Here is a 57,671-nt window from a genome sequence, read left to right as displayed (position 1 = left end):
ATCAAGCATTAAGCCGATACGTGACGGTAATGATTTTAAAAACCATATATGCGCAACTGGACTTGCCAGTTCTATATGACCCATACGGTCACGACGCACTTTAGTGAGTGTTACTTCAACGCCACACTTTTCACAGATCACACCACGGTGTTTAAGGCGTTTATATTTACCACATAAACACTCATAATCTTTCACTGGGCCGAAAATACGGGCACAGAATAAGCCATCGCGCTCAGGCTTGAAAGTACGGTAGTTAATAGTCTCAGGTTTCTTTACTTCACCGTATGACCATGAACGAACCATGTCTGGTGAAGCAAGACCAATGCGAATTGCATCGAATTCTTCGGTCTTATTTTGTTGCTTCAGAAACTTAAGTAAGTCTTTCACCTTAGCTCTCCTGTCGGAGTTAATCTTGAGGACGGATGTTCTCGTCCCTACATTCTATTCAGCCATAACAGATGCTGCAGCGTTCACTGCAGCATCTAATTGGCTTAATTTTCTTCCAACTCGATGTTGATACCCAGTGAGCGGATTTCTTTCAACAATACGTTGAACGATTCTGGCATGCCTGGTTCCATTTTATGGTTACCATCAACGATGTTTTTATACATCTTAGTACGACCGTTCACGTCATCCGATTTCACTGTTAGCATTTCTTGTAGAGTGTAAGCAGCACCGTAAGCTTCAAGTGCCCATACTTCCATCTCACCAAAACGCTGGCCACCGAACTGTGCTTTACCACCCAGCGGCTGCTGAGTAACAAGGCTGTAAGAACCAGTAGAACGCGCGTGCATCTTATCGTCAACCAAGTGGTTAAGTTTAAGCATGTACATGTAACCTACAGTTACTTGACGTTCAAACTGATCGCCAGTACGGCCATCATAAAGTGTAACCTGACCACTTCTAGGGTAGCCGCCTAGCTCTAGCATATCTTTGATTTCGTCTTCTTTCGCGCCATCAAATGCAGGAGTAGCAATCGGTAAACCACCTTTCAAGTTTTCAGCTAAACGACGAATTTCGTCATCAGAGAAACTAGCGATATCCACAACCTGACGAGATTCACCGATCTCATAAGCTTGTTTGATGAATTCACGTAGCTCATGAAGCTCGCGTTGCTCTTTCATCATTTCTTCTAAGCGCTCACCAATACCGCGTGCAGCTAGACCCATATGTGTTTCAAGGATCTGACCGATGTTCATTCGCGATGGTACACCTAGTGGATTTAGTACGATATCTACCGTACGACCTTTGTCATCGTATGGCATATCTTCTACTGGTACGATAGTCGAGATAACACCTTTGTTACCGTGACGACCCGCCATTTTATCACCCGGTTGGATACGACGTTTAACAGCTAAGTATACTTTAACAATTTTAAGTACACCTGGTGCTAAGTCGTCACCTTGGGTAATTTTACGACGTTTGTTTTCAAACTTCTTATCGTATTCAGCTTTAAGCTCATCGTACTGTGCAGCTAGTTGCTCAAGTTCAGCTTGCTTGTCTTCTTCAGCAAGACTTTGAGTTAGTAACTTTTCAGCATTCAGTGACGTTAAGTTGTCTTCATCGAAGCCAGCTGCCACAAGTAACTTGCGAGCACGCTCTAAAACACCAGCTTCTAGAATACGGAACTCTTCGTTGAAGTCTTTCTTCGCTTCGCGAAGCTGCATGTCTTCAACTTCTAACGCACGTTTATCTTTTTCAACACCATCACGGGTGAAAACTTGTACGTCAATTACAGTACCAGTTACAGAGTTTGGTACACGTAAAGAGCTGTCTTTAACGTCAGACGCTTTTTCACCGAAGATAGCACGTAGTAGCTTTTCTTCTGGTGTTAATTGCGTCTCGCCTTTCGGAGTCACTTTACCTACTAGGATATCGCCGCCTTTAACTTCAGCACCAATATATACAACACCTGATTCATCAAGCTTGCCTAGTGCAGATTCACCCACGTTCGGGATATCTGCTGTGATCTCTTCTGAGCCTAATTTAGTATCACGGGCGATACACTGTAGTTCTTGAATGTGGATAGTCGTTAGACGATCTTCTTCAACTACGCGCTCTGATAGTAAGATTGAATCCTCGAAGTTGTAACCGTTCCATGGCATGAATGCCACACGAAGGTTTTGACCAAGGGCTAAGTCACCTAAGTCAGTCGAAGGACCATCTGCTAACACATCGCCACGAGTAACCGGTTCACCAACCATACAAGTCGGCTTTTGGTTAATACATGTATTTTGGTTAGAACGTGTGTACTTGGTTAAGTTGTAGATGTCGATACCCGCTTCACCAGGGATGCGCTCTTCTTCATGTACATTAACAACGATGCGACTTGCGTCGGCATACATTACTTCACCACCACGTTTAGCAACAATCGTTACACCAGAATCTTTTGCTAGTGTTAACTCAATACCTGTACCTACTAACGGTTTGTCCGCTTTCAATGTTGGTACTGCTTGACGTTGCATGTTTGAACCCATCAATGCACGGTTAGCATCATCGTGTTCTAGGAACGGGATAAGTGCTGCCGCTACAGAGATCACCTGTTGTGGTGATACATCCATATATTGCTGGTCCATGCGACCCATAAAGGTTGATTCACCTTTGTGACGACATGGAATAAGTTCATCTACAAACTCATTGGTTTCAGTTAAGTTTGAGTTCGCCTGTGCGATAACAAACTGACCTTCTTCAATGGCTGATAGGTAATCAACTTCATCAGTTACTACACCGTCTACCACTTTGCGGTAAGGTGTTTCTAAGAAACCGTAGTCATTGGTACGTGCATACGTAGACAATGAGTTAATTAGACCGATGTTTGGACCCTCAGGAGTCTCGATTGGACATACGCGACCGTAGTGAGTTACGTGAACGTCACGTACTTCAAAGCCAGCGCGTTCACGAGTTAGACCGCCCGGACCTAATGCAGAAATACGACGCTTATGCGTTACTTCTGATAGCGGGTTATTTTGGTCCATAAACTGTGATAACTGAGACGAGCCGAAGAACTCTTTAACCGCTGCCGAAATAGGCTTAGCGTTAATAAGATCTTGTGGCATTACCGCATCAAGGTCACCTAAGCTTAAACGCTCACGTACAGCACGTTCTACACGTACTAAACCTACACGGAATTGATTCTCAGCCATTTCGCCAACACTACGTATACGACGGTTGCCTAAGTGGTCTATATCATCAACATCGCCAACACCGTTACGAATAGCAATCAATACTTTCATAACCGCTACGATGTCTTCTTTGCTTAATGTGCCAGGGCCTGTGTCTGAATCGTAACCAACACGGCTATTGAACTTCATACGACCTACTGTTGATAAGTCATAGCGTTCTTCTGAGAAGAATAAGTTCTCAAATAAGGCTTCAGCCGCGTCTTTCGTCGGTGGCTCGCCTGGGCGCATCATGCGATAAATTTCTACTAGTGCTTCTAAACGGTTGCTTGACGAGTCAATATTCAACGTATTTGACATGTAAGCGCCGCTGTCCACTTCATTGATGTATAGTGTATCAATGGTCGTGTGACCGGCTTTAACCAATTCAGCCATCATTTCAAGCGTTAGCTCGTCATTTGCAGTAGCAATGATTTCACCTGTTGACTCATCAACATAGTTCTTCGCTAATACACGGCCAATGATGTACTCATGTGGTACTTCTAATTGCTTAATGCCTTTTTTCTCGATGCTCTTGATGTGGCGAGCCGTAACACGACGACCGCTTTCAACAAGGACTTCACCGTCTTCGCTCTTGATATCAAAAGCGGCAGTTTCACCACGTAAACGTGAAGGCACAAGTTCCATAAGAACTTTACCGTCAGCGATTTCAAACGCAGTAGTATCGAAGAAGATATCTAGGATTTCTTCACTCGTGTACTCAAGTGCACGTAAGATGATAGACGCCGGTAATTTACGACGACGGTCAATACGTACATATAAGTTATCTTTTGCATCAAATTCGAAGTCTAACCATGAACCACGGTAAGGAATTACACGTGCGTTATAAAGCACTTTACCTGACGAGTGAGTTTTACCGCGGTCGTTATCAAAGAATACACCAGGGCTACGGTGTAGCTGAGAAACGATAACACGCTCTGTACCATTGATTACAAAAGTACCGGTATCGGTCATGAGCGGAATTTCGCCCATGTAAACTTCTTGCTCTTTAATGTCTTTAACTGTGCCTGGAGCTTCTTTGTCCATTACTACAAGACGCAGTTTCACGCGAAGTGGAGCAGAATAAGTCACACCGCGAATTTGACATTCTTTTACATCGAATACTGGCTCACCAATACGATAACTTACGTATTGAAGCTCAGAATTTCCCGAGTAGCTTTTAATTGGGAACACAGAACGGAAGGCAGCTTCCAAACCATGATCGCCATCAGCGTCCGGGACTAAGAATTTTTTAAACGATTCTAACTGCGTCGACAGTAAGAAAGGTATATCCAAAACTTGTGGACGTTTACCAAAATCCTTACGGATACGTTTCTTTTCAGAATAAGAGTAAGCCATGGGGTTCCTCAGCTTGCTGATCTTTGACCCGACCTGTTCTTGTAAGAACAGACTTAACTGGCATCTATGCCAAGATGTACAACATTTAACTGTTGTTCCAACTTAATCCCACCTCAACACTAGCAAACTATAAAGCGTTGAAATTAAAGAATAAATCAGATTTTATTTGCGCTATAAGAATAGTCGCTCTATAGCGCAAAAAGGCCGGTGATTAAATAATCACCAGCCCTTGCCTGATTTCTCAGGCAGCGAACCTAGCAAAAGCTAGATTACTTAACCTCAACTTCAGCACCAGCTTCAGTAAGTTCTTTAGCAAGAGCTTCAGCTTCTTCCTTAGAAATACCTTCTTTAACTGGAGTTGGAGCAGCTTCAACAAGTGCTTTAGCTTCTTTTAAGCCAAGACCAGTTGCGCCACGAACAGCTTTGATTGCCGCAACTTTATTAGCGCCAGCGCCAGTAAGGATTACGTCAAATTCTGTTTTCTCTTCAGCAGCTTCAGCAGCAGGACCTGCTACCACAGCAGCTGCAGCAGTTACGCCGAATTTTTCTTCCATTGCTTCAACTAGAGCAACAACGTCCATTACTGACATTTCAGCAATTGCGTCAAGGATTTGGTCTTTAGTTACAGACATTACAAATTTCCTAATAATTAACGGACTCTAAGGTCCAAATAAATTTACACCGAAAGGGATTAAACAGCTTAAAATTAAGCAGCTTGCTCTTCTTTCTGTACACGTACTGCTTCAATTGTTTTACACAATTTACCAGCAGACGCTTCTTTCATAGCGCTCATTAAGCGTGCAACAGCTTCGTCGTATGTAGGTAGAGTTGCAAGCATAGCTGCATCTACTACATTACCTTCAAAAGCGGCCGTTTTAAGCTCAAATTTCTCATTCTTTTTCGCGAAGTCTGAAAAGATACGCGCAGCAGCACCTGGGTGCTCTGATGAGAAAGCGATTAAGCTTGGACCAACAAATGAATCAGATAGGCATTCAAAGTCTGTTCCTTCAAGAGCACGTTTAGCTAGAGTGTTACGGACAACTTTCATCCAAACACCATTTGCACGAGCTTCTTTACGAAGGGCAGTGATTGCACCAACTGTTACACCACGAGAATCTGCAACTACTGCAGATAGAGCACCAGTGGCTGCTTCGTTGACTTCAGCAACAATTGCCTTTTTGCCTTGAAGATTTAAAGCCATGGGTGTTACTCCTGGTTTAATGGGTTACCGTACATCGGCTTCCCTGTTTTACTCTTCCCCACCAATAAAGGTGGAGATGCTTTTTACGGCGAGAGCCAGAAGATTAGGAAAAATCTATCTGGGGATTCACACCGTCTACGTAGGTAGTATTAAGGCCGAAGCCGCCTACGGTCTTGGACGGAAGCCCAATTTATCGCGTTGCCCGAAGGCGCTTCGAAATTATGGACTTCAACCCGAATTCTTTACTTTGCGATTAACTAAATTAATCAGCAAAATGGCGCAAAATTATAGTACAAATTTCACGCCATGTAAACACTCAATTAAGCAACAACTGTGCTTAAAGTGCTTTGGTCAACAGAAACACCTGCGCCCATTGTTGTAGAGATAGTTACTTTCTTCAAGTAAACACCTTTAGCTTGAGAAGGTTTAGCCTTCTTAAGCGCAACAATTAGAGCTTCAAGGTTTTGTTGTAACTGCTCAGCAGTGAAATCAACCTTACCAATCGTAGTATGGATGATACCATTTTTGTCATTGCGGTAACGCACTTGACCTGCTTTCGCATTTTTAACTGCTTCTGCAACGTTAGGTGTTACAGTACCAGTTTTAGGGTTTGGCATTAGACCACGTGGGCCTAAGATTTGACCTAGTTGACCAACAACACGCATAGCGTCTGGTGATGCAACAACAACGTCAAAATTCATCTCGCCTTTCTTGACTAGTTCAGCAAGATCTTCCATGCCTACTAATTCAGCACCGGCTTCTTTTGCAGCTTCTGCATTAGCGCCTTGAGTGAATACAGCAACACGAACGTCACGACCAGTACCGTTAGGTAGTACAGTCGCACCACGAACGTTTTGATCAGATTTACGAGCATCGATACCAAGGTTAACAGCAACGTCAACACTTTCTACGAATTTAGCTGTCGCTAATTCTTTTAAAAGAGCAACTGCTTCGTTAATTTCGTAATCTTTAGTTACTTCCACTTTTTCGCGGATAGTACGCATACGTTTAGTTAATTTAGCCATTATCTTAGTCCTCTACGTTCAAGCCCATCGCACGCGCAGAACCTGCGATAGTGCGAACCGCAGCTTCTAAATCAGAAGCTGTAAGGTCTGGTTTCTTTGTCTCAACGATTTCTTCAAGTTGAGCACGAGTTACTGTGCCTACTTTTTCAGTGTTAGGACGGCCTGAACCAGATTTGATACCTGCAGCTTTCTTAAGTAAGTAAGCAGCCGGTGGCGTTTTCATGTCGAACGTAAATGAACGGTCGCCGTAAACAGAGATCACTACAGGAACTGGAGCGCCTTTTTCGATAGATTCTGTACGTGCGTTGAACGCTTTACAGAATTCCATGATGTTTACACCGTGTTGACCTAGTGCTGGACCTACTGGAGGACTAGGGTTAGCCATACCAGCAGCAACTTGTAGCTTGATTAGAGCTTCAACTTTCTTAGCCATTATAAATACCTCATTAGGTGGGTCTTAGCCTTGTGCGCGCGAGGACGCGTACTCTAGCGGCTTCCCAGTTTAAAAATTGGTTTCTCACTTTCTGCAAACAGTTAAACAACCGTTTTCCCTGAATACAAAAAGGCCGCTGATTATAAGTTAATCAGCGGCCTTTTTCAAGCTTCGTGCCAAAAATTTAAAAGTTTTTAACGCGACGCTTTTAAATCAATTACTTATCTTGTTCAACTTGACCAAATTCAAGTTCAACTGGCGTAGAACGACCAAAAATAAGTACCGACACTTTAACGCGGCTCTTTTCGTAGTCAACTTCTTCAACCACACCACTAAAGTCTGCAAATGGACCATCAGTAACACGAACCACTTCACCCGGCTCAAACAATGTTGCTGGTTTAGGCGCTTCAGCGTTTTCTTGTAGGCGATTAAGAATGCGATCAGCTTCTTTAGAACTAATTGGTGCAGGACGGTCTGATGTACCACCAATAAAGCCCATAACACGTTCAGTGCTATTTACTAAGTGCCAGCTTGCATCGTTCATATCCATTTGTACTAGTACGTAACCTGGGAAGAATTTACGCTCAGACTTACGCTTTTGACCAGCACGCATCTCAACTACTTCTTCAGTAGGAACTAATACTTCACCAAAGCTATCTTCTAGGCCTTTGATTTTAATGTGCTCTAATAATGTTTGAGCAACACGCTTCTCATAACCTGAGAAAGCTTGTACTACGTACCAACGTAGTTTCTTTTCGTTATTCTCATCCGACATGGGATCAGATCTCCAATCCAGTTAAAAAGCCTACAGCGCGGAATAAAATGCCATCTAATCCCCAAAGGATAAGTGCCATAATCACTGTTGCAACCATTACGATTAATGTCGTGTGCGTTGTTTCTTGACGCGTTGGCCAAATTACTTTGCGTACTTCAATACGCGCTTCTTTAGCAAAAGCAAGGAAGGTACGTCCCTTAAAAGTTTGCGAAGCAATAGCTAAACCCGCCGCTATTGCAACCACAACGCCAATAGCACGTAGTAATACAGACTGATCTGCAAACATATGATTACCAACGACTGCGCCTGCAAGTAGCGCAATTGCTACTAACCACTTTACTGACTCCATCCCACTTGATGGTGTTTCTATATTCGTGCTCATAATATTATTACCTTAACTACAGACACAACAACCCTGCACGTCGACAGGGTTAATCCATTAAAATCTAAACTTAAAAACAAGCTTTCTCAAACCGATTTTTAGTTCTAGACTTTATTCACTTTGTAAAAATTGGCAGGGGCGGAGAGATTCGAACTCCCAACCGTCGGTTTTGGAGACCGCTGTTCTACCAATTGGAACTACGCCCCTGCAAAGTGGATGCCTATTATACTTACGCAATTCATTAACACAAGAGTAAAGATAGTCATCTGATAAAATCTTCACTGTTAATAAGTTTATAGACCTGATAATCAAATTAATCCTGTGGCTTTCATCCGTTTAGAAACATTTAATACGTATTAGTCAAATCTCTTTTTTAATGATCTACTCGTAATAACTCACCGCGATAAAAATCACACAGTAACCATATTTGTTCAAATTGATGGGTATTTGGAAAACATACTTTTTTGACTGCCGCTTCAAAGTCGCTCTTATGCCAAATAGTACTAGCGTTACGAATTAACAACCACGTACGCTTTGAATAATAACGCTTAGTCGCTTTTTGCTTTAATAAGCGCTCCAACGCTGATTGCAACCGGTGTTCGCTTGGTTGTTGCGCCATGTCGGCTAAATCACGCTGCATTTGTATCGACAGTGGCCGGCCTAACACGGCCATGGCTTCCGTTTCACTGGCGTATAAATGCGCCACCTCTATATCGAGTTGCTGATTTTCTTGATAACAGCTTACATCGGGTCTATTCGGTTCATTGTGCCAAATATGGCGCATGTGAATTCCCGTTTGTTGTTCATAACATCGCAAAAACAATTTGGCCGCATCGTGCTCTAACTGTTGTTTTTCGGCATCACTGCTGCGCTTCATTCAACACCTTATAAACGTCATTTAACAGCGATGAAGCGCCAAACCTAAATGTTTCTGGTGCTAAATAATCATGCCCCATAATCTCGGTTGCTAGTTGCAAATAAGCATTTGCATCTACTGCGGTCTTGACTCCACCAGCAGCCTTAAAACCAACTCGCTTTGATGATTTTTTGATGGCTTTAAGCATTATTTCAGTCGCTTCAAGCGTGGCATTCACCGCTACTTTTCCTGTACTGGTTTTTACAAAATCAGCTCCGCCTTGGATGGCAAGTTCGGTTGCTTGAGTAATAAATGCTGCCGTTTTTAGCTCGCCAGTTTCAATGATCACTTTGAGCTTAGCACGGCTGCCACATACCTTTTTACTCTCACTCACGTATTCCAGCACGGTATCTGCTTCACCTTTTAAAAGCGCTTTATAAGGAATGACTAAGTCAATTTCATCGGCCCCCCGCTCTATGGCTATCAGGGTTTCATTGAGTACTTCATTGAGTGGCGCATCACCAGAGGGAAAGTTAGTTACGGTGGCCACTTTTACATGGCTCAATAAGCGATTAGCAAGTGCTATTTTAGCGTCATCAACAAATTCACTAAACACACAAAGCGCAGCAGGCGTGCCTAGCTTAGGGTTTATACTGTTTACTAATGCGTTAATACTGGCTTGACTATCATCAGTGTTTAAACTGGTTAAGTCCATTAAGCTAACGGCTAGCGTGGCGTTTTGAGTATTGTTTGTCATTTTATGCCTATGAAATTGTGTGACCTTAACCTATATAAGAGCATCATAGCTTAAACTTGCTATAGCTCATAACCAAACACTATAAGCGCGTTTTTTATACTAAATGTCACTCTACCCCTTACTAAATACGATTTAGACCTAAAAAACATGATTGATATAACTTTTAAGAATATCAACTAAGATTTAATTATTTTTTACTTATCAATAGCCACTATATTCTGCTTCTCAGTTAAACACTTTATTATTTTTAGGGGCGTTATTCAGTGCAATATTTACCTATCTTTACCAAACTCGACAACAAACCCGTATTGGTTGTTGGCGGTGGAGAGGTTGCCTTGCGAAAATGCCGTGCGTTTTTAAAAGCACGCGCCGATGTAACGCTAGTTGCTCCTTGGTTTTGCGAAGAATTAAAAGAACATGCGCATAATGATGAAGTAACATTAATAGATGCCTATTTTGAAGAGTCGCATCTTGATGGCAAAATTTTGATTATTGCCGCCACCGACAACGATGAAGTAAACAACACCGTATTTGAACTCGCCAATGCGCGTAATGTGTTTGTAAACGTGGTGGATGATCAACCTAAATGTACCTTTATTTTCCCCTCTATTGTTGATCGCAACCCAATTACCATTGCGATTTCAAGTGCAGGTACCGCGCCGGTTTTAGCAAGGCGCTTACGTGAAAAGCTCGAAACACTTATTCCGCAGCATATCGGCCCACTCGCTAACTTGGTCGGTGGCTTTCGCCATAAAGTAAAGCAACGCTTTAAACATTTTGCTGATCGTCGCCAATTTTGGGAAGGCGTGTTTGATTCATCAGTAGTAAGCAAAGTTCAAACCGGTGATACCCATGGCGCTGAACAACAACTAGAGAAAATGCTAGATGCCAAAGTAGAGCCAGAAGGTGAAGTATACGTAGTGGGTGCAGGCCCTGGGGATCCAGAGTTACTCACCCTAAAAGCATTGCAGCTAATGCAACAAGCCGACGTGGTGGTATATGATTATTTAGTTTCCGACGAAATTATGGAATTAGTACGCCGCGATGCCGATTTAATTTGTGTGGGTAAGCGCTTAGGCGATCATAGCGTAGCCCAAGAAGACACTAACCAGATGCTAGTTGATTTAGCGCAACAAGGTAAAAAAGTATGTCGTATTAAAGGCGGTGACCCATTTATTTATGGTCGTGGTGGCGAAGAAGTACAAGTACTGGCAGCCAATAACGTAAATTACCAAATAGTGCCAGGTATAACGGCGGCCGCAGGCTGTAGTGCCTATGCAGGTATTCCTTTAACGCATCGCGAGCATGCTCAAGCTATTCAATTTGTTACTGGTCACTGTAAAAAGGAAGGCCAAGAGCTTAATTGGCAGTCGCTTGCACAAAAAAACCAAACACTGGCTATTTATATGGGGGTGATTAAATCGCCGCATATTCAAGCCGAGCTATTAAAACATGGGCGAGAAGCAACAACACCAGTGGCAATTATTGAAAACGGCACACGTAAAAATCAACGCGTAGTTACCGGACAGCTAGACCAATTAGCGCAGCTCATTGAGCAGCATCAAATAATTTCGCCCGCGTTACTCATTATAGGTGAAGTGGCCTCACTACATGACCAATTACACTGGTTTGGTGAAAAAGCGCAGATCAGTAGCTTTGCTCAACCACTGACAGACGTAGCGTAATTTAACAGATTCTAATTTAATCATTTTAGTAGGACGACCAACAATGGCTTTAACTCACCTTCAGCAACTTGAAGCTGAAAGTATCAAAATCATGCGCGAAGTCGCCGCTGAGTTTGAGAACCCAGTTATGCTTTACTCAATCGGTAAAGACTCATCGGTGCTTTTGCATCTAGCTCGTAAAGCATTTTATCCTGCGAAGATTCCGTTTCCGTTATTACACGTAGACACCAACTGGAAGTTTCGTGAAATGATTGAGTTTCGAGACCGTTTAGCTAAAGAGTACGGCTTTGATTTAATCGTACACAAAAACCCTGAAGGTATCGAAATGGGTATAGGCCCGTTTACACATGGCTCGGGTAAACATACCGATATCATGAAAACTCAAGGGCTAAAGCAAGCGCTTAATAAATACGGTTTTGATGCCGCATTTGGTGGCGCACGTCGTGATGAAGAGAAATCACGGGCTAAAGAGCGTGTTTACTCATTTCGTGATAAACACCATCGCTGGGATCCTAAAAACCAACGTCCTGAGCTTTGGAATACCTATAACAGCCAAGTGAACCCAGGAGAAAGCATTCGTGTATTCCCACTGTCTAACTGGACTGAACTAGATATTTGGCAATACATATATCAAGAAAACATCGAAATGGTGCCACTTTACCTTGCTAAAGAGCGCCCTGTAGTAGAGCGCGATGGTACTTTAATTATGGTTGATGACGAGCGCATGCCACTTAATGAAGGTGAAGTACCGCAAATGAAGTCGGTTCGCTTTAGAACATTAGGCTGTTACCCACTAACCGGTGCGGTTGAATCAACGGCAAGCAGCCTAACAGAAATTATTGAAGAAATGTTGCTATCGTCGTCATCTGAACGTGAAGGTCGGGTGATTGATCATGATTCAGCAGGCTCTATGGAGAAGAAAAAACGTGAGGGGTATTTCTAATGTCTAACCTAAATAACGATACATTTAATGAAGTAAAAGAAATTGGTATAGACGCTTACCTAGCACGTCAACAAGATAAAAGCTTATTGCGTATGCTGACTTGTGGCAGTGTGGATGACGGTAAATCAACCTTAATTGGCCGCCTACTGCATGATAGTCACCAAATTTATGAAGATCAGCTAGCCGCGCTTCATAAAGATAACGAAAAAGTGGGTAACGCCGGTGAAGATCTTGATTTAGCACTGTTAGTAGATGGCCTACAAGCTGAGCGTGAGCAAGGTATAACAATTGACGTAGCGTACCGCTACTTTTCAACCGCTAAACGTAAGTTTATTATAGCCGACACCCCTGGGCATGAGCAGTACACCCGTAACATGGTAACGGGTGCATCAACCAGTGATGTTGCCATTATTTTAGTGGATGCACGTTATGGCGTGCAGGTACAAACTAAGCGCCATAGCTTTATTTGTGACTCATTAGGCATTAAACAGTTTGTGGTTGCGGTTAACAAAATGGATATTGTTGATTTTGATGAAACCGTTTATGAAAAAATTAAAGCCGATTATTTAAAATTTGCCGAGCAACTTAACGTATCAAATATTAAGTTTGTGCCTATGTCGGCGCTTAAAGGCGATAACGTAGTAACTCGCTCTGCGCACACTCCTTATTACACTGACAAGCCGTTGCTTGAGCTGTTAGAAGATTCACCAGCCGCTGAAATCGACACCGGTTTTGAAGCGCGCCTTCCGGTGCAGTATGTAGCTCGCCCTAATTTAAACTTCCGTGGTTTTCAAGGCACGCTTACATCGGGTAAATTACGTGTAGGTGATGAAGTAAAGGTACTGCCTTCAGGTAAAACATCTAGCATTAAAGAGATTGTGACTTTTGATGGCAACCTCGACACCGCCGAAGCTGGCCAAGCAATTACGGTTACTCTCAATACTGAAATAGATATTAGCCGAGGAGACGTTATTGTGCCTGCAAATTCGCAAGCTCAAGTAACCAACCAATTACAGGCTAAAATTGTGTGGATGCACGAGTCGCCATTGGTGCTTGGTAAAAGCTACAACCTTAAACTTGGCAGCAAAAACACCTCGGCCACGGTCACAAAAATTGATCACACTATTGATATAAACACGCTAGAGCATGGCAGTGCAGATTCATTGCAGTTAAACGAAATTGCGATTGTGACACTGGAGCTGACCGAGACTATTTTAGCCGACCAGTACCATCATAATCATGAAACCGGTTCGTTTATTCTTATTGATCGCTTATCAAACTTAACGGTTGCAGCAGGAATGATAGAACAGGTACTGCAAAGTGAAGAAAACGCAGGACAATACAGCGACTTTGAAGTTGAATTTAACGCCCTCGTACGCAAGCACTTCCCGCATTGGCAAGCGCTTGATATTTCAAAGCTATAACGTTAATGAACGCCTGTTAGGAACATTTAAAGCATGGTAGAACAGCTCATTTTAACAGGCATTATGTTGCTTTTAGTCGGGTGCCTTTTTGGCACCCGTATTAATCCTGCATGGTTATTTGTAAGTGCCATAGGCACAAGCTATCTAACTGGGTTAATAGATTTAGAAAACATGCTGGTTAATTACACTAACTCATCATTAATTACTTTAGTGTTATTAATTGTAGTGTCGATAGCGATAGAAAAAACCACGCTTATTCAGCGTTTAGCCAAATCGTTATCCAATGGTAGTTTAGTTAAGTCAGTAACTAAATTAGGGCTGTCTACCGCCTTTTTATCGTCGTTTACTAATAATACCGCGGTAGTTGCCTCATTAATTACCGCCATAAAGGATAACCCAAACCACTCTCCCTCAAAGCTATTGTTACCCCTGTCGTACACCGCGATTTTAGGGGGTACTATTACGCTTATTGGCACCTCTACTAACTTAATCGTAAATGGCTTTGCAGTAGATGCGGGCATGGCGCCACTGGGCTTTTTTGATTTTACCTTGGTGGGTTTGGGCGCACTTAGTGTGGGCTTAATTACTATTTTGGTGATGCTAAAATGCCTGCCCGACAATGGTAAAAATAGCCAAGAGGTGGTGCCTTTTTATCTAGAAGGGAAAGTGCAAACTGGTTCTAAACTAATAAATCGTACTGTAGAAGAAAATGGTTTACGCGATTTAAAAGACTTGTTTCTGGCTGAAATTATTCGTGATGGCAACCGTATTTGCGCCGTGACCCCCCAACATATTATTCAACAAGACGACATACTGCTGTTTGTAGGCGATATAAAGTCGGTACCTTTGCTCACTCGCTTTGACGGCTTAAAAGTGGTGCACGACAAACACGAAAAAGACATAGAGCACCTCGTTGAAGTTGTCGTTAGTCAGTCGTCTAAATTAATTGGCAAAACGGTAAAAGAAGCCCGCTTTAGAGAGCAATTTCATGCGGCCGTTATTGCTATTCGCCGTGGGCATGACCGTTTACAAGGCGGGCTTGGGCAAGTGCGATTACAAGCGGGTGATTCACTCATTCTCGCCCCTGGTAAAAGCTTTTATGACTTAACTAACTTAAAGCGCGAGTTTGTGTATATTTCAGGGCTTGATTTACAAACCCACCTCAGTGCAAAGCAATCAAATATTGTATTGTTAAGCTTTGCGGGTGTACTGGGATTAAGTATTTTAGGTGCAGTACCGCTGGTTAAAGGCTTGTTAGTGTTACTTATTGGCCTAATGCTGTGTGGTACTATCAAACTAAGCGAAATAAAGCGCCGCTTTCCTATTGAGTTACTTGCTGTCGTGGGCAGTGCTATAGGTTTAGCTAAGCTGATGATAGGCACCGGCCTTGCCGGGCAAATATCAGACGCCATGTTTGTAGTGCTGGGCGACTTTGGCCCTTATGGCGCGTTTATCGCTATCTTTTTAATGACCGTATTATTTACCGAATTAATCACTAATAATGCTGCTGCAGCGCTATCGTTTCCGGTTGCCTACTCACTAGCCATTGGCTTTAACGTAGAACCTTTGCCGTTTATTATGGCAGTTGCATTTGGCGCTTCAGCCAGCTTTATTTCTCCTTTTGGTTATCAAACTAATCTAATGGTTTATAGCGCGGGTAACTACCGACTAAAAGACTATGTAATGATGGGGCTACCGCTTTCTATTATTTATTCAATTACCGTACTGACTTTGATCCCGCTGGTATTTCCGTTTTAATGCCCGCGTTTATAGCATAAAGAGACATAGCAAATGGATAACAATATTGTTTGGCATAATTACGCCACCACTAAAGTACAGCGCAGCGAACAAAAAAAGCATAAGAGCGCTATTATATGGTTTACTGGTTTTTCTGGCTCAGGTAAAAGTACCGTTGCGAATGCACTAGAAGCAGCACTCAATCAGCAAGGTGCGCACACGTACCTACTTGATGGCGACAATGTACGCCATGGTTTATGTAAAGATTTAGGCTTTAGTGATGCCGATCGCGTTGAAAATATCCGCCGCGTAGGCGAAACCGCCAAGCTAATGGTTGACGCTGGTTTGTTAGTCCTTACTGCGTTTATATCTCCTTTTAAAGCTGAGCGCGACATGGTTCGTGAGTTAGTTGATGAGGGTGAATTTATCGAGGTATTCATCGACACCCCTCTTGAGGTGTGCGAAAGCCGCGATCCAAAAGGCTTATATAAAAAGGCACGCGCCGGTGAAATTAAACACTTTACTGGGATTGATTCAACTTACCAGCCGCCGGTTAATCCTGAAATAATTTTAGATACCAGTAAAAACACCCTAGACCAATCGGTAGCTCAACTGATAACGTATCTAAAACATCAGCATATACTATAGGCCCATCTAATGAACCAAACTGAACTGCTAGAAGAAACCCTTATTCTCGCCCGCAAAGCGGGAAGCGCGATTATGGGTATTTACAACAAAGACTTTAACGTTGAATACAAAGCTGATGAAAGCCCCGTAACCGACGCCGACTTAGCAGCTCATAAAATCATTAGTGCAGGGCTCAAAAAGCTCACTCCCGATATTCCTGTATTGAGTGAAGAAAGTGCCGACATTGGTTGGGACGTACGCCAAACATGGAACAGCTATTGGCTGGTTGACCCAATTGATGGCACCAAAGAATTTATTAAAAAGAACGGTGAATTTACCGTTAATATTGCCCTAATCGAAAATGGCAAACCAGTTTTAGCTGTGGTTGATGCCCCTACGCTAGGTGTATCATACATAGCCGCCGAAGCCATTGGTGCTTTTAAAGACAAAGGCGATGAGCGCATCGAGCTTAAAGTTACCACCAAGCCTAACAAAGGCCTTATTCGTGTTGTAGGTAGCCGCTCGCACCCCTCTCCTGATTTAGCTGAATTTGTAAAAAGCTTTGATGAGGTTGAAATGGTGTCAAAAGGCAGCTCACTGAAACTGTGTTTAGTCGCCGAAGGCAGTGCCGACATATACCCGCGCTTAGGCCCAACTTGTGAATGGGATACCGGAGCAGGCCACGCCATCGCCGAAATAGCCGGTGCAAAAGTCACTCAACTTGATGGCAGCCCGCTTTTGTACAACACCAAAGATGAGTATTTGAATCCATTTTTTGTGGTATCAGCACTCGAGGAATAAAGGTAGTTGAGCGTAAGTTGGGTTGAGCGAAACGAAACCCAACAAATACCTGCGGGCTACGGGTTACGGGCTTAGAGTCGCGAGCAGCTAAAAGTATAATCAACATAGTAATCAATACCCATTGTTTATAGTGATTTATGTTGATAAGGTCTGAGAAACAACAAAACAAGGATGTGAATATGCGTCATAACTATACAGCAATACTCTTCGTTTTAATTACTCTATCTGGCTGTTCATCTAAACAGCCTTCAAGAATTATAAACGATGTTACTACAATTAATATCCCTGAACTTAATAAGATCTCGAGAGCCGAAATTGGTGATACTTTGCTCGAAAAAAGTATTGCTTATACTTACGAAGGCTTAGAGCTATTCACTACTATAAGTGACGGTGGCTCTTCTCGTGAATATGTGATGACGCCTCATAAACTCCCATTTATTAAAATCGATAACAAGGGGCAAAAATATTATCAAGCATCAGCCAATAACTATTATGTAAACGATATAACTTTTGGCCGGAGAATACCATTATATAGTGAATATTTAATATTAAAGCCAGATGGCTCTTTAGACTTAACAGGTTACTACGATCTTAGTACAGCAGATCCAGTTGCAACACCAGATCCAAAGTTTAAAGTTGGTAAGCTTGTTAACATCTCACAACCAAGTTTCAAACAAGAGCTGATCTATAATGGTAAATCTAAAGATACAGTAAAATTTATGTATCGTGAGTTTTCTAAAGACTTTGCTCGCCCTAGCTTTTCTCAAGAAGTTAATTATGACCTGACTGAGAGTAATGTGATTGGCTTTAAAGGGGCACGCATCGAAATATTAAACGCGACTAATACGAAAATTGAATATAAAGCTCTTAAATCTTTCCCAAATAAATAACCTACAAATCATACAATGCGGTAATTTTTGAAGTTACCGCATTGGCTTAGGGCATAACAAGGCGTTACTTTCAAACAAGCTATACTGTGCTTCATGTATATAATTATTTAACTTCTCCTTATTTTCACCGTTTCTTAGAGCCTTCATAACATCTTGATCTTTTAACTCATTAGAAGGTACTTTTTCTAACAATATTCGCCTTAAATAATCAACATCAGAATGTGTGCAACCAACGGATTGTTCGTGATCTTTACTTGGGTCGAGCTTTAATTTTCCTTCGCTATCTTTTTTAACATCAAGCATGACTTGCAGATAACTATAAATAAACTCAGATTTTATAATGTTACTTTGCGAACTTCCTGAGTCCTCTTTACTTAGCTGAGCTATTTCACGTAATACATTGTCTAAATCATCTTCGTTACTTTTGATTTTAGATTCTAGATAAGAATCAGCTTTACGGTATTGTTCAAAGTAAGTGGGGCTAGTTTCTCGAAGTGCAATAACCATAAGTAAAGAATAGAAATTAACCTCTCCCATTAATTTTTCAGATTGCCACACTTGATTAACTCGTCGTAGTATTTTCTTAAGCTGGCGAAGTGAATCTATAATTACATTAATTTGATCTAATTTATTAGTTTCATGAGTGGGGCAATATCTATAGAGAATAATTTTACTATACTTGTTTTTGGCCTCATCAATACTAGCTCTAGTAAAGCTAGCTAGCGTTTTTCTAAAATCTATTTTTGCAATATCTTCCCTATAATCTGTCGCTTTTGAGATCACTTCAAAATCCTCTGGTTTGTCATTACCCATTGCGACGATAAAGTTGATATTACTTAAATCTTTATTCCTTAACCTATCCAGTAATGCAGCTATATCATTTAGGCGCTTTTCGTTTTCATCACCCGCAACAGGACGGTCAACGTCTTGTAGGGTGATCAATAATTTGTGGTTGGTAACTTCAAGAACATCATTAAGTTTTTGAAAGCTTTGCTCAATATCAACGGGGCCTGCAAGTAGTGTGGATGCAAATTGAAATAGACCGCCGCCTGATTTTAGGGCTTCGGTATAATGTTTTGGTAATGCACGAAAGGCGCACATATCTAAGTGCTGGCTGATATCATCGATAATATGGCTAAGTATAACATGAGCAACACTGCCGCTTGCTGCGCCCCAGGTTGATATATCGCTGTGTATCCAAGTAATCTTGTTTTGTTGTGCTACTTTTAGCTTCTCTTTACCTGATAATTCAGCTTCTACCTTTTTAGATTTTTTGAGCTCATTTACTATTGCTGAGACAATGCTACTTTTACCACATCCAAATGGACCACACAGTGCAATATGCTGCGCCATATATTTTTCATATTTATCACCACCATTGCGCAGTCGCTCAGTAATACGATTAGCGTAAACCTGCAAATCAGGCTCTAATTTCTCTGTTTGTTTAATAATGGAATCGTCTTGAAACCATTTTCGAAACTCTTTTAAGCTCTCAAGCGTTAATTCAGGTTCTTCTTTTGATTCGACTATCAACTCTGCGCTAGATACTTTTAGCTGCTCACATAGCAAATATACCGACATGGCCAAATAAGCAACGGCTATACAAAAGAACACCCAGAATGCTTGCTCTGTTTCAACTAAGCATATTGCAGAAAATAAATAAAATGCTGATACCGCGCACAGTGCAACTGAAAATATCGGTTTTTCTGTATACAGTTTAGTTTGATAGATAATAGTCGCTGCAGCAGCTAAAAAACTCAGTGACAGAAACTTAAAACTTACAAATGCATGAGCAGTTAATTGAGCTAAAATTTCATTGGAATAAGTCACATACACATAACTAACAATGAAAAATAATCCAAACAATACACTCATTGTCACGGGCGGATATCGCCAGTTAAATCCAATACTGCGTTTAGCGTGAGAAATGTAGAACTTATCCAGCAACAGTTTTATGCCAATACCGGCTAAAAATGCGAAACTATAATGTAGTACAGGGTTGGTATATAAAATACTACTCAAATTGATGTAGGCTGTTTGTACAAAAGCGACTTTGCTTAAAAATATAACGAGAGTGGTAGCCGTTATTGCACACAATAAAAGTGATAGCCAACGCTGGAATGGAATAAGAAGAGACTGCGACAATTTAATATCCTTATCAATAAAGTAACCTCATTAGTGTACAGTAAACACCCAAAAGCCAACACTCTATAGGAGGAAATAATAAACACGGTGCTGAAACGAGTAAAAAGCATTTATGAGTATGTCCCGCCTTTCACACCAACCGTGATGATTAATCACTCATTTCGCGGCATATTCCTACACTAATTGCGCAGCTTTTAAACGCTGTTTCGTATTCGTGACAGTCAGTAACTAATACGCTACAACAAATTTATATCCAAGACATAAAAACACATGAAATGAGTGCCTAAAAACTATATTCTTCGGCGCAATTATTATTATAAATAATGGATACACACACATGACAACATCTCAAGGTGCAACGCTTTCAAATGCATCATCACAAGACACACACACGTCAAAATCAAAATGGAACCTGCATGATACGCAGTGGACACTGAGCCTTTTTGGTACCGCAGTGGGTGCTGGTATTTTATTTTTACCAATTAATATTGGTATTGGTGGTTTTTGGCCGCTAATTATTTTGGCGTGTTTAGCCTTTCCTATGACCTTTTTAGCGCACCGTGGTTTGGCGCGTTTTGTATTATCATCAAAAAATAAAGAGGCTGATTTTACCGATGTGGTAGAAGAACACTTTGGCGTAAACGCGGGCCGACTGATCTCCTTGTTATACTTTTTATCAATTTTTCCTATTTTGCTCATTTACGGTGTGGGTTTAACCAATACGGTAGACAGCTTTATGGTCAATCAATTAGGAATGGAGTCGCCGTCACGCGTTGTGCTTTCAGGTGTACTTGTTGCTGTTATGATTGGCTTAATGATGGGCGGTGAACGCTTAATGCTACGCGCCTTTGCTATTTTAGTGTACCCGCTAGTAGGTATTTTATTCTTTTTATCTCTGTATTTAATCCCAAGCTGGCAAATGCCCGATACAACTATGCCTGGGCTAGGTAGCTTTAGTAAAACACTTTGGTTATCGATTCCTATTATTGTGTTTTCATTTAGCCATGCAGCGGCTATTTCAAGCTTTGTTAATAAACAACGCAGCCACTATGGTGACCTAGCAACCTCTAAGTCAGAGGCGATTTTAAAGCGCACTAGCTTATTATTGATTACCTTTGTTTTGTTATTTGTTTTCTCATGCGTGTTATCGCTTACCGGTGAACAAATGGCTGAAGCAAAAGCGGCAAACGTCTCTGTTTTATCTTACTTGGCTAATATTACAGAAAACTCATTCATTGCAACGCTGGGACCTTTGGTTGCCTTTATTGCGATTATGTCGTCGTTTTTAGGTCACTTTTTAGGGGCACGCGAAAGCTTTACTGGGTTAGTGACTAAACACTCAAGCATGAGGCCTAAAGTGGCTGACAAAGTGGGTGCGGTACTGATGTTTTTCGCTATTTGGTTCTGCGCGGTTAAAAACCCAAGCATACTAGATATGATGGATCAGTTATCGGGCCCAATCATTGCGATGATTTTATTCATTATGCCAATGATTGCAGTTTACAAAGTGCCTAGCTTACAAAAGTACCGTAATCGTTTAAGTACCTTATTTGTACTGGCTGTCGGTTCATTAGCAGTGTGTGCGTTACTGTACAGCATGCTTAGCTAAGTAAGTATTTATTACAAAAGCCCAGCTCATTTACTTGAGCTTTCTCAGACATACAAAAATGGCGCTCAATGAGCGCCATTTTTATTTAATGCAATTGGTATTATTCTGTATCTGGCAGGTTACGGCCATAGAATATTTCTTGCATTTCACGTGTTAGTTTTGAGCGAATCTCTTCTTCTTCGTCATCTGACAAATCATCAGTAGATAAACCAAATAAATACGTATTTAAGTCGGTTTCTTTTAACATCATTTTGGTATGGAACAGGTTTTCTTGATACACGTTCACGTCCATCATTTGGTACGCTTCTTTGGTATCTTCTGTCATGAAGTTTTGAATCGAGTTAATTGCATGGTCAATGTAGTGTTTAACACCGTTTACGTCGCGGGTAAAACCACGTACGCGGTAGTCAATTGTAACCACATCTGACTCAAGGCTATGAATTAAGAAGTTTAACGCTTTAAGTGGCGAAATAATGCCACAGGTAGATACTTCAATATCAGCACGGAATGTACAAATACCATCATCAGGGTGCGCTTCTGGGTAGGTATGTACACAAATGTGGCTTTTATCTAGGTGCGCAACAACTGAATCTGGTAATGGGCCTGGCGCTTCGTCAGCATCGTAATTTTGCTGCTCTTCTACCGGCTCTTCTGAAACTAAAATAGTGACACTGGCACCTTGTGGCTCATAATCTTGACGTGCAACATTTAAAATATTGGCACCAATAATATCAACCACATCACCTAAAATGTCGGTTAGTCTATCTGCACTATACTGCTCATCGATATATTCTATATATTCTTTACGTTGTTGCTCTGTTTTTGCATAGCAAATATCGTAAATACTAAAGCTTAGGCTTTTAGTTAAATTATTAAAGCCATGAAGTTTAAGTTTATCGAAGGGTTTGTTCATATAAACCAACCTATAAATTAGTGAAATCTGCACCTGCAGAATGAAAAGTTCGCGGATTTTATACGAATTTTACTCACGGAAAAAGCGTTATTTTTCCTGATCTTCAACAACTTCATGGCTGTGGGTAATTTCTACTGTTTTATCAAGCATTAATGCAACTGAACAATACTTTTCGGCAGAAAGCGAAACCGCTCTTTCTAGGTGCTTTTCAGACACATTATTACCGGTTACAACAAAGTGTAAATTAATTTTGGTGAACACGCGCGGGGCTGTTTCTGCTCGTTCAGCGGTTAACTGCACATCTACTGATGAGAACTCTTGCTTAGTTTTTTTTAAAATACTCACCACATCAACCGATGAACAACCACCAACCGACATCAATACCATTTCCATTGGGCTAGGTGCTGCTCCGTCACTGCCCGCATCAAACACGACATTATGATTGCTATTAGAGCGACCGATGTAAGTATTACCTTCAACCCATTTTACATTTGCTTGCATTGTTTTATCTCAATAATTTATATTCATTACACGCAGACACTCGCACGCATTTAAAATTAAATAGCGAATAAAGCGTGGTTTTAAAGGGGGAAATATTAACTAATAGCGTTATCAAATAAGTTTTTGACTAGCCCTGCAAACTCATCAATAAAAGCATGCTGTTCAACTGTGGCGGTGTGAGAAGTCACACTGCTGAGTACTTCTTGTAAGTCGTAAACAATGCCATCAACTTCGCGTACAATTTGACTACGCTGCTCTGTAGATAGATCGGGGTGTTGTTGACAAATGCGTATGACATTTTCGGCAATTACATCTTCGATTAACTCAATAACCGTTGGTGCACCTGGCTTTATTTCACCTGGTTTTTCAAACAACGCTAAGTTCTGAGTTAGGTACATTATTAAGTCATCGTACCCTTGCCTGTTTAAAACCATTGTCTACTTACCTTGAAAATACTGGTTGCTTAATTTAAGCAGAAAGCACTGATAATTGCTAGCTTTGTGAGATTGCAGTACTAAAAAAGCAGCCGAAGCTGCTTTTTTAGTGATTTATTACTAGTTTAAAAATCGATTAATCGATTTTTAAACCTGGGCTTAATGTTGCTGGCATGGTTACTTTTTCAAGCTCCACAGACGCAACAGGGTATGCACAGTAGTCAGCGGCATAATAAGCGCTTGCTCTGTGGTTACCTGAGGCACCAATACCGCCAAACGGCGCTGCACTTGATGCACCGGTAATTGGACGGTTCCAGTTAACAATACCTGCACGGATACGACGTAAGAAATGATCGTAATCGGCTTGGTTATCACTGAGTAGGCCTGCTGATAAACCAAAGCTCGTGTCGTTTGCTTTATCAATTGCTTGGTCAAAGTCATCAAAACGGAATACTTTTAGAAGCGGACCAAAATGCTCTTCATCTGGGAAGTCATTGATATTTGTACACTCAATGATACCCGGTGTAACAAAACCAGTGTTTGCTGTGTGCTTAAGTTCAACTAGCACTTCGCCACCCATGGCCTTTAATTCATCTTGTGCTTTAACCATTCCAGCGGCAGCGGCCGTTGAAATCATAGAGCCCATAAATGGTTGGTCAGCATCGTCATAGTTACCAACTTTGATTGCTTTAGTCGCTGTAATTAGGCGAGCTAAAATTTCATCGCCTTTAGCACCTGTTGGTAAAAACAATTTACGCGCACAGGTACAACGTTGGCCGCTTGAGATAAACGCAGACTGCACAATATCGTGCACAACAGCAAGCGTATCTTCTGCATCTTTAACGATCAGCGGATTATTACCACCCATTTCAAGCGCTAAAATCTTACCTGGTTGACCTGCGAACTGCTCATGTAAAATATGACCCGTACGTGAAGACCCAGTAAAGAATAAACCATCAATGCCTTTGTGTGATGCCAATGCTTTACCTGTTTCAACTTCACCTTGTACAAGGTTAATAACCCCTGCTGGTAAACCGGCTTTTTCCCATAGTTTAAGGGTTAGCTCAGCCACCATAGGTGTTAGTTCAGACGGTTTAAATACCACGGTATTACCAGCTAAAAGTGCAGGTACAATGTGGCCATTTGGTAAATGCCCAGGGAAGTTATAAGGACCAAATACAGCAACAACACCGTGTGGCTTATGGCGGATCATCGCACGGCCTTGCGGCATCGCGTTTTCAACGTCGCCGGTACGCTCTAAAAATGCTTTTTCAGCAATGGCAATTTTTCCGACCATGGCACCCGCTTCAGTACGCGTTTCCCAAAGTGGCTTACCTGTTTCTTGAGCTATTGCCACAGCCAACTCTTCGCTATGCTCTTTTAACGTTGCAGCAAAGGTTTTTACAATTTCTAAGCGCTGCGCAAAGCTTTTATCAGCCCAGCTATAAAATGCTTCACGCGCAGAGGCTACCGCGCTATCTACTTGCTCAGCGCTTGCAGCTGATGCCTGCCAAATAACATCGTTATTTGCAGGGTTAACTGAGTTAAATTCTGTGCCTTGGCCTGGTGACCATTGACCATTAATAAATTGTGCAGGATGAGTCATATACTTTCTCCTAAATTAAACTGGGGTAGCAGTAACAAAATCGCCCGATTTCAAATGTAATGCATCAGCAAGTTGCTGTGTTAATACCAGGCTGTTTGAGCGCTCGTCAAATACCATTGGCGCTACTGTTGCTCTAAAGTCTTCAAGTTTGTCATTGGCTAACAACACCATGGTATCGCCTGTCATTTCGCCAATTTCAACGCTAAAGTTTTGTGCATTGCGAATTGTCGCAATGTTATCTACTTTTGCTTCAACGGTTGGACCCGCATCAAAAATGTCAACGTAACCATTAAAAGTAAAACCTTCACTTTTTAATAGTTGAATTGCAGGGCGCGTATTGTCATGCACTTGACCTATAACCGCTTGCGCGTCTTTACTCAATAAGTTGACGTAAATTGGGTATTTAGGCATAAGCTCAGCAATAAATACTTTTTGCCCTATTCCCGTCAGATAATCTGCGGTTGGAAAATCCATTGAGAAAAAGTGCTCTTCAAGCCACTGCCAAAACGGGCTACTACCGTTTTCGTCAGATACACCGCGCATTTCTGCAATAACGGTTTGTGCAAAGCGTTGTTGATGCTGTTTTATAAACATAAAACGCGCTTTTGAAAGCAGCTTACCGTTATAATTTTTACGATAGCCGTCTTTTAAAAACAGTGTGCACAGCTCTGTCGCCCCAGTGTAGTCATTACAAAGGGTGAGAATATCTACCGCTTTATACACATCTAGCGTGCGCGAAGAGTGAATCACTTTACTCAAATGATAATGATAAAATGCGTCATCTAAGCCAACTGCGGCTTCAATACCTGAAGTACCGACTACTTCACCAGTTTCAGTATCTTCAAGAACAAATAAGTAACCCTCATCACCTGGTTGTGATGTTGTTTTTGTAAATGAGTTAACTGAATGCGCTATCTTCTTTTGTAATAACTCTTCATTATTAGGCAAAGAAGTAAAGCCATGTCCCGACTCGTCGGCGATGGTTACTAAAGCTGCATAATCACTTTTTTGGATTGGGCGAAGGATCATCATGAATCCGCTTACTCCCTTATATATAACGGTAAATAGGAACTGCAGGGCAAACTACGTTTGCCCCTAAAGCAGTTGAATTAGCAATTACGCATTTACAACGTGGGCTACTGCTTTTTCAAAGCGTGCCATACCTTCGCGAATATCCGCTTCAGGTATGACTAAAGATGGAGTGAAACGAACCACATCAGCACCAGCAACCAATGACATTAAGCCATGCTCAGTACCGGCAACTAAAAACTCTTTTGCACGGCCTTTGTATTGCTCGTTTACCACAGCACCAATTAATAAACCTTGGCCACGAATTTCACTAAATACGTTGTACTTATCGTTAATGGCATTTAATAGCTCAGTAAATAACGCCGACTTTGCTTTAACGCCCGCTAAAACTTCTGGGTTATTTACAGTATCAAATGCGGCTTCTGCAACTGCACACGCTAATGGGTTACCGCCGTAAGTAGAACCATGAGTACCTACTTTGAGGTGCTGTGCAATTTCAGTGGTTGTTAGCATAGCGCCAATTGGGAAACCGCCACCGAGAGCTTTTGCTGAAGTTAAAATATCAGGCACTACGTTTAAACCTTGGTATGCATATAGCTCACCTGTACGGCCAACACCTGATTGCACTTCATCAAAAATTAGCAATGCATTGTGCTTAGTACATAAATCACGAACGCCTTGAGCAAATTCGTCAGTTGGCGAAATGATACCGCCTTCGCCTTGAATTGGCTCCATCATTACCGCACAGGTGTTATCGCTAATCAACGCTTCAAATGCGGCAAGGTCATTGTAGTCACAATGAACAATGTCGCCTGGCTTAGGACCAAAACCGTCAGAGTAAGCCGCTTGACCGCCTACAGTAACCGTGAAGAAGGTACGACCATGGAAACCTTTATTAAAGGCGATAATTTGCGACTTTTCCGCGCCAAATTTATCAAGCGCAAAACGACGCGCTAATTTAAGTGCCGCTTCGTTTGCTTCTGCGCCTGAGTTTGCAAAGTAAACTTTTTCTGCAAAAGTCGCATCAACCATTTTCTTAGCTAAGCGAAGCGCTGGCTCATTGGTCATTACATTAGATAAATGCCAAATTTTTTCGCCCTGCTCTTTTAATGCACCTACTAATGCAGGATGGCAATGGCCAAGACAGTTAACGGCAATACCACCAGCAAAGTCGATAAACTCTCGTCCTTGTTGATCCCATACACGAGAGCCTTCGCCTCGAACTGGAATTACGCTTGAAGGTGCGTAGTTAGGAACCATTACGTGATCAAATAATTCGCGATTGACTGTCATTTTATTTCCTCTTAATTGTGTGCATCACAAAGCAGTAGAATAGGGATGTGATTATTGTTAATAACCAAATAGGTGGGCAAAATTAATACGATTATATTTGCCTGAAACTACGTTGTGGTTCAATTTTCAGGCGCTCATTATTTCAGAAATTTGGAGTTATGTCTCTTCAAAAACTTTCATGTACCCCTTTAAAATAAAGGGCTTAAGATATTATTTCATAGATAGTGAATAACTATTTGGCAGCTAAAAATAACGCATGCTTACCTTAGTAAGCGCCTCTACAACGAAAAAGGCATGGCGCTTATAAACCAACAGCACATGAAGAAGTAGAATTAAAGTGAATGAATAGTCGCAAAAAAATTAACAGATTTAATCGATTTGGAGTGCCAAATTAGTAAAATTACCCGTTTGTAAGGTATCTAACTCTTTTTTAGTGAACTGATAATAGCTAAACCAGCTTTGTAATTCATCGTCTTCAATAAGCTGGTGCTCTTTTAAATTTAAGTATTGAGAGTAACAACGCGCTTTTAAAATTACTTGCGCTAATGGCAATAAACTATCGCCCTTTGCTACTCCATTCACTAACTGCTGCATAACACTGTCAAGCGGCAAATATTTAAATGACATGTTCTCAATCACCTTAGCGCTAACAAGCAGTGATTTTTCATTCAGCAGTGTTGTTAAAAATAACGGATCTGGTTTTAGCTCTAATAGCGCGGTGTGTAAGTTTTTATCACCTTCTTCACGAGCACGCAGTACTTTGCGCTGCCATACCTGATCAAACACTTTTAGGTATAAGCGCACTAAAGCAATTTGCCCTACATTAAGTAACATGCCCAATGTAAACGCATGCATTGGGTTTACCCCGTTAAGCTGGGCAAGCGTTTGCGCTGCAATTGCACACGACATGGTGTTGTCTTTTAACCTGCGCTTTAATAACGTGAAGGGTTCTGTGCTATGTGGCATCCAATGGCGCACTGCAAAAGTAGGCACTACAAGTTGCAGGTTATCTAAGCCCAAATAACGTAATGCCAACGCTGGGGTATCTACTTTGACTGAGGTGCCTTTACTGCGTTGCTTACGATAAAAAGGTAAATTAACTAAGGTAACCAGCTCTCGTCCAAGCCAGTTTAAATCGTTAACTAGCGGCTCTAAACGGCCAACCGAGGCGGCGCGAGTAGCCAGTATATCGAGTATGGCGCACACGTTACCTTCTATGCCAATGGTGTCTTTAATCACAAAATCGATGTCTTCAAGACGTTTAGCAATCACGGTTTCAATAACCGTATGTAATTTTTGACTGGTTTTTGCCTGTAACTTTTGATGTGAAGTACTTTTTTGTTGACGCTTTTGCTGAGCGGCCACTTCAACTTCTAATAAGGTACGATTTTTAACCGGTTTACCATCATTGAGATCTAAGGTATGAATAAAGCCTATTTGCTGGTTGGCAAAACTATGACCCAGTAGCAAATCATGCGCTCGTTGATGTAGCACGTTAACAATACGCTGTTGCTGCAATGTGTCAGTCATAAGCTCTATCTTAGGGGAAAAAGTAAATAGCTTGCAGGTATAAGCCTAGAAGCGTGTTAAAAAGTTATCAAGTAAAGCTAAGCCTTGCTCTGTCAAAATTGCTTCAGGATGAAATTGCACGCCTTCGAGCGCGAGCTCGTTATGTAATAATCCCATAATTTCATCACGCTGCCCAGTGTTGCTTTGAGTCCACGCTGTGACTTCTAGTTCTTTAGGCAATGAGTGTGCTTCAACAATTAAAGAATGGTAGCGGCACACTGTCAGCGGGTTAGGTAAACCTTTAAACATACCTTGATGCTGATGATAAATAGGCGATGTTTTTCCATGCATAACCTGTTTAGCTCGCACTACTTTACCACCTAGCACTTGAGCAATGGTTTGGTGCCCCAAACAAATACCTAATATAGGATAAACTCCTTTAAACTGCTCTACCACAGATAACGACACTCCCGCTTCAGTCGGGTTTTTAGGCCCTGGAGAAATCACAATATGATCTGGGTTTAACTGTTTGATCTCACTCAGCGTTATTTGGTCGTTACGTTTTACCAACACGTCTTGATCTAAGCGCTGAAAATACTGTACCAAGTTATAGGTGAACGAGTCGTAGTTATCGATCATTAAAAGCATGCAATAAAGTACTCAAAGTAATTAGGGCCTGTCGCAGGCATATTCTAACTGAAGCCTTTGCAGGTGTCAGCGTTTTGCAGCCCAACAAACATAAATAGACACACTAACAACCAATAACGGTTGATTTATTTTAGATCAGCCCAAGCTCTGTTGTATGGGGTCACCCCAAGTCACTGATCATTTTTATATAACGTGACGTGCATTATGCAACAGCCATTTAAGGAGTAACCTATGTTAGGCGAAGACCATTCATTAACCAAAGATTTTCCTGATTACACGCAAACTATTGCAAAACTTAATGCAAACGATGAAAACTTTGCAACCAAAGCAAAGCAATATAATGAAATCGATAAAGAAATTCGAGTACTTGAGCTACAAGACTCACCCATAGATGACGAAGCCATGCAGCAGTTAAAACACGACCGAATGGTATTAAAAGATTGGCTACATCAACAATTAACGGATGCTAATTAATTGTTGTTATTTGGCGCCTATTAAATTGTAGGCGCCAGAATTGAGTGTTCACCTCTCTCCCCTACCTTTCGCTCATCTATAATTTTAACCATTATGGTGCAAAAGCATTGCTATTCGTTTAGCTTAAAGACAAGCTGTCTTTATCTAAATTAAACAACACTATTTTTTATGTCTAAATACATACTCTCGATTGACCAAGGAACGACAAGCTCTCGAGCTATTTTATACACTAAAGATGCCGAGGTTTTTGACACGGCTCAACAAACCTTCCCTCAGCATTTTGTAAAAAATGGTTGGGTTGAACACGATCCTGTAGATATTTGGCAAACTGTATTAACCAGCGTCAAAAACCTCTTAGCGCAGCAACAAGTCACTGCCGCCGACATAATTGCCATCGGCATTGCTAATCAGCGAGAAACCACTTTAGTGTGGAATAAAAAAACTGGGCAACCTATTTATAACGCGATTGTATGGCAAGACCGACGCACCAGTGAATATTGCGATAGTTTACGCCATGCTGGGCATACAAAAATGGTGAATGATAAAACCGGTTTAGTACTCGACCCTTATTTTTCTGCAACCAAAGTTCGTTGGATTTTAGATAACGTCAAAGGCGCTAAAGAGCAAGCACAAGCAGGTGAACTAGCATTTGGCACGGTAGATACCTACTTATTGTGGCAATTAACCGACGGTAAAGTGCACAAAACCGATGCCACTAATGCCTCACGAACTTTACTGTTTAACATTCATCAGCAATGCTGGGATGAAGAATTACTGGCTTTATTTGATATTCCACTGGCTATGTTACCTGAGGTGATGGACTCAGCGGCTGATTTTGGGTTAACAAACAGCGAGTTGTTCGGTAGTGAAATTCCTATTTGTGGTATTGCTGGCGATCAGCAAGCGGCTTTAATTGGTCAAGCCTGTTTTGAAGAAGGTATGGCAAAAAGCACCTACGGCACGGGCTGCTTTTTAATGCTTAACACTGGCGATAAAGCACTAAAATCAAGTAATCGTTTATTAACCACTCTTGCATATCGGCTCAACGGCAAACCAACCTATGCGATTGAAGGCAGCATTTTTATGGCTGGTGCCACCATGCAGTGGATAGTAGAAGGCTTAAAGTTATTAGAAAACGCGGGAGAAAGTGAAGCCCTCGTCAAAGATGTTACCTTGGATCATGGGGTATTCTTGGTTCCCTCGTTTACAGGCTTAGGTGCGCCCTATTGGGATGCAAATGCCCGAGGCGCAATTTTGGGCCTAACCCGAGACTCAGGCATTAGTACTATTGTGGCAGCTGCCTTGCAGTCGGTGGGTTATCAAACCAAAGATCTACAAAAAGCCATGGAAGGTGACGGACTCCGCCCTAGTATTCTAAGAGTTGATGGCGGCATGGCAAACAATAATTGGGCAATGGCGTTTTTAGCCAATATTTTAGGCGCAAGCGTTGAGCGCCCCACTCTAACCGAAACCACTTCGTTAGGGGTTGCTTACTTAGCCGGTTTGCAAACTGGGGTGTATGAATCAACTGCGCAGCTTGCCAGCATGTGGAAAAGCGATCGTCGCTTTGAACCAACCATGAGCAGTGAAGAGCGCAACGATTTATACGCAAAGTGGCTACATTGCATTGCACAAGTTAGACTTTCTAATAGCACTGACGGCGAGAGTGAGTAAAATCTATGAGCGCACACGACAACGAATATGACTTACTCATTATTGGCGGCGGTATTAATGGCGCTGGCATTGCTGCCGATGCTAGTGGTCGTGGCTTAAAAGTACTTTTATGTGAGCAGAACGATTTAGCCTCTGCAACCTCCTCTAATAGCAGCAAACTTATTCATGGCGGGCTTCGCTATTTAGAGAATTATCAATTTAGATTGGTAAGAGAGGCATTACGTGAACGTGAAGTGCTATTAAAAAAAGCGCCGCATATTATGTGGCCGCTTTCTTTTAGGCTACCGCACCAAGCACACTTACGTCCTTCTTGGATGATTCGTGTGGGGTTATTTATTTACGATCACCTAGCGAAACGTGACACCTTACCCGCCTCAAAAGCGATTAAATTTGACAGCAATAGTGTACTTAACAACAGTATAACCCATGGCTTTGAATACGCCGATGGGTGGGTTGATGACGCGCGTTTAGTGATTTTAAACGCCCAAGCAGCGCATAATTTAGGCGCCACCATTGCAACACGCACCCGCTGCATTAAAGCAACGCGTAACGCAGATTATTGGGATGTGATTTTAGAGCAACAAGCCAGCAAGCTGCACCTAAATATAAAGGCAAAAAGTGTTGTAAATGCCGCAGGCCCATGGGTCGCGTCATTATTTGAAGATGTATTTACCCAGCCCACACCGCACACTATTCGCCTTGTGAAAGGCAGTCATATTGTAGTGCCCCGACTCCACAATGAGCCAGTTGCCTATATTTTACAAAATGAAGATAACCGCATTGTATTTGTCATTCCTTATGAGCAAGATTACTCACTGATTGGCACCACTGATGAAGAGTACACCGGCGATATTGCTGATGTAAAAATTAGTGAGCAAGAAATACAGTATCTCATCAGTATCACTAACCATTACTTTAAAAACACTATAAGCGCGGCCGATATTGTGCACAGCTTTAGTGGGGTGCGGCCACTATTAGATGACAAATCAACAGATGCTCAAGCCGTCACCCGCGATTACAAGCTGATATTAAACAACGACACCGATCATGCCGCTTTATTAAGTGTGTTTGGTGGTAAAATTACTACCTATCGAAAGCTTGCAGAAAACGCCGTTAATAAGTTAGCGCCTTTTTACCCACAAATGAGTGGCTCATGGACGAAAGATGCCCCTTTACCAGGCGGCGACTTTAGTAACCAAACATACCTTATCGCTCAGTTAGAAAGTAGCTACCCTTGGCTGGCAATCGACACCTTAAAACGTATGGTTCGCAGCTATGGCACGCTTAGTTATCAATTACTGGGGAACAGCCAAGCAATCGGCGATTTAGGTTATCACTTTGGTCATGGTCTGTATGCGCAAGAAGTTGATTACTTAGTAAACCATGAATGGGCAAGAACCAGCGCAGATATACTTTGGCGACGAACAAAGCTTGGGCTGCGCTTTACTGAAAAACAAGTCATTGCCTTGGGGCAATATTTAACTAAACATCCAGCTTGTCATAGTTAAGCTGCGATTAACTAACTGCTACAAGGTGCTGTGTTAATGCGGCTTTTTCATCAGTCGAAAGTGGTTGCTTTGTTTTGCTAGCAAAGTCATAACGTACCATCACCGTTTTACCAATGGCGCAGCACTTATCTTGCTGCCATGCTTCTTGGCGGATCACAAATGAACTATTGCCAATCTGCTCTATGCTGGTGTTAATTGTCACCTCATGGGCATAAAATAGTTCGCCAACAAACGACACTTCAACTTTAGCAATGATTAACTTCCAGTTGTGTGGATTTAGATCTGGCGTAAAAAATTTAAAAATAGGTACTCGGGCCGCTTCAAACCATACGGGGAGTACGGTATTGTTGATGTGTCCGAGTGCATCCGTTTCGCTAAAACGCGGCATCACTTTTTCAGTAAACATAATAATCCAATAATAATTAAACAGGTAACTCATGACGGACTTTATCCGCGTGTATGACAACGCGCTCAGTAATGAATTTTGCGATAACTTTATCACTACCTTTTCTCAAAGCCCGCATATTAAACAAGGGATGACATCGGGCGGTGTTGATCTTAATAAAAAAGATAGCCACGATTTATACTTAAACAATCATCCTGAATACGCAGAACAATTAAAACATATTCAACAAACCACTGCACAGTATGTTTTCAACTACATTGAAGAACATATTTTTATGATGATTGGGGCATTTGGTTTAAAGGTATATCACCCAAAAACAGGACAACCGGTTGATTTAACTCACGCCAACTATGACGAGGTAGGTAAACCACAACTCCCCTTATTGGTGCAGCAAATTTTTAGACTCGGTAATATTCAAGCGCAAAAATACGAAGTAAATAAAGGCGGTTATCCGTATTGGCACAGTGAGGTGTATCCGCAGCTACAGCATAATGAAGCACTGCATCGGGTGTTGTTATTTATGTTTTATTTAAATGATGTTGAAGAAGGCGGAGAAACCGAGTTTTATTATCAAAATCGTAAAATAGCCCCTAAAAAGGGCAGTATGGTGGTTGCCCCAGGCTACTTTACGCATACACATAGAGGCAATAAGCCAGTATCAAACGATAAGTATATTTTAACCTCATGGGTTTTGTTTAATCGAGCAGAGCAAATTTATGGAACGCCAAAAAGCTAAGTAATCAGACAATAAAAAAGCCACAAGTTTTTTACTTATGGCTTTTAAAGTGCTGAATGGGTAAGGCTTTAACCTAGTAACTCATCAAATAAATCAAATAACTTATCTAGCTCAGCTGTTGTGTTGTAATGCATACAGCCAATACGCACTACGCCGCCTTTATCAAGTACGCCTAACTGCTTGCATAAGCCTTGTGCATAAAAATTACCATCCCACACACAAATATGCTGTTTACCTAAAAACTCAGACACCTCACGCGGCTCTAGCCCTTCAAAGGTTAAAGCAAACGTTGGCGTACGCTCATTTAAGCGCTCAAGATCATCAATGCCAAATAGCTTGATACGCGGGTAATTAACTAAACGCGTTAAAAAGTATTCACTCAATGCCATTTCATGTTGTTTTGTTTTAGCAAACGCAACACGTAATTTTTCTCGGCGTGAGTGACTGTCATCAAGTTTGCTAATCGCCGCTATGTAATCAACCGCCGCAATAAAGCCTGCAAGTGCCTCAAAACTTTGCGTGCCGGTTTCCCAACGACCTGGTGCAACATCTTTTGCTGGCTCTACTTTATAAGGTGTAAACCCTTCTAAGTGCTCAGTTTTACCATAAACCATGCCTAAGTGCGGGCCAAAAAACTTATATGCAGAACAAGCTAAAAAGTCGCAACCTAACGCTTGTACATCAATCAGTTCATGTGGCGCATAGTGCACCGCATCAACATACACCAACGCATCCACATTATGAGCAAGCTCTATAATACGTTTAATGTCGTTAATAGATCCCGTGGTGTTTGAGGCATACGTAACGGCAACTAATTTAGTATTACTGTTTAATAGGCTTTCAAAATGCGCCATATCTAAGCTGCAATCAGCCTCGTTAATTAAAGCGGTTTGAACCTTAGCGCCTTTATCTTCTGCGGCTTGCTGCCATGACGACACATTTGAAAAATGATCAGCATTGGTCACAATAATCTCATCACCGGCTTGCCAATCGCGTGAAATAGCACGGCTAAAGCTAAAGGTCAGGCTAGTCATGTTAGGGCCAAACACAATATTTTGTGCACTGGGCGCATTTAACAAATCAGCCGCGGCTTGACGCGCATTCGCCATCAGCTCAACCGTTTTATCACTTGAAAAAAACGCACCGCCTAAGTTTGAGTTGTAGTACCCTAAATAAGCAGTCATTGCATTTAATACAGACTGCGGCACTTGAGAGCCGCCTGGGCCATCTAAAAATATTGGTGACTTACCATCAACGGTTTGCATTAAAGCAGGAAATTGCGCGCGCAATTGCATTAAATTCATTTTATTTCTCTTAAGCAGTTAGTACAAAGCAATCCAGGTAACCTGGTTTGTTAGCATCAATTTTGTTCATTGGCGTGGCGTTATGCCATACCTGACGGTCATTAATTAGTGCAAACATACCGTCTTTAATTTCCATTTTAAAACACGGTTCAGCTTGCTTGTTTTCGTATACTAGCAGTTCGCCGCCCTCAAGGTTTTCGTGTGAAACACCACATACACAAACATGCTCAAACCCATCTTGATGCACACCTTCTGGGGCTGCAGGCGTATCGCTATCAATGGCAAGCATTCTAAATTGATGTATTTCAATATCACGGTCTTCATCAATGCCGGTAAGCTCACAAAACTCACTTACAATGCTTTTCATACCTTGAGACTCAAGTAAGCTCTGCTCTAAGTTTTCATAAGTACGCTCAACATTACCCTGAAAGGTATTAATAGAATCGTCTTGAACAAACGCTTTGGCAGCTTGAAGTTTTAGCTCACCATTTTGAAATTTAATTACCGAGTAACGACGCTTACGAAATTCACCATCTGCATACGGATTTGCAGGTAGGTTATCAAAAGAAGGCTTAACCAAATCAATATTTGCTTGGTTAATAAAACGAAGTTGCAGAAGGTTCTGGTTGTTTAATGTAGTCATAAAATCCTGCTTATAATAATGATAATATTGCCGAGGATTTTAATGCATGTAGAGAGGATTTTTTGCTTTATTAACCATATCAATGACGACCTTTAACGAAAATTAATACAATCATGCAGCAAATGAAGCATTAACTATCTAATATTTTATTTGGACAATAAAAAACCCGCCAAAGCGGGTTTTTTTAAACACACTCTATAAATTATACAGCTTGCTGAATAATTACGTTGTCTGCCTTTTTAGTGTACTGAGGCATACGGTGAAAGTTCAAGTAACGGTAGGTATCTGCTGCCGTTGCATTGATCTTCGCTGCGTATTCTTGGTACTCAGTAGGTGTAGGTAATTTGCCTAAAATTGCTGCTACTGCTGCCAGCTCTGCTGATGCTAAGAATACGTTTGCCCCTGTACCTAAACGGTTAGGGAAGTTACGTGTAGAAGTAGACACAACCGTTGCTTTGTCCGCAACACGTGCTTGGTTACCCATACACAGAGAACACCCTGGCGTTTCAATACGTGCACCAACACGACCAAAAATACCGTAGTAACCTTCGTCTGTAAGTTGGTCTTTATCCATTTTCGTTGGTGGAGCAACCCAAAGCTGTGTTGGGATACGCCCTTTAAAGCCATCGAGTAATTTACCTGCAGCACGGAAGTGACCAATATTAGTCATACAAGAACCGATAAATACTTCATCTATTTTTTCGCCTGTCACATCAGAAAGTAGGCGTGCATCATCAGGATCATTTGGCGCACACAGTACTGGCTCTTTAATCTCAGCAAGGTCGATTTCAAGTACGTGTTTGTACTCTGCGTCTTTATCCGCTTCCATTAGTTCTGGGTTTGCTAACCAGTCTTGCATTGCAGTAACACGACGTTCAATCGTACGTACATCGCCGTAACCTTCAGAAATCATCCACTTAAGCATAACAATATTAGACTCAAGGTATTCGCTGATAGACTCTTTAGAAAGCTTAACAGTACAGCCAGCAGCTGAACGCTCTGCAGATGCATCGGATAGCTCAAACGCTTGCTCAACCGTTAAGTGCTCAACCCCTTCAATTTCTAGTATGCGACCAGAGAATTCGTTGATTTTACCTTTCTTCTCAACCGTTAATAGGCCTTCTTTAATACCGAAGTAAGGGATAGCATGTACAAGGTCACGTAAAGTGATACCCGGTTGCATTTCACCTTTAAAACGAACCAAAATTGATTCAGGCATATCTAGTGGCATTACACCCGTTGCAGCTGCGAACGCTACCGCCCCCGAACCTGCTGGGAATGAAATACCTAATGGGAAACGTGTATGTGAATCACCACCCGTACCTACGGTATCTGGTAATAACATACGGTTTAACCATGAGTGAATTACACCGTCACCAGGGCGAAGCGATACACCGCCACGATTCATAATAAAATCAGGAAGCGTATGGTGCGTGTTTACATCGATTGGCTTAGGGTAAGCGGATGTATGACAAAAAGACTGCATTGTTAAATCTGCAGAGAAACCTAAACAGGCTAAGTCTTTAAGCTCATCACGCGTCATAGGACCTGTTGTATCTTGCGAGCCAACCGTGGTCATTTTAGGTTCACAGTATTGGCCTGGGCGAATACCGGCAACGTTACATGCTTTACCAACCATTTTTTGCGCAAGCGTAAAGCCTTTGTCTGATACTTCAGTCACTGCTGGTACTTTAAATACGTCAGTTGCGCCTAAACCTAATGATGTACGTGCTTTGTCTGTAAGACCACGACCAATGATCAATGGAATACGACCACCAGCACGAACTTCGTCTAAAATTACCTCTGATTTAAGTTCAAATGTAGAGATCACATCATCAGTACCATGACGTTTCACAACACCTTCATAAGGGTAGATGTCGATTTGGTCACCCATGTTGAATTCATCAACATTTAATTCGATTGGTAACGCACCCGAGTCCTCCATTGTGTTGAAGAAAATAGGCGCAATCTTGTTACCTAAACATACACCACCCACGCGCTTGTTTGGTACGAATGGGATATCATCACCCATAAACCAAAGCACAGAGTTTGTTGCAGACTTACGCGAAGAGCCTGTACCAACAACGTCACCTACGTAAGCAAGTGGTAAGCCTTTAGTTTTTAATTCTTCAAGCTGAGTGATTGGACCTACTTCACCGTCTTTGTCAGGGTTAATACCATCACGCTCATTTTTAAGCATGGCTAATGCATGAAGCGGAATATCAGGACGTGACCACGCATCTGGTGCTGGTGATAAATCATCTGTGTTTGTCTCGCCAGTGACTTTAAATACCGTAACAGAGATTTTTTCAGCAACGGCTGGCTTATTGACAAACCATTCTGCAGCAGCCCAAGACTCTATAATTTGCTTGGCGTATGCATTACCTGCTTTTGCTTTTTCTTCTACATCGTAGAACGCATCAAACATTAATAATGTGTTCGAAAGGCCTTTTACTACAATTGGCGCTAACGCTTCGTCATCAAGTAGTTCAACCATTGGTGCAATATTGTAGCCACCGAGCATAGTACCTAGTAACTCAGCTGCTTTTTCTTTAGAAATCAACGGAGAAACAGCTTCACCTTTAGCAACAGCCGCTAAAAAGCCTGCTTTAATGTAGGCTGCATCATCAACACCTGGTGGTACGCGGTTGATCAGTAGTTCTAGGATGAACTCTTCTTCACCTGCCGGTGGCGTTTTAATTAGCTCAATAAGATCAGCCGTCTGCTGAGCATCTAATGGCGCTGGTACGATACCTAACGCGGCACGTTCTTCTACGTGTTTACGATATTCTTGTAGCACAGTATTGCCCTCTTGGTGACGTTAAAGTATTCGGTGGTGTTTACTAAACACACCATAACCCAATACCTATAGTATTCTATCTGCCGATTATAAAGCTTTTGTGCATAGATTAAAATCCATCCAGTTATGCAACTAGTTATACCGATTATTAATAATATGAATAGTTAACAAAGTAAAACCAACTCCCATGAATACCTATTAAGCAGCCATAAAAAAACCCAGCCTAAGCTGGGTTTTTACTCAATAATGAGACTATTAACGTAATACTTTTACACGTTTAATAGATTTTACGTGTGCTTCAACGCGGCGGTTTTCAGCATGCGCTTTTGCCGTATTCGCTTCATTTTTAAGGCGTTCTTCACCTAAACCTACCGTTGTAATGCGATCTTCTGCAATACCATCAGCAATTAGCTTTTTAGCTACTGCATCAGCACGTTTTTTAGATAACCATTTATTGTAAGACGCTTTACCTACTGCAGACGTATGACCTTCAAGAAGCACTGTTGTATCTGGGTACTCTTTTAAGAAAGTCGCTACTTCGTCAATATCATTTAAGTACTGCTGCGAAACTGAAGAATCATTGTTAGGGAATGTTACTAACAAGCTTACTGTTACTTCAGTATCTTCATAAAGTGTACAACCATCGCTACCAACAGCATCTGTCATAGGTGTATTGGCACATTTATCATCTACATCAGGGATGCTGTCTTTATCTGTATCAGCAAGTGCTACCGGCACAGGAACAATTTCTGGCTCTGGTGCAGGCTCAACCGGTGTTACTGGCGCCGATTTTTGACCAAAGAAGTAGTTTATACCTAATTTAGCGCCAACATCTGTGTAGCCTTTATCTAAACCTTGGTAAACACTGGTTTCAGCATTAACAAAAAAGTTGTCTGTAACAAAGTGTCGGTAACCTACACCTGCGTTTAAAAACGTGTTGTCATCAACAACATCAATATCTTTCAGACCAAATAAACCGTAGAAAGGACCGCCACCAAAGTGGTAAAGTGCATCGATACCATAACGTTCGCCGTCAATATCGTTGCGGTTGTTCAATACTTTGTCGTGAGCATTAAAGTCTAGGTCTGCGTACTCTAAACGCGCACTCCAGTAATCATTAAAGCGGTAGCCTAATTCAGCACCCCAGCCTGTTGACTCATTAACGTCAAGGCCAGCTTGCTCACGCATGTTTTTCCACGAAGCATCGTAATAATCGCCGAATGCACCGATGTAAAAGCCTTCTTGCTCGGCTGCGAAAGTAGATGCGCTAGTTGCAGCTAACGCAATAGCCATTGTAAGTGATTTTAATTTCATTGTTTTCTTCCCATTTTAACAACTAAAAATATAGCTAAGCATTGCTAGCTCTTCTAACTTACTTATATAGTAACTGAGTCTTTGTTAATCAATGCTTAACGCAAATATATTTTTTCAATATCTAGGATAATAAAACTAGCTCATAAAAAATGTCGATGAACACAGGCTAGCTCAAAAAGCAAACAATCGCTTTAAACTCCACACGATCACTGGCCTTTATGGAGTTATGGTATCACTCGTTCATAGTTTACTCTATGAATGAACATCGCAGGAGTAAAAAATGACCTTTTATATTCATTTTAAAATGCAACAAACAATACTTAAGTACCACAAAAAGTACGATAATTCTTATCATCTTCAGGCGGCTGTTGAAACTCTGTAGCTTGCATATTGCTTGCGTAAGGGCTCGCCATCACTTGGATAAAACGACTGAGTAACTCACTATCCCCATGCGTAGTGTACTGAGTAATAATATCTTCAATAATATGATTACGCGGAATCACACTTGGATTTGCCTGTCGCATTATATTATAACTATGCTCGTTAGTTCGTGTTTGCCATTGCTGTGCCCACGATACGAGTGCTGATGGTATTTGCGCTTGTCCAGTTAACGATTCAGTTAACGCATTAAAAGTATTGGTATAATCAAGCTGGTGTTGTTTTAATAACCCTAGTAACTCTCCCACCAACTTATTATCTTTATCATCCGCGACTGTTAACCCTAACTTTTGCGCCCACATAGCGCTAAATTGTTGGTTAAATTGCGTTGAAAAGCCCTCAATTAAAGGCGTCATCAATGCCACCGCTTGCTCGTCATCATCACTGATCAGCGCCATTAGACTCTCTGCTAAGCGGGCACAGTTCCAACTTGCCATGTTTGGCTGATTACCAAACGCATAACGCCCTTGTTTATCAATAGAGCTAAACACGGTATCAAAATCAAACTGGTTCATCATGGCACATGGGCCGTAATCTATGGTTTCACCACTAATTAAGGTGTTATCGGTGTTCATAACACCATGAATAAACCCCACCCTCATCCAACTTACGACTAATTTGACTTGGTTGGCGATCACTGCAGCTAAAAAATCTAAATAACGCTGAGCACCAGTGCTGTTAATCTCGGAATAGTGTCTTTGAATGGCTAAGTCGGCTAAGTTTTTTAGGCTAGTAACGTCACCTTGAGTGGCTAAATATTGAAACGAGCCCACCCGTATATGACTGCTGGCGAGTCGGGTTACAATAGCACCTGGTTGAGGTGGGTTCCGATAAACGGTTTCGCCACTGCCAACCACGGCTAAACAACGCGTTGTTGGAATGCCAAGCGCGTGCATAGCTTCGCTCATTACGTACTCACGAATAGCTGGACCTAATGCACAGCGCCCATCTCCACCACGCGAGAATGGCGTAGCGCCAGCGCCTTTTAATTGCAAATCCCAAAGCTGGTTTTTATCATCACTGATCGCGCCAAGTAAATGCGCTCGGCCGTCTCCTAAGCGTGGAGAAAAATGACCAAACTGATGACCCGAATACCCTAATGCAACTACAGAAACTGCTTGAGGTTCATTTCCACTGAATATATTTGCTCGAGAATCAGCATTTACTTGTATATTAAATTGTTCGGCTAAGGGCTCATTCCATAACAATAACTGTGGTGCTGTCACCTTGGCTGGATGATCGCTAATAGCAAACCCCTCACCAATATCGGTATACCTTGGCACTAATTTCATGTTTAATCCTATTGTTTTTGGCTGATACCTACGCGATTGTCGCCTACACCATAAGCGACAATTAAGCTTAGCTCTTGCATGCTTAAGCCGCTTTGCTGCTGCAGTTCATTAAAGAATGCCTGCGCCGCACTTAGTGACTTTTTAGTTTGTAATCCGCCATCTATAATTTTATGGGCACGCAAATAGCTTTCTACATCTCTTGAAAGTAAAAAAGTATCTTTCCCCGAGGCACGCAGTGCATAAGGACCAGTATTACCACCCAGCCTTGCACCATGTTTTTTTAAATACGCCCACAAACCAATAATATCTTCACTTGGCCAGTTAGCAATAAACTGACTAAAACTGCCGTGCTGCTCTACAACTTCATGGATCATATACGCATTATCAGTAATGGTTTTTACTTTTTTATAATTGCGCACAATTCGTTCGTCACTGGCTTTTTGTTCTAACATGTCTGGTGGCATCATCAATAGCTTTTCAACACTAAAGTCCCAAAAAACCTCTCTAAATCCGGCCCACTTACTGTTGATCACCGACCAATAAAAGCCACTTTGAAAAACCTTCCGAGTAAATTCTTCTAGCCAATCATCATCACTTAATGTGACGAGTTGCTTTGTTGATAAAGGTTTTGCGAGTAACAATTTAAGCATTTTTTCAGAGCCCTTTCGCTCCACTGCACGCTTATAAATATCACTAAATTTTTCCATCTACTTAATACCTTACTTCGACCATGAAACTAGTTTACGAGAAAAGCAGCCAATACGTAACCGTTGCTATTATCGATGAACTATTCTGTATTTAGTCACTTGACACCTAGACGGCTAAAGTGGTTTAATCGCCACACTTACCCTATTACATTGTATTTGCTGATTGATTTTTCAATAGCAAGTGCAAAGGGCTGGAAGAGGTGCGTTATTCAGGTAGCGTATGTTAGGAGCGCAAACTCCATTGAGCATACGTGAGGGGAATTAACGCCGAGAGGTAACACTTTTTTGTGAAAGATTACTTCGGGCGACTAGGTTGAATCCTAGCGACTGTCACCAATAACATATTTGGTGGAGAGCTTCTGGTCTTAGTATAATAAGGCCGTGCGCCCTATTATTTAAGCCCATTCGCTCTTCGAATTATAAATACATTCAAAGAGTCAGGCACCCTAAATACCCGCCAATAACTCGACGAATGCCCTATAAGTTCGTGAGAGATGATCAACAACTTCAATATTAACAATTTCCATTTATGGACTGCGCTGATCACCCCATTTGATCAAAATGGCCTAGTTGATTACGCAACCTTAGACACCTTGGTGGCCGAACAAGAAGCCGCTAACAACGGCATTTTATTACTTGGTAGCACTGGCGAAGGGTTAGCCCTGACCCTAAAAGAGCAGCAAGCCATCGTAGAGCATGTTTGCCAATTACAGCCGAGCGTCCCGCTTATGGTCGCAGTCGGTGGTAGTAACTTAAAGCAGCAGCTTGAATGGGTTAACTACTGCAACCAACTGCCTATTCATGGTTTTTTACTTGGCTCGCCTTTGTACGCCAAACCCGGTGCAGTGGGGCAAACGCATTGGTTTGAAAGCCTGCTCAATGCCAGTTCTCATCCTTGTATGCTTTATAACGTACCAGGACGTAGTGCGGTTAGCATTCCCATTGCAACCATTGAAAACCTCAAACAACATAAAAATTTATGGGCACTCAAAGAAGCCAGTGGCTGTATTTCTCAATTTGAAGCCTATCGACAAGCAGCGCCTGAACTAGCCATTTTTAGTGGTGACGATGCCCTCATGCCTTATTTTGCCCAAGCAGGTGCAAAAGGTTTAGTGTCGGTTGCAGCCAATGCATGGCCAGTGCAAACCCATGAGTTTGTAAAGCGCAGTTTAAGCGGCCAACACCCTAATCTTTTTGTCCAGTGGTCTAGCGCCATCAATAGCTTATTTTCAGTAGCAAACCCTATCCCAGTCAAAGTGTTAATGCATTTACAAGGGCGTATTAGCAGTCCGCATTTACGTCCACCTTTAACACACCTTGAGCTGACACACACAGATGACATTTCATCGGCAAACAACACCATTTTATCTTGGCATTAAATACAGGTTTTTATAATGAACTGGTTAGAACTATTAAATAATTTAGAAACGGGCGCAGTTCGCGCAGCAACACAAGACGAAAACGGCCAATGGCACGCTAACGTAGAAGTAAAGCAAGGCATTTTAGAAGCCTTTAAAAACGGTCAAAACACCGAGTTTGCTGGCGGTTTTGTTGATAAACATAACTTAGCGCCGCAATGCTTTGAAGCCACAGCAGGCGTTCGCATGGTGCCAGGTGGTTCAAGTGTGCGCCGTGGTGCACATGTTGCCAAAGGCACTATTATTATGCCACCTGCGTACGTAAATATTGGCGCCTTTATTGACGAGGGGACTATGGTAGATAGCCACGCATTGGTTGGCTCATGTGCGCAAGTGGGTAAAAATGTTCATTTGAGCGCCGCGGTACAATTAGGCGGGGTACTTGAGCCCATTGGCGCAAGCCCTGTGGTCATAGAAGACGATGCATTCATTGGTGCAGGCTGTGTGATTGTTGAAGGCGTGGTAGTTAAAAAAGGCGCGGTACTTGCCCCAGGTGTTCGCTTATCTGCAACCATCCCTGTTTATGACTGCGTTAATGAGCGTCAGCTTGATAAAGGCGAAGCAATCCCTGAATACGCGATTGTGATCCCAGGCTCTCGCCCTGCGTCAAATGACTGGGCCCGTGATCAAGGCTTGAGTATGTCGTGTGCCTTAATTGTTAAATACCGGGACGAGCAAAGTGACGCGTCATTATTGCTTGAAGAGGTTTTACGTTAATGACCTTTTTGAGTACGCCCGTTAAAAGCGCTATTGATGAGCTTTCGAGTAAACTCGATACTCCATTTTTTGTCTACGACCTTGACTCACTAGATGCGCACCTTGCGCACTTAGTGGCGCAAACCGAAGTAAAGCTTTGGTATGCGGTTAAAGCCAATCCCCTATCTAAAGTGATACAAAGTTTAGATAACGCTGGTTTTAACTTTGATGTTGCAAGTAAAGGCGAACTTGAGCAAATACTTGCCCAAGGAATTAACAGCGAGCGCGTGCTCAACACGGGCCCTGCTAAAAGCCCAAAACAAATTAAACATTTTATTGCACGTGGCGTACGCACCTTTGTGGCAGAAAGTCTTAATCAGGTGCGTTGGTTAAACGAACAAGCGACTGCCCAGCAGTGTCAGTTACAGGTTTTGCTGCGTGTTCAATTACGCTGGCCCGAGGGTGATAAAAACCCACTTGGTGGTGATAGCCTTACTCCATTTGGCTTAGGATGCGATGAATGGCAATCGCTAAATACTAAATACTACACAGCATTGAGCTTTGATGGCCTACATATTTTTCAGTGGGGTAACATGCTCAGCAGCGACAAACTTGCAGATCTGTGGTCGCAAATGATTACACCACTTACAGTCCTTGCTAATAACTTAAATATAAACCTGAATATTTTAGATTTAGGTGGCGGTTTAGGTATTCCTTACACCCTTAATGATCCGACTTTAAGCTGGGATGCATTAATAGCAGCCCTTGCAAAGATTAAACGCGATGCGGATGTTAAAGAGCTGTGGATGGAACTAGGTCGCTATGCTGTAGGCGAATGCGGCCACTACGCCACACCGGTGGTTGAGCGCAAATTAAACTACGGCCAACAGCAGGTAATTATGAGCGGCGGTATTAATCACTTATTGCGCCCTGCGGTTACTAATCAAGACTTTCCTGCGCGTTTATTACGTGATTCAAACGCAGCAAACCAAGCAATGAGCCTATACGGACCTTTATGTACAGCGCTGGATTGCTTAGGGGAGCACCAATTACCGAGCGATTTAAATGAACATGACTGGCTGGTGTTTAGTCAATGCGGTGCTTATGGTTTTACCGAAAGTATGCCGTACTTTTTGTGCCATGAACTGGCCGGTGAATATGTTATACACCATGGCGAAATCAACTGTATTCGCCAAGCAGAAGATGCAAGCCACTACTTGAGGTAATAAAAATGAATAACACCACAGCTATAAGCCAGGAAAATATTGTAGTTGGTGAAGTGGCAAATGGCCTACCACTGACCATTCCTGTCTATCGTTTAAAGGGCGATGGCACAGGCCCAAGTGTGTATATACAAGCTAATATGCATGGCGCCGAAGTACAAGGTAACGCGGTTATTTATCAGCTACTTGAACAGCTAAAAAACCTTAATTTAAAAGGTGATATTACCTTAGTTCCCTACGCTAACCCCATTGGCTGTAATCAAAAATCGGGCGAATTTACGCTTGGCCGATTCGACCCTATTACGGGGACTAATTGGAATCGTATGTATCACTGTAATAATCAGCTTGCATCACAGTTTGCAAAGCAATACTACGACGCTGACGATACCGCTCTAAGAACAGCGTTTAAAACCGCGTTAATTAATGATGTTGAGCAGCAACTTAATGGCCCAGACTATCGTTTAACAACGGGTAAACGCATAGCGCTAAACTTACAAAAATTGGCGCATCAAGCAGATATTGTTTTAGATTTACACACTGGGCCTATTTCTAGTCAGCACTTATATTGTCCTGAATATGCCACAGAAAGTGCCCGTTACTTTAATATTCCCCATGTGCTAGTGATTCCTAATGACTTTGATGGGGCAATGGATGAAGCGAGCTTTTGTCCATGGTGGCAACTTAGCGAGCAACTTGCTCAGCAAAGGCGTGAATTTAACGTACAAGTTGAAGCCTTTACGGTAGAGCTGGGAAGCCAAGAAAAAATAGATTTAAGCGCGGCGTTTGATGATGCTCAAAGTATTTTAAGTTATTTAAATCATAAGCAAGTATTTGTTGATGCGCCCTACAAGCCAAAAGTGATGACAAGGTATGGCTGCCAACTAAATGATTATATTGCTTACTATGCACCTATGGGTGGCATGGTTGAATACTTAGCCCCCCTTGGTGGGCACATTAAAGCGGGCGAACCTATAGCTAAAATACTGCGAATGGAACGCTACCTAAGCGAACAACCACTGCAAACATTAAGCTTTGATCTTGATGCGATTGCGATATTGCATTTTGCCTCAGCTAGTGTGAACCAAGGCACTGAACTTTATAAGTTTTTTACAAACGTTTTTGAGCTCTAGCTCACCCCTTATCATTGCGTGAGAGTCTAACTAGCGAGCTATTAGCTAGTTATCCAGTAAAAGCGACTTAGGTCGCTTTTCTTTTTGCTTTATTAAAGTTCAGGACAAATTCACCGCATACGTGTTAAAAATGCGTTATAATCACTACAAATCTGTTACTTCCCTCACTTACAAAGGAATTATAATGAGTTGGCGCCACTGGATACTACTCTCAACATTACTAAGTACTGCTGTTATTGCTGAAGAAACAGCAAAAAACGAGCAAAACAATGAACTTGAGCTGGTTAAACAATGTATATTAAATGAAGTGATAGGTGGAGACGGTAAGCAAACCCTCGATCAATTGCGCGAAAAATGCTCTGCAGTTGAAGAAAGCAAGCAGCTAACAGCTATCGATAAACGCCAAGCCCGTGAAGCGGTTGGCAAAAAGAATCGTAATGTAATTACGCCGCATAAACGTAATTATATTTTACCGGTTTCATATATGTCGAACCCAAACACTCGCCCGTTTGATGGATTTGCAGAATTAACCGATAAAAAAGATGGCGACCCTCTCGATAACCTAGAAGCTAAATATCAGTTATCAATTAAAGTACCTTTGTATGATGAGTTTGCCGACCCAGACCAAGCTATATTTTTTGGCTTTACTCTGCAGTCATACTGGCAAGTATACAACGACGATATTTCTTCTCCCTTTCGAGAAACTAATTACGAGCCAGAAATTTTCTGGATTAATTACTTAGACCCTGAAAACGTTTTATGGGGCGATGAAATGGCAATAGCCATTGGTATTTCGCACCAATCTAATGGCCGAAGTCAGCCAAACTCGCGTTCTTGGAACCGTATTTATGCCGATTTCATTTGGGAAAATGACGGCTTTGTATTCAGCTTTAAGCCTTGGTACCGCATTCCTGAAAACAAAAAGCCTGCGCCGTTAGATGCACGAGGTGATGATAACCCTGATATCTATAAATACATGGGTTACTTTGAATTTGGTGGCGCGTATCGCTTTCACGATCATGAATTTAGTTTTATGACTCGTAATAATTTAAATTCGGATAACCGCGGGGCAATTCAGCTTGATTGGTCATTCCCTCTATGGGGAAGAGTACGCGGCTATGCGCAGTATTTTAATGGCTATGGTGAGAGTTTAATAGACTATAACGCCGATATTGAACGCTTTGGTGTCGGTATATTACTGACTGATTTACTGTAATAACCGCTAATAAAAAAGCCAAGCAACTCGCTTGGCTTTTTCGTTTATTCTTATTACTTTTTAACCACAAACTGCCCTTCAAACTGAGCAACTACTTGATCACCATCAAAAATGGTTACTGGCACTAAATAGCTCGCCTTACCCGCCTCTTGTAACTCTATTAAGTTACCTTTACAGGTTTGAATATCAACACAGCCTTTAGGGTCGGTATTCAGTGGTTTTAAATATTTAATATTAGCATCGGCTAACACTATATTACCCTCAAGTCCGGCTTCTTTTAATGCTAAGTACGTTGCTCCCCAACCCGTTAGTGTAGCTAGGCTGTAAATAGAGCCTGCAAACATGGTGTTGTGTAAGTTTAAGTTAGCATTTAAATCTGCACGAGTAGTAAATTGCCAATCTGTGTAGCTTTCTACTTTTATCCCCATTGCATCACTAATAGGGATTGATTCACGCCATGTATTTTGCAGTACTTGAGTCCAATTAGGGTGACGAAACCAACCTGGCTCACTCGGCTTGAGCTTAACCATTTTATAATGTTGAACATCACCATAGGCTAAATGCGCTTTTTCTTTATTTTCGTAGCCATGGCGCTGATAAAATTCCAGAGCACGTTCGCGAGCAAACAGCACTAATTCATCAGCATCTTGATTCCACGCTATTTTTTCTAGCTCATGTAATAAGCGACTGCCAATATGTTGATTACGGTTACCCTCTGCAACCGCCATATAACGTACTTGAGCTTGTTGCTGATTATTAAAGTGCAAACGCGCCACACCCAGTACTTCACCTGCTTTATTTTTAATAAAGCGGTGTTCAGCTTCTTGCTCTAAATCGTCTTGCTCAGAACCACGAGGTTCGCCCCATGGTGCACGTAAAACTTGCCAGCGTAATTGGTAATAGGCTTGCCAGTCTTCACTACTTTGAGGGGTGCTCACTTGAAACATACAGACTCCATAAATTAAAAATGTAAAAATATTACGCTGTGCATTTTGTGAAAAACACCATACTCGATCTGGGTAAAACTGCAAATACGACTTTGGTTTCCTATAAATGACTGTAAAAAATTAATGACAAAATCGATTGCGCTTTACCCCTGCTGGTTTATGCTCAATACCATGAATAAATATATCCATTGCAGTAGTGGCCTGATCAGCAGGCACTTTATTGAGCATAGTTCATCGCTAGGCCAGTTACTTTATTGGCATAATCAACATGGCATAAATATACAAGTTCGAGAGCATCAACAGCTGCGCTGGCTACTTATTAACAACACCTTGCAATCAGTTATTTTAACCCGGAGTCCACAAGTATTACTGTTTCCTCACCTTGCCTATTTAGCAATGGTTTGGCAGCAACGACTAACGCCTAAAAAAATACTTGAGCTCGGTTTAGGTGGTGGTGCTATACGTAACTACTTATTAAAACTGTACCCTCAAGCGCAGCTAACTTCAGTAGAAAAAAACCCTCATATAATTGACTGTTATCAAGATTTTTTTGCCCTTAATGAAAAGGGCCAAATTTACTGTGAAGACGCACAAACAGTTTTAAAGTCAGCGGTGAATATAGATTGGATTATTTTAGATTTATTTAGTGAACTAGACGCCCCTAGATTCTTATTTGATTTATGTTTTTATCAAACAATTTATGAGGCGCTTGCTCAGCGGGGCATCTTATTTATTAACTTTTTATCGCAACATAGCTCCCAACTTACACAGCTACAACTTGTGCTTAAGCACGTGTTTGGGGAAGCAGTTAGTATTAAAAAGATCACCGGATTTGTGAATCACATTGTGGTTGTTGAAAAAACACTTTAAGCGGTTAAGTTAAAGGTAACCGGACCGTCGTTACATAAACTAACCTGCATATCGGCTGCAAATACACCGGTCGCTACCTTAATACCGAATAATTTAGCCTGCTCAACAAAGTAATTATATAATGCTTGCGCTTGGTCTGGTGTGGCTGCCGATGAAAAACTAGGACGCATGCCTTTTTTGGTATTAGCTGCAAGTGTAAATTGCGATATGACTAATAGTTCGCCTTGTATATCTTTGAGACTGAGGTTCATTTTATCATTTTCATCACTAAAAATTCGATAATTACTGACCTTGTGTAATAATTTATCAGCGACACGCTCATCGTCTTCTTTTTCAACACCAAGCAGTAATACAATACCTTGTTTTATTTCACCAACAATCTGTTTTTCTATTGCTACGTTGGCGTGTGTTACCCGTTGAATTAGTCCTTGCATTTATTCACTATCCTCTGCTCGTTGCTCTTTTTTATTGTAATGTTGCATGTTAATACACACAGTAAATTCAGCACCTAGTAGCACTACTACCCACGACAAGTATACCCATACAAACAAAATAGGAATGGTTGCTACCGCACCATAAATCACTTCGTATGATGGAAAATGGCTAATGTACAAAGCAAAGCCTTTTTTGGTTAACTCAAATAGCATTGCAGCAAACAGTGCACCTGGAATAGCAGCCCTAAATGAAACCCGCGTATTCGGCACTAAGGTATACAGCATGATAAAACCAGCCATAGAAATAGCATAAGGGAGTAGTTTTAATAAAAAACCACTAAACCCAGGGATCCCCTGATCAGCAAACGACACTAACGACACAATATAAGAGGTGACACCAATACTCGCACCCAGTAGTACAGGTCCCAAGCTCAGTACCATCCAATACACAGCAAAGGATATCATCATTGGGCGTTTTTTCTTTACTCGCCAAATACGGTTTAGCGTGGCATCTACATTACGAATAAGTAGCAAAGCAATGGCTGCCAAAAAGCCAATACCTACCGCCGTCATTTGATTAGCATTACCAGCAAACGAGCTAATATGTTCTTTAATAACATCGGAAGAAGTCGGCACAAAGTTAGTAAATAAAAAACTTTCAATGGCTAAACGGGTCGATTCAAACCCAGGAAAAGCAGAGAAGATTGCCACACCCACCGCTATCAGCGGAACCAACGACAACAAGGTAACGTATGCTAAATACCCTGCATTAATGGTTATTTGATCGTCTATACAGCGATTGAAATATTGCATCCACCAGCCTGGTTGCTGTTTTAGAAACACCTTAACTTGCTGTTTATAATGGGAGAGCTTATCATTCATACAATTAACTTTGTTAGTGGGCTTTTGATTATAATAACAATCAAGGCCATAATTTACAGCATTAACACTCGTAAATAGGAATTCAGATGAAAAAACAAACATTATTAGGGACAGCCATACTCTCGTTAATGCTGATGCTTTCAGGTTGTCAGTCGGCTTATTATTCGGCAATGGAAAAAGTAGGTGTTCATAAACGTGACATTCTTATTGATCGCGTTGAAGAAACGAAAGACTCACAACAAGAGTCGCAAGAAGAATTTCAATCAGCACTCGAGCGCCTAACTACCTTAATTAATTTCGATGGCGGTGAGTTGCAAGATGCTTACAATCAACTTAATGACGATTACGAGTCGAGCTTAGCGGCGGCAAACGAAGTATCAAGTAACATAAATAAAGTAGAAGATGTTGCTGATGCGTTGTTTGATGAGTGGAGCGATGAGTTAGAGCAATACAAAAGCGCCTCACTTAAGCGTCAAAGCAGTAAAAAACTAGCTGCAACTCAGCGCCAGTTTAGCCAATTACTTAGCTCAATGCGCAGTGCTGAGAGCAAAATGGAGCCAGTATTATCGTCTTTACAAGATAACGTGCTTTACTTAAAACATAACTTAAACGCACAAGCGGTAGCCGCTATAAAAGGCGAGTTTACTAACTTAAAGCGTGATATTCAGTTACTCATGAATGACATGAATAAGTCGATTGAAGACTCAAATAAATTTATTGAGCAAATGAATACCACAGGCTAATTACTATAAACTCGTTTACTAAGCCTACTAAATTGTAGGCTTTTTTATTGTTACTTTTTGTTACCTTTAAGCTCTTCGATAATCCGCTATTGTTGTTATACTTTTACAAAATAATAATAATTAGAACAGTAAAATGAAGTTCAAAGCCATTACCCTAATACTTGCATGCACAATGCTAAGCGCCTGCCAAACAGCTAACCATGTTGAAGTTATTGCAGGGGAGCAAACCATTACCCCGCTACATCAAAATGGCGAGCGAGAAGGACGGTTTAATAATCTTTACCCGGGTAAAAAAACTTACCCGACTACCTGTAAAAGCAACTGCTACCCAACTAGCCCTAAATTACAATGCGAAAAAGACAGCGAAAACTGCCAATTTATTGGTGAGCAACAGCCTATGAATTTAAATACAGGCTTTAGCTTACGCTGGCTGGGGCATGCTGGGTTTATGATCCGCACGCCTAACGGACAGCAAGTGTTACTTGATCCTGTAAAAGAGCAGTTTGACTCACCTGTAGATTTAGCATTTAGACTAGCCTCTGGGTTTTACCGACAGCCCGGCGATTGGCTCACAGATAGTGAACTGAAAAACTTAGACGCTGTGATGTACTCGCATATTCATTACGATCACTTTAATAAAGCAGATATAGAAGAGATCGGTAATAAACCCCGCTACTTAACACCACTAGGCATGGCCGACAACTTCCCTACAGGCGGGTTTAATATTAGTGAAATGGCGTGGTATGCAAAAACAAATATTGGCGATTTAGCTATCCATGCCTTGCCTGCTCATCACTTTAGCAGCCGTGTATTAGTACCCTTTATTTATGAAGACAACGATAAAGACCTATGGAATGGCTGGCTACTTGAACAAAATGGCAGCACCTTATTTTTTGCAGGCGACACTGGCTACTCAAAACATTTCAGCGATATACAGCAAAAATACGGTGATATTGATGTGTGCTTAATGCCGATAGCGTCTTACTATAGCGAAGATAACCCTAAATGGTATCGTTACGTTCATACAACCCCAGAAGACGCTCTAACAGCAGCACAAGAGCTAAACTGTAAAATAATGATACCTTGGGGATACGGTAACTCATCATGGAAAATGGGCGATCGCACGAGTCATTCAGCTTTACTGCGTTTATTGTATATGCACAAAAAGATGGACTCGAAAATACCCCTGCATATTTTAAATGAAGGTGAGAGTACTAAACTTTAATCAGTCATTTACAAAATTAGTAATAACTTCTCTGCTGAACTATGTTTAATTAACTAAACAGTGAGGAGGTTTTATGTTTCTTGTGCGACTCATTTACGCCAGCAAAATTAGTAGTGGTTTTGGGCCTAAAGATATAGAAAAATATTTTACAAAGCGCTCGAACCTATAATGTAAAAACAAACGTTACCGGCATGTTATGTTTTAGTAATGAGTACTTTTTACAGTGCCTGGAAGGCTCTAGAACGGCTGTAAATAATACCTACCAACAAATATTAAACGATAAACGTCACCACAATGTAATTATGCTCAACTATACCCAAATTCCTGAAAGAGAGTTTGAAAAATGGTCAATGGGCTATGTACCGCAATCTAAGCTAACCGAATCACTGAATCTCAAGTTTTCAGGCTCCATTGATTTTAATCCTTTTAAAATGTCTGGAGAAAGTGCGCATTTATTAATGCTGGCATTAAAAGACAGCATAGCAGGTACAATCAGTTAGTATAAAAATAGACTACGAGATTGTTTTTGATTGCTATTTAAGCCAAGCTAAATCATCCTTAATTGATGAGATGATTAATGAAAAAAACACTACTCGCTTTTAGCTTACTTTTTACCCAGCCACTCATGGCTATTGACGTTAGTCATACACCAACAGCTATCACTATTGATGGGGTTTCTGAAAGTGCATGGGACAAAGCCACTTGGCATAATATGCCATACTTAATGGACGGCACCCTACCAGACTCAGACAAGGATTTTAAAGGTCGCTACAAATTACTGTGGGATGAAGATTATCTATACTTGCAAGCCGATATTGCTGATGATGTACTAATTGATACGCACCCAGATCCAACGGTGAAATATTGGGATGATGATGCCCTTGAAGTTTTTATTGATAGTGACGCATCTGGCGGTAATCACCAATTTAACCATACAGCATTTGCTTATCATATTGGCCTTGATAACCAAGCTGCCGATTATGGGCCTGATAAAAAAGCGCATTTATATACCGACCACTTAGTTAGTAACTGGAAACGCAATACCACTGCGCCCTATAACATCACGTGGGAAGTGGCGATAAAACTCTACCCAAACGATTTCCAACAAGGCGCAAAAAATACACCGCTTAAATTAACTGAAAAACACGTTATTGGTTTTATGCTCGCCTACTGCGATAACGATGGTAGCGAAGTACGTGAACACTTTATGGGCTCACATGAAGTACAGCCTGTTAACGGCAGTCGCAACCTTGGCTATATAGATGCTGATGTGTTTGGAAAAATCACTTTACTACCAATAAAGTGATGTAAGTTAGCGTTTAGGTTGGGTTGAGCGAAGCGAAACCCAACGAAAACACACCCTACCAACAAAAACAGCTGCTTTTCATTATCGTCTGCTTTAAGCCCTTCCTCTTTTACTTTTCATTCCCTTCTCTTTGTGCAAACATTTTTAAGTGAATTACTCACAAAGAGGATAAGAGGCGCAGCGCTTTTAGAGGAAAAACACTATGTTGCATGGTTTATAAAGTCTAGCGGCTTTCACTTAATAGCCATATTAATACCAAGCGATTCAATGGCACTGTTCTAATCTGACAGCTGACGAATTAAAGATAATAGCGCTTGTTTTCACCCACAAAAAAGCCGCTGTATTTTGCAATACAGCGGCTTTTAAAATCATGATTCTAAATTAATAGATTATGACTTAGGAGCACGACCCGCACGTTTACGCTCACTTTCAGTTAAGTGACGCTTACGGATACGAATGTTCTCAGGTGTAACTTCAACTAGCTCATCATCATCGATAAACTCAAGCGCTTGCTCAAGTGTATAATCTAGAGGTGGAACTAGAGATTGTGCTTCATCTGTACCAGATGCACGAACGTTTGTAAGTTGCTTACCTTTAAGTGCGTTAACTGTAAGGTCGTTATCACGGCTATGAATACCGATAACCATACCTTCGTATACTTCAACACCGTGACCGATGAATAAACGGCCGCGCTCTTGTAAGTTAAATAATGCGTTAGTTAGTGCTTTACCTGTTGCATTTGCAATCATTACACCGTTCTTACGAACACCTAGCTCGCCACCTTTGTGCGGACCGTAGTGATCGAACGTATGGTAAAGTAAACCAGAACCCGATGTTAACGTCATGAACTCAGTTTGGAAACCGATTAAACCACGGCTTGGGATCATAAAGTCCAAACGCATACGGCCTTTACCATCTGGGGCCATATCAGTAAGCTCACCCTTACGAAGACCAATTTGTTCCATGATAGAACCCTGGTGCTCTTCTTGACAGTCAATTGTTAGTGTTTCATACGGTTCTTCTAATACGCCATCAACAGTACGTAAGATAACTTCTGGACGAGATACCGCTAATTCGTAACCTTCACGACGCATGTTCTCGATTAAGATACCTAGGTGTAATTCACCACGACCCGATACACGGAAGCTATCTGGGTTATCTGTATCTGCAACACGAAGTGCTACGTTGTGTACTAATTCTTTGTCTAAACGCTCACGAATATTACGTGATGTTACAAACTTACCTTCTTTACCACAGAAAGGAGAGTTGTTTACAGAGAACGTCATTGTTACTGTTGGCTCATCAACACTTAGTGGTGGCAATGCTTCAACGTTGTTTGGACAACAAAGCGTATCTGAAATCTTAAGCTCGCCTAAACCTGTTACTGTTACGATGTTACCAGCGTAAGCTTTATCAGTTTCAATACGTTCAAGGCCTAAGTAGCTTTGTACTGAACCAATCTTACCGTTACGAGTTGTGCCGTCTGCACTGATAACCGTAACTTGTTGGTTAGGTGCAACAGAACCACGTTTAATACGACCAATACCAATTACACCCTTATAAGAGTTGTAATCAAGCTGTGAAATCTGCATTTGGAAGTCACCTTCAGGATCTGCATCCGGTGGTGATACTTCGTCAACGATCATCTTGAACATAGGTTCCATGTTATCAGATGCTTCGTCTAAATCTAATGTAGCCCAACCATTGATTGCTGATGCGTAGATTACTTTAAAGTCTAACTGTTCATCAGTTGCGCCTAGGTTATCGAATAAATCAAAGATTTGATCCATAACCCAATCCGGGCGAGCACCTGGCTTATCAATTTTATTGATAACAACGATTGGCTTTAAGCCTTGCGCGAATGCCTTTTGCGTTACGAAACGCGTTTGTGGCATTGGACCTTCTTGAGCGTCAACAAGTAGTAATACTGAGTCAGCCATCGAAAGTACGCGTTCAACTTCACCACCGAAGTCGGCGTGTCCAGGAGTATCTACGATATTGATATGGTAATCATTCCATGAGATAGCGGTGTTTTTCGCTAAAATGGTAATACCACGTTCTTTTTCAATGTCGTTTGAATCCATCACGCGCTCTTCATTACCGCCGCGTGTTTCTAATGTACCTGATTGCTCAAGTAGTTTATCAACCAGTGTTGTTTTACCGTGGTCAACGTGGGCGATAATTGCTATATTTCTTAACTTTTCGATGCTCATATATTCACTCAGAGAAATTGATCTCATTGATCCTGCAGGGGGCTATACGTTCTCACCTGCGCTTTCACGAGATGTCCCAGCATAGGATTTAAAAGGGCGCATATTATCCCCTATAAATGGAATGGATGAAAGTTTATCCAAAATAAAATTTCAAACTTTCTCAATAAAATAATTAACCCATTGTTTTAAAATAATTAATTATGATAATTAATTTTTAGATATTTATATAAAAAGATGGTTTTGGGTTAATTTAAAGCAACTTTACTGCGTATTTTGCATTTTCTTTATGCTAGTCTAAGGTGATTAATTTACAAGCAATTATTGCTTTGTAA

General features: G+C 41.5%; 52 protein-coding genes, 1 tRNA gene and 1 riboswitch (1 of these 54 running past the window's edge). Of the genes, 22 read left to right on the top strand and 31 right to left on the bottom strand.

Annotation, left to right across the window (positions count from 1 at the left end; genetic code table 11):
• The 11 genes from rpoC to deoC all read right to left on the bottom strand — a co-directional run.
• On the bottom strand, positions 1 to 387 hold the 5' portion of the coding sequence (gene rpoC / locus QMA00_RS08780) for a DNA-directed RNA polymerase subunit beta' (RefSeq protein ID WP_076922658.1). Its footprint begins 3,786 nt before the window's first position; the window shows 387 of its 4,173 coding nt (coding positions 1-387); its start codon is at positions 385 to 387; the stop codon falls past the left edge of the window.
• A 104-nt stretch (positions 388 to 491) separates the two neighbouring features.
• Positions 492 to 4,517: a DNA-directed RNA polymerase subunit beta gene (gene rpoB / locus QMA00_RS08775; RefSeq protein WP_076922659.1), complete on the bottom strand. Its 4,026-nt coding sequence runs from the start codon at positions 4,515 to 4,517 to the stop codon at positions 492 to 494.
• 269 nt (positions 4,518 to 4,786) lie between these two features.
• Positions 4,787 to 5,149 (bottom strand): 50S ribosomal protein L7/L12, encoded by a 363-nt coding sequence (gene rplL / locus QMA00_RS08770; protein ID WP_076922660.1) that lies wholly within the window; start codon positions 5,147 to 5,149, stop codon positions 4,787 to 4,789.
• A 74-nt stretch (positions 5,150 to 5,223) separates the two neighbouring features.
• A complete protein-coding gene (gene rplJ / locus QMA00_RS08765; protein ID WP_036981014.1) occupies positions 5,224 to 5,718 on the bottom strand; it encodes a 50S ribosomal protein L10 in 495 nt (164 codons plus the stop codon).
• A 320-nt stretch (positions 5,719 to 6,038) separates the two neighbouring features.
• Entirely contained in the window at positions 6,039 to 6,743 is a 705-nt protein-coding gene (rplA, locus tag QMA00_RS08760; protein ID WP_013463845.1) for a 50S ribosomal protein L1, read from the bottom strand.
• Between the two features lie 4 nt (positions 6,744 to 6,747).
• Positions 6,748 to 7,176 (bottom strand): 50S ribosomal protein L11, encoded by a 429-nt coding sequence (gene rplK, locus QMA00_RS08755; RefSeq protein WP_008108462.1) that lies wholly within the window; start codon positions 7,174 to 7,176, stop codon positions 6,748 to 6,750.
• Between the two features lie 217 nt (positions 7,177 to 7,393).
• A complete protein-coding gene (nusG, locus tag QMA00_RS08750; RefSeq protein WP_013463844.1) occupies positions 7,394 to 7,951 on the bottom strand; it encodes a transcription termination/antitermination protein NusG in 558 nt (185 codons plus the stop codon).
• Between the two features lie 4 nt (positions 7,952 to 7,955).
• Positions 7,956 to 8,333, bottom strand: a complete 378-nt coding sequence (secE, locus tag QMA00_RS08745; protein ID WP_013463843.1) for a preprotein translocase subunit SecE — start codon at positions 8,331 to 8,333, stop codon at positions 7,956 to 7,958.
• 130 nt (positions 8,334 to 8,463) lie between these two features.
• Positions 8,464 to 8,540: transfer RNA gene (locus QMA00_RS08740), tRNA-Trp, on the bottom strand.
• Between the two features lie 166 nt (positions 8,541 to 8,706).
• Entirely contained in the window at positions 8,707 to 9,210 is a 504-nt protein-coding gene (locus QMA00_RS08735) for a hypothetical protein (protein ID WP_064663604.1), read from the bottom strand.
• Positions 9,194 to 9,946, bottom strand: a complete 753-nt coding sequence (gene deoC / locus QMA00_RS08730; protein WP_028835951.1) for a deoxyribose-phosphate aldolase — start codon at positions 9,944 to 9,946, stop codon at positions 9,194 to 9,196. Before deoC ends, QMA00_RS08735 begins: the two co-directional genes overlap by 17 nt.
• A 263-nt stretch (positions 9,947 to 10,209) precedes the next feature.
• On the opposite strand from deoC, the gene cysG reads away from it, so the two are divergent.
• The 7 genes from cysG (at position 10,210) to QMA00_RS08695 (ending at position 18,053) form a co-directional block, all read left to right on the top strand.
• Positions 10,210 to 11,631 (top strand): siroheme synthase CysG, encoded by a 1,422-nt coding sequence (cysG, locus tag QMA00_RS08725; RefSeq protein ID WP_076922661.1) that lies wholly within the window; start codon positions 10,210 to 10,212, stop codon positions 11,629 to 11,631.
• A 43-nt stretch (positions 11,632 to 11,674) separates the two neighbouring features.
• Complete coding sequence (cysD, locus tag QMA00_RS08720) at positions 11,675 to 12,574, top strand: sulfate adenylyltransferase subunit CysD (protein ID WP_076922662.1); 900 nt, start codon at positions 11,675 to 11,677, stop codon at positions 12,572 to 12,574.
• Positions 12,574 to 13,998: a sulfate adenylyltransferase subunit CysN gene (gene cysN / locus QMA00_RS08715; protein WP_076922663.1), complete on the top strand. Its 1,425-nt coding sequence runs from the start codon at positions 12,574 to 12,576 to the stop codon at positions 13,996 to 13,998. The genes cysD and cysN overlap by 1 nt, the downstream gene beginning before the upstream one ends.
• A 33-nt stretch (positions 13,999 to 14,031) precedes the next feature.
• Positions 14,032 to 15,756: an SLC13 family permease gene (locus QMA00_RS08710; protein WP_076922664.1), complete on the top strand. Its 1,725-nt coding sequence runs from the start codon at positions 14,032 to 14,034 to the stop codon at positions 15,754 to 15,756.
• Positions 15,757 to 15,789: 33 nt separating this feature from the next.
• A complete protein-coding gene (cysC, locus tag QMA00_RS08705) occupies positions 15,790 to 16,383 on the top strand; it encodes an adenylyl-sulfate kinase (RefSeq protein ID WP_013463834.1) in 594 nt (197 codons plus the stop codon).
• 9 nt (positions 16,384 to 16,392) lie between these two features.
• Complete coding sequence (gene cysQ / locus QMA00_RS08700) at positions 16,393 to 17,163, top strand: 3'(2'),5'-bisphosphate nucleotidase CysQ (RefSeq protein ID WP_076922665.1); 771 nt, start codon at positions 16,393 to 16,395, stop codon at positions 17,161 to 17,163.
• Positions 17,164 to 17,342: 179 nt separating this feature from the next.
• Complete coding sequence (locus QMA00_RS08695) at positions 17,343 to 18,053, top strand: hypothetical protein (RefSeq protein ID WP_076922666.1); 711 nt, start codon at positions 17,343 to 17,345, stop codon at positions 18,051 to 18,053.
• 33 nt (positions 18,054 to 18,086) lie between these two features.
• On the opposite strand, the gene QMA00_RS08690 is transcribed toward QMA00_RS08695, so the two are convergent.
• A complete protein-coding gene (locus QMA00_RS08690) occupies positions 18,087 to 20,075 on the bottom strand; it encodes an ATP-binding protein (protein WP_139336477.1) in 1,989 nt (662 codons plus the stop codon).
• 460 nt (positions 20,076 to 20,535) lie between these two features.
• Here QMA00_RS08690 and QMA00_RS08685 point away from each other — a divergent pair, with 460 nt between their 5' ends.
• Positions 20,536 to 21,807, top strand: a complete 1,272-nt coding sequence (locus QMA00_RS08685; protein WP_076922668.1) for an aromatic amino acid transport family protein — start codon at positions 20,536 to 20,538, stop codon at positions 21,805 to 21,807.
• Positions 21,808 to 21,907: 100 nt separating this feature from the next.
• On the opposite strand, the gene speD is transcribed toward QMA00_RS08685, so the two are convergent.
• The 8 genes from speD to QMA00_RS08645 form a co-directional block, all read right to left on the bottom strand.
• Positions 21,908 to 22,720, bottom strand: coding sequence for an adenosylmethionine decarboxylase (gene speD / locus QMA00_RS08680; RefSeq protein WP_010392088.1), 813 nt, complete (start codon positions 22,718 to 22,720; stop codon positions 21,908 to 21,910).
• An 87-nt stretch (positions 22,721 to 22,807) separates the two neighbouring features.
• On the bottom strand, positions 22,808 to 23,221 hold the full coding sequence (locus QMA00_RS08675) for an OsmC family protein (RefSeq protein WP_076922669.1): 414 nt from the start codon (positions 23,219 to 23,221) through the stop codon (positions 22,808 to 22,810).
• A gap of 95 nt (positions 23,222 to 23,316) precedes the next feature.
• Complete coding sequence (locus QMA00_RS08670) at positions 23,317 to 23,655, bottom strand: DUF3802 family protein (protein ID WP_036980984.1); 339 nt, start codon at positions 23,653 to 23,655, stop codon at positions 23,317 to 23,319.
• A 136-nt stretch (positions 23,656 to 23,791) separates the two neighbouring features.
• The gene (gene astD / locus QMA00_RS08665) at positions 23,792 to 25,261 is read right to left on the bottom strand and encodes a succinylglutamate-semialdehyde dehydrogenase (RefSeq protein WP_076922670.1); all 1,470 of its coding nucleotides are present in this window, start codon (positions 25,259 to 25,261) and stop codon (positions 23,792 to 23,794) included.
• Positions 25,262 to 25,276: 15 nt separating this feature from the next.
• The gene (gene astA, locus QMA00_RS08660) at positions 25,277 to 26,293 is read right to left on the bottom strand and encodes an arginine N-succinyltransferase (RefSeq protein ID WP_076922671.1); all 1,017 of its coding nucleotides are present in this window, start codon (positions 26,291 to 26,293) and stop codon (positions 25,277 to 25,279) included.
• 84 nt (positions 26,294 to 26,377) lie between these two features.
• Entirely contained in the window at positions 26,378 to 27,583 is a 1,206-nt protein-coding gene (locus QMA00_RS08655; protein WP_013463826.1) for an aspartate aminotransferase family protein, read from the bottom strand.
• A gap of 369 nt (positions 27,584 to 27,952) precedes the next feature.
• The gene (locus QMA00_RS08650; RefSeq protein ID WP_076922672.1) at positions 27,953 to 29,113 is read right to left on the bottom strand and encodes an HDOD domain-containing protein; all 1,161 of its coding nucleotides are present in this window, start codon (positions 29,111 to 29,113) and stop codon (positions 27,953 to 27,955) included.
• Positions 29,114 to 29,158: 45 nt separating this feature from the next.
• Complete coding sequence (locus QMA00_RS08645) at positions 29,159 to 29,740, bottom strand: aminodeoxychorismate/anthranilate synthase component II (protein ID WP_036980977.1); 582 nt, start codon at positions 29,738 to 29,740, stop codon at positions 29,159 to 29,161.
• Positions 29,741 to 29,971: 231 nt separating this feature from the next.
• On the opposite strand from QMA00_RS08645, the gene QMA00_RS08640 reads away from it, so the two are divergent.
• The 3 genes from QMA00_RS08640 to glpD all read left to right on the top strand — a co-directional run bounded on the left by QMA00_RS08640 (position 29,972) and on the right by glpD (position 33,396).
• The gene (locus tag QMA00_RS08640) at positions 29,972 to 30,214 is read left to right on the top strand and encodes a YdcH family protein (RefSeq protein ID WP_013463823.1); all 243 of its coding nucleotides are present in this window, start codon (positions 29,972 to 29,974) and stop codon (positions 30,212 to 30,214) included.
• Positions 30,215 to 30,382: 168 nt separating this feature from the next.
• On the top strand, positions 30,383 to 31,888 hold the full coding sequence (gene glpK, locus QMA00_RS08635) for a glycerol kinase GlpK (protein WP_076922673.1): 1,506 nt from the start codon (positions 30,383 to 30,385) through the stop codon (positions 31,886 to 31,888).
• A 5-nt stretch (positions 31,889 to 31,893) separates the two neighbouring features.
• Complete coding sequence (glpD, locus tag QMA00_RS08630; RefSeq protein WP_076922674.1) at positions 31,894 to 33,396, top strand: glycerol-3-phosphate dehydrogenase; 1,503 nt, start codon at positions 31,894 to 31,896, stop codon at positions 33,394 to 33,396.
• 7 nt (positions 33,397 to 33,403) lie between these two features.
• Here glpD and QMA00_RS08625 read toward each other — a convergent pair whose 3' ends face one another.
• Positions 33,404 to 33,802, bottom strand: coding sequence for a thioesterase family protein (locus tag QMA00_RS08625; protein ID WP_076922688.1), 399 nt, complete (start codon positions 33,800 to 33,802; stop codon positions 33,404 to 33,406).
• Positions 33,803 to 33,833: 31 nt separating this feature from the next.
• Here QMA00_RS08625 and QMA00_RS08620 point away from each other — a divergent pair, with 31 nt between their 5' ends.
• Positions 33,834 to 34,538: a 2OG-Fe(II) oxygenase gene (locus tag QMA00_RS08620; RefSeq protein WP_036980972.1), complete on the top strand. Its 705-nt coding sequence runs from the start codon at positions 33,834 to 33,836 to the stop codon at positions 34,536 to 34,538.
• A gap of 68 nt (positions 34,539 to 34,606) precedes the next feature.
• On the opposite strand, the gene QMA00_RS08615 is transcribed toward QMA00_RS08620, so the two are convergent.
• The 6 genes from QMA00_RS08615 to QMA00_RS08590 form a co-directional block, all read right to left on the bottom strand.
• Positions 34,607 to 35,842, bottom strand: a complete 1,236-nt coding sequence (locus QMA00_RS08615) for a cysteine desulfurase-like protein (RefSeq protein ID WP_069440234.1) — start codon at positions 35,840 to 35,842, stop codon at positions 34,607 to 34,609.
• A 10-nt stretch (positions 35,843 to 35,852) separates the two neighbouring features.
• Positions 35,853 to 36,485: a 2OG-Fe dioxygenase family protein gene (locus tag QMA00_RS08610; RefSeq protein WP_036980968.1), complete on the bottom strand. Its 633-nt coding sequence runs from the start codon at positions 36,483 to 36,485 to the stop codon at positions 35,853 to 35,855.
• Between the two features lie 202 nt (positions 36,486 to 36,687).
• A complete protein-coding gene (gene acnB / locus QMA00_RS08605) occupies positions 36,688 to 39,285 on the bottom strand; it encodes a bifunctional aconitate hydratase 2/2-methylisocitrate dehydratase (protein WP_076922675.1) in 2,598 nt (865 codons plus the stop codon).
• Positions 39,286 to 39,540: 255 nt separating this feature from the next.
• A complete protein-coding gene (locus QMA00_RS08600; protein ID WP_069440232.1) occupies positions 39,541 to 40,599 on the bottom strand; it encodes an OmpA family protein in 1,059 nt (352 codons plus the stop codon).
• 320 nt (positions 40,600 to 40,919) lie between these two features.
• On the bottom strand, positions 40,920 to 42,329 hold the full coding sequence (locus tag QMA00_RS08595; protein WP_076922676.1) for a protein adenylyltransferase SelO family protein: 1,410 nt from the start codon (positions 42,327 to 42,329) through the stop codon (positions 40,920 to 40,922).
• Between the two features lie 8 nt (positions 42,330 to 42,337).
• Positions 42,338 to 43,036 (bottom strand): DNA-3-methyladenine glycosylase I, encoded by a 699-nt coding sequence (locus QMA00_RS08590; protein WP_076922677.1) that lies wholly within the window; start codon positions 43,034 to 43,036, stop codon positions 42,338 to 42,340.
• A gap of 187 nt (positions 43,037 to 43,223) precedes the next feature.
• Positions 43,224 to 43,403, top strand: a riboswitch (Lysine riboswitch).
• Positions 43,404 to 43,530: 127 nt separating this feature from the next.
• On the opposite strand from QMA00_RS08590, the gene dapA reads away from it, so the two are divergent.
• The 5 genes from dapA (at position 43,531) to QMA00_RS08565 (ending at position 48,719) form a co-directional block, all read left to right on the top strand.
• Positions 43,531 to 44,415, top strand: coding sequence for a 4-hydroxy-tetrahydrodipicolinate synthase (gene dapA / locus QMA00_RS08585; protein WP_010392038.1), 885 nt, complete (start codon positions 43,531 to 43,533; stop codon positions 44,413 to 44,415).
• Positions 44,416 to 44,430: 15 nt separating this feature from the next.
• Positions 44,431 to 45,171, top strand: a complete 741-nt coding sequence (locus tag QMA00_RS08580; protein ID WP_076922678.1) for a 2,3,4,5-tetrahydropyridine-2,6-dicarboxylate N-succinyltransferase — start codon at positions 44,431 to 44,433, stop codon at positions 45,169 to 45,171.
• Complete coding sequence (locus QMA00_RS08575) at positions 45,171 to 46,376, top strand: PLP-dependent decarboxylase (RefSeq protein WP_076922679.1); 1,206 nt, start codon at positions 45,171 to 45,173, stop codon at positions 46,374 to 46,376. Before QMA00_RS08580 ends, QMA00_RS08575 begins: the two co-directional genes overlap by 1 nt.
• Positions 46,377 to 46,381: 5 nt before the next feature.
• Positions 46,382 to 47,503, top strand: coding sequence for a succinylglutamate desuccinylase/aspartoacylase family protein (locus QMA00_RS08570; RefSeq protein WP_076922680.1), 1,122 nt, complete (start codon positions 46,382 to 46,384; stop codon positions 47,501 to 47,503).
• A 184-nt stretch (positions 47,504 to 47,687) separates the two neighbouring features.
• Positions 47,688 to 48,719: a phospholipase A gene (locus tag QMA00_RS08565; RefSeq protein WP_076922681.1), complete on the top strand. Its 1,032-nt coding sequence runs from the start codon at positions 47,688 to 47,690 to the stop codon at positions 48,717 to 48,719.
• Between the two features lie 53 nt (positions 48,720 to 48,772).
• On the opposite strand, the gene QMA00_RS08560 is transcribed toward QMA00_RS08565, so the two are convergent.
• On the bottom strand, positions 48,773 to 49,666 hold the full coding sequence (locus QMA00_RS08560; protein ID WP_010392028.1) for a bifunctional GNAT family N-acetyltransferase/hotdog fold thioesterase: 894 nt from the start codon (positions 49,664 to 49,666) through the stop codon (positions 48,773 to 48,775).
• A gap of 123 nt (positions 49,667 to 49,789) precedes the next feature.
• Here QMA00_RS08560 and QMA00_RS08555 point away from each other — a divergent pair, with 123 nt between their 5' ends.
• Entirely contained in the window at positions 49,790 to 50,536 is a 747-nt protein-coding gene (locus QMA00_RS08555; RefSeq protein WP_076922682.1) for a fused MFS/spermidine synthase, read from the top strand.
• Here the strand turns inward: QMA00_RS08555 and dtd are convergent.
• Positions 50,533 to 50,970 carry a D-aminoacyl-tRNA deacylase gene (gene dtd / locus QMA00_RS08550; protein ID WP_076922683.1) on the bottom strand — a complete coding sequence of 146 codons (438 nt, stop codon included), beginning with the start codon at positions 50,968 to 50,970 and terminating at the stop codon, positions 50,533 to 50,535. The genes QMA00_RS08555 and dtd overlap by 4 nt on opposite strands.
• On the bottom strand, positions 50,971 to 51,852 hold the full coding sequence (locus QMA00_RS08545) for a virulence factor BrkB family protein (RefSeq protein WP_055012490.1): 882 nt from the start codon (positions 51,850 to 51,852) through the stop codon (positions 50,971 to 50,973).
• Between the two features lie 86 nt (positions 51,853 to 51,938).
• On the opposite strand from QMA00_RS08545, the gene QMA00_RS08540 reads away from it, so the two are divergent.
• The 4 genes from QMA00_RS08540 (at position 51,939) to QMA00_RS08525 (ending at position 55,126) form a co-directional block, all read left to right on the top strand.
• Positions 51,939 to 52,595, top strand: a complete 657-nt coding sequence (locus tag QMA00_RS08540) for a DUF2959 domain-containing protein (RefSeq protein ID WP_076922684.1) — start codon at positions 51,939 to 51,941, stop codon at positions 52,593 to 52,595.
• 133 nt (positions 52,596 to 52,728) lie between these two features.
• Positions 52,729 to 53,820: an MBL fold metallo-hydrolase gene (locus tag QMA00_RS08535; RefSeq protein WP_076922685.1), complete on the top strand. Its 1,092-nt coding sequence runs from the start codon at positions 52,729 to 52,731 to the stop codon at positions 53,818 to 53,820.
• Between the two features lie 191 nt (positions 53,821 to 54,011).
• A complete protein-coding gene (locus tag QMA00_RS08530; protein WP_254843678.1) occupies positions 54,012 to 54,320 on the top strand; it encodes a BLUF domain-containing protein in 309 nt (102 codons plus the stop codon).
• Between the two features lie 77 nt (positions 54,321 to 54,397).
• Complete coding sequence (locus tag QMA00_RS08525; RefSeq protein ID WP_076922686.1) at positions 54,398 to 55,126, top strand: CBM9 family sugar-binding protein; 729 nt, start codon at positions 54,398 to 54,400, stop codon at positions 55,124 to 55,126.
• 389 nt (positions 55,127 to 55,515) lie between these two features.
• On the opposite strand, the gene typA is transcribed toward QMA00_RS08525, so the two are convergent.
• Positions 55,516 to 57,339 (bottom strand): translational GTPase TypA, encoded by a 1,824-nt coding sequence (gene typA / locus QMA00_RS08520; protein ID WP_076922687.1) that lies wholly within the window; start codon positions 57,337 to 57,339, stop codon positions 55,516 to 55,518.
• Positions 57,340 to 57,671 lie beyond the last annotated feature (332 nt).

The sequence above is a fragment of the Pseudoalteromonas sp. APC 3694 genome (assembly GCF_030407565.1).
Taxonomy (GTDB): domain Bacteria; phylum Pseudomonadota; class Gammaproteobacteria; order Enterobacterales; family Alteromonadaceae; genus Pseudoalteromonas; species Pseudoalteromonas tetraodonis.
The sequence above is the reverse complement of the archived record's forward strand: the minus strand, read 5'-3'. Positions and strand labels throughout refer to the sequence as shown.

Bases quoted from the DNA above. Each gene is read 5' to 3' on its own strand.
- rpoB (WP_076922659.1), bottom strand. From the start codon at position 4,517: ATGGCTTACTCTTATTCTGAAAAGAAACGTATCCGTAAGGATTTTGGT.
- rplL (WP_076922660.1), bottom strand. From the start codon at position 5,149: ATGTCTGTAACTAAAGACCAAATCCTTGACGCAATTGCTGAAATGTCA.
- rplJ (WP_036981014.1), bottom strand. From the start codon at position 5,718: ATGGCTTTAAATCTTCAAGGCAAAAAGGCAATTGTTGCTGAAGTCAAC.
- rplA (WP_013463845.1), bottom strand. From the start codon at position 6,743: ATGGCTAAATTAACTAAACGTATGCGTACTATCCGCGAAAAAGTGGAA.
- rplK (WP_008108462.1), bottom strand. From the start codon at position 7,176: ATGGCTAAGAAAGTTGAAGCTCTAATCAAGCTACAAGTTGCTGCTGGT.
- nusG (WP_013463844.1), bottom strand. From the start codon at position 7,951: ATGTCGGATGAGAATAACGAAAAGAAACTACGTTGGTACGTAGTACAA.
- secE (WP_013463843.1), bottom strand. From the start codon at position 8,333: ATGAGCACGAATATAGAAACACCATCAAGTGGGATGGAGTCAGTAAAG.
- QMA00_RS08735 (WP_064663604.1), bottom strand. From the start codon at position 9,210: ATGAAGCGCAGCAGTGATGCCGAAAAACAACAGTTAGAGCACGATGCG.
- deoC (WP_028835951.1), bottom strand. From the start codon at position 9,946: ATGACAAACAATACTCAAAACGCCACGCTAGCCGTTAGCTTAATGGAC.
- cysD (WP_076922662.1), top strand. From the start codon at position 11,675: ATGGCTTTAACTCACCTTCAGCAACTTGAAGCTGAAAGTATCAAAATC.
- cysN (WP_076922663.1), top strand. From the start codon at position 12,574: ATGTCTAACCTAAATAACGATACATTTAATGAAGTAAAAGAAATTGGT.
- QMA00_RS08710 (WP_076922664.1), top strand. From the start codon at position 14,032: ATGGTAGAACAGCTCATTTTAACAGGCATTATGTTGCTTTTAGTCGGG.
- cysC (WP_013463834.1), top strand. From the start codon at position 15,790: ATGGATAACAATATTGTTTGGCATAATTACGCCACCACTAAAGTACAG.
- cysQ (WP_076922665.1), top strand. From the start codon at position 16,393: ATGAACCAAACTGAACTGCTAGAAGAAACCCTTATTCTCGCCCGCAAA.
- QMA00_RS08695 (WP_076922666.1), top strand. From the start codon at position 17,343: ATGCGTCATAACTATACAGCAATACTCTTCGTTTTAATTACTCTATCT.
- QMA00_RS08685 (WP_076922668.1), top strand. From the start codon at position 20,536: ATGACAACATCTCAAGGTGCAACGCTTTCAAATGCATCATCACAAGAC.
- speD (WP_010392088.1), bottom strand. From the start codon at position 22,720: ATGAACAAACCCTTCGATAAACTTAAACTTCATGGCTTTAATAATTTA.
- QMA00_RS08675 (WP_076922669.1), bottom strand. From the start codon at position 23,221: ATGCAAGCAAATGTAAAATGGGTTGAAGGTAATACTTACATCGGTCGC.
- QMA00_RS08670 (WP_036980984.1), bottom strand. From the start codon at position 23,655: ATGGTTTTAAACAGGCAAGGGTACGATGACTTAATAATGTACCTAACT.
- astD (WP_076922670.1), bottom strand. From the start codon at position 25,261: ATGACTCATCCTGCACAATTTATTAATGGTCAATGGTCACCAGGCCAA.
- astA (WP_076922671.1), bottom strand. From the start codon at position 26,293: ATGATGATCCTTCGCCCAATCCAAAAAAGTGATTATGCAGCTTTAGTA.
- QMA00_RS08655 (WP_013463826.1), bottom strand. From the start codon at position 27,583: ATGACAGTCAATCGCGAATTATTTGATCACGTAATGGTTCCTAACTAC.
- QMA00_RS08650 (WP_076922672.1), bottom strand. From the start codon at position 29,113: ATGACTGACACATTGCAGCAACAGCGTATTGTTAACGTGCTACATCAA.
- QMA00_RS08645 (WP_036980977.1), bottom strand. From the start codon at position 29,740: ATGCTTTTAATGATCGATAACTACGACTCGTTCACCTATAACTTGGTA.
- QMA00_RS08640 (WP_013463823.1), top strand. From the start codon at position 29,972: ATGTTAGGCGAAGACCATTCATTAACCAAAGATTTTCCTGATTACACG.
- glpK (WP_076922673.1), top strand. From the start codon at position 30,383: ATGTCTAAATACATACTCTCGATTGACCAAGGAACGACAAGCTCTCGA.
- glpD (WP_076922674.1), top strand. From the start codon at position 31,894: ATGAGCGCACACGACAACGAATATGACTTACTCATTATTGGCGGCGGT.
- QMA00_RS08625 (WP_076922688.1), bottom strand. From the start codon at position 33,802: ATGTTTACTGAAAAAGTGATGCCGCGTTTTAGCGAAACGGATGCACTC.
- QMA00_RS08620 (WP_036980972.1), top strand. From the start codon at position 33,834: ATGACGGACTTTATCCGCGTGTATGACAACGCGCTCAGTAATGAATTT.
- QMA00_RS08615 (WP_069440234.1), bottom strand. From the start codon at position 35,842: ATGAATTTAATGCAATTGCGCGCGCAATTTCCTGCTTTAATGCAAACC.
- QMA00_RS08610 (WP_036980968.1), bottom strand. From the start codon at position 36,485: ATGACTACATTAAACAACCAGAACCTTCTGCAACTTCGTTTTATTAAC.
- QMA00_RS08600 (WP_069440232.1), bottom strand. From the start codon at position 40,599: ATGAAATTAAAATCACTTACAATGGCTATTGCGTTAGCTGCAACTAGC.
- QMA00_RS08595 (WP_076922676.1), bottom strand. From the start codon at position 42,329: ATGAAATTAGTGCCAAGGTATACCGATATTGGTGAGGGGTTTGCTATT.
- QMA00_RS08590 (WP_076922677.1), bottom strand. From the start codon at position 43,036: ATGGAAAAATTTAGTGATATTTATAAGCGTGCAGTGGAGCGAAAGGGC.
- dapA (WP_010392038.1), top strand. From the start codon at position 43,531: ATGATCAACAACTTCAATATTAACAATTTCCATTTATGGACTGCGCTG.
- QMA00_RS08580 (WP_076922678.1), top strand. From the start codon at position 44,431: ATGAACTGGTTAGAACTATTAAATAATTTAGAAACGGGCGCAGTTCGC.
- QMA00_RS08575 (WP_076922679.1), top strand. From the start codon at position 45,171: ATGACCTTTTTGAGTACGCCCGTTAAAAGCGCTATTGATGAGCTTTCG.
- QMA00_RS08570 (WP_076922680.1), top strand. From the start codon at position 46,382: ATGAATAACACCACAGCTATAAGCCAGGAAAATATTGTAGTTGGTGAA.
- QMA00_RS08565 (WP_076922681.1), top strand. From the start codon at position 47,688: ATGAGTTGGCGCCACTGGATACTACTCTCAACATTACTAAGTACTGCT.
- QMA00_RS08560 (WP_010392028.1), bottom strand. From the start codon at position 49,666: ATGTTTCAAGTGAGCACCCCTCAAAGTAGTGAAGACTGGCAAGCCTAT.
- QMA00_RS08555 (WP_076922682.1), top strand. From the start codon at position 49,790: ATGACAAAATCGATTGCGCTTTACCCCTGCTGGTTTATGCTCAATACC.
- dtd (WP_076922683.1), bottom strand. From the start codon at position 50,970: ATGCAAGGACTAATTCAACGGGTAACACACGCCAACGTAGCAATAGAA.
- QMA00_RS08545 (WP_055012490.1), bottom strand. From the start codon at position 51,852: ATGAATGATAAGCTCTCCCATTATAAACAGCAAGTTAAGGTGTTTCTA.
- QMA00_RS08540 (WP_076922684.1), top strand. From the start codon at position 51,939: ATGAAAAAACAAACATTATTAGGGACAGCCATACTCTCGTTAATGCTG.
- QMA00_RS08535 (WP_076922685.1), top strand. From the start codon at position 52,729: ATGAAGTTCAAAGCCATTACCCTAATACTTGCATGCACAATGCTAAGC.
- QMA00_RS08530 (WP_254843678.1), top strand. From the start codon at position 54,012: ATGTTATGTTTTAGTAATGAGTACTTTTTACAGTGCCTGGAAGGCTCT.
- QMA00_RS08525 (WP_076922686.1), top strand. From the start codon at position 54,398: ATGAAAAAAACACTACTCGCTTTTAGCTTACTTTTTACCCAGCCACTC.
- typA (WP_076922687.1), bottom strand. From the start codon at position 57,339: ATGAGCATCGAAAAGTTAAGAAATATAGCAATTATCGCCCACGTTGAC.